Below are 56,871 nucleotides of genomic sequence, written 5' to 3'. Positions count from 1 at the left end.
TGATTTTATCGCGAAGCGCGTCCCCTCCCGGCGCGAGGCACGCAACGGGCATGAAACTGGCGTATCGAGACGTCAAATCAGCGAGAAGATGCAAAAACGGTTGACAGGCCGTGCGGCGTTTCTACGGAGTACGTACCGGGATTTACGGGCAAAAGCCATCAATCAACACCGATTTGGCGCCGATCCGATACCAGTCTGATACCAGTCGGCGCCAGCGCGGTTTATCTTAGGGAGCCTCGCAAAAATCACGGCGAGAAACTACAAGACGGCACTCACAGCACGTCGCCCACGCGCACGATCTTCAGCGTGTTCGTGCCGCCCGGCTGACCCATCGGCTCACCCACGGTCAGCACGACCATGTCCCCGCGCGCCGCATAGCCCTTGCTCACCACCACTTCGATCGCTTGCTGGAGGGCCGTATCGCGGTCGCTGCTGGTGTCCAGATGCAGCGGCGTCACATTGCGGTAGAGCGACATCGCGCGCTCGCTGGCCGCGCGCGGCGTGAGCGCGAAGATCGGCACGTGAGTCCAGTGGCGCGACATCCAGAGCGCCGTCGAGCCCGACTCGGTGAGCGCGACGATCGCCTTGGCGCCCAGGTGGTAGGCCGTGAAGAGCGCGCCCATGGCGATCGACTGGTCGATGCGCGTGAACGTACGGTCGAGGAAGTCCTTGTCGAGTTCGCTCTGCTCCGACTTCTCGGCTTCCAGACAAATCGCGGCCATCGCCTCGATGGTCTGCACCGGGTACTTGCCCGCCGCAGATTCGGCCGAGAGCATCACTGCGTCGGTGCCGTCCAGCACGGCGTTGGCGACGTCCGAGACTTCGGCGCGCGTGGGCACCGGCGCGTGGATCATCGACTCCATCATCTGCGTGGCCGTGATGACGAGCTTGTTCGAGTCGCGCGCCATGCGGATCATGCGCTTTTGCAGCGCCGGCACCGCCGCGTTGCCCACTTCCACGGCGAGGTCGCCGCGCGCGACCATGATGCCGTCCGACGAATCAAGAATCTCCTGGAGCGCCGGAATCGCTTCGGCGCGCTCGATCTTCGCGATCATCTTCGGCTTGATGCCGTACGGCGCGCCCGCGATGTTCGCGAGCTGACGCGCCATTTCCATGTCGGTCGCGTTCTTCGGGAACGACACGGCAACGAAGTCCGCGCCGAGCGACATGGCCGTGCGGATGTCTTCCATGTCCTTCGCGGTCAGCGCGGGCGCCGTGAGGCCGCCGCCCTGGCGGTTGATGCCCTTGTTGTTCGACAGGTCGCCGCCCACGCGCACGACCGTATGAATCTCGCTGCCGATCACGCGCGAGACGTCGAGCACGATGAGGCCGTCGTTGAGCAGCAGGACGTCGCCGGGCTTCAGGTCGCGCGGCAGATCCTTGTAGTCGAGGCCGACGCGTTCGTCATTGCCCAGCTCGCATTCGGCGTCGAGGATGAAAGGTTGACCCGGCTCGAGCACCGTCTTGCCATTCTCGAATTTGCCGACGCGGATCTTCGGCCCTTGCAGGTCCGCCATGATCGCGACTTCGCGGCCGGCCTGGCGGGCGCAATCCCGCACCATTTCAGCGCGCTGACGGTGGTCGTCGGCGGTGCCGTGCGAGAAGTTGAGGCGCACCACGTCCAGCCCTGCGCGGATCATTTTCTGCAGGATGTCCGGCGTGCTGGAAGCCGGACCGATGGTGGCGACAATCTTGGTGGCGCGATGCATGAGTCTCCTCGTCTGGATAGGATCGCTGGGAAAACCGCTGCTGCGAGACGTGCTGGCCGGTCGTGCCGCGGCAGCGGACGCACCGGAACGCGCACCGGGTGAGCCCGGCGTCGCTTTCTTGGAGGTCGCCGCGGGGCTCACTTGAGCCGCTGCGGCGTCTTTTACATGCGTAACTGGATTCGATGCGGGCGTGGCTGTGCGCCCTGTCGGATTCTGCGCGGCTGTCGATTCAGCAGTCGACTGTCTTGCCGCCTCGTCTGCGACGTCTGCCATTGCGGCAACGGGCGTCGCGCCCGCCCGTGCCGGATCTGGCTGGGGCGCTGCGCCCCCCTTCTTTGCGGCCCCGGCTGCGCTGCGCGACTTCTGTGCGCCAGCGCGAGGAAGTTTGCTCATGGCGGCGGCTCTTGCCGACTTCGCGCCCGGGGCCCGCGGCGCCACTTAACCGGCCGCCCGCGTTTCGAGCACTTCGACTGCCGGCAGCTTCTTGCCTTCGAGGAACTCGAGGAAGGCGCCGCCGCCCGTCGAGATGTAGCTGACCTTGTCGGCGATGTTGTACTTCGCGATGGCCGCGAGCGTGTCGCCGCCGCCTGCGATCGAGAATGCGCCCGAGTTGGCGATCGCATCCGCGAGCGTCTTCGTGCCGTTGCCGAACTGATCGAACTCGAACACGCCGACCGGGCCGTTCCACACGATCGTGCCGGCCTGCGCGAGCTGTGCGGCGAGCGCGTTGGCGGTGACGGGGCCGATGTCGAGGATCATCTCGTCGTCGGCCACGTCGGCCACCTTCTTCGTTTCGGCCTTCGCCGTCGGCGCGAACTCCTTGGCCGTCACGACGTCGGTCGGGATCGGCACCGAGGCGCCGCGCGCGCGCGCCGCTTCGATGATGGCCTTCGCTTCGTCCACGAGATCGGCTTCGGCAAGCGACTTGCCGATCTTCAGGCCCGCAGCCAGCATGAACGTGTTGGCGATGCCGCCGCCCACGATCAGCTGGTCGACCTTTTCGGCCAGCGACTTGAGGATGGTGAGCTTGGTCGAGACCTTGGAGCCTGCCACGATCGCCACCAGCGGGCGCTTGGGCGCGCCGAGCGCCTTGCCGAGCGCGTCGAGTTCGGCCGCGAGCAGCGGGCCCGCGCAGGCGACGCCCGCATACTTCGCGATGCCGTACGTGGTCGCTTCGGCGCGGTGGGCGGTGCCGAACGCGTCGTTCACGTAGATATCGCAGAGCTTCGCCATCTTTTGCGAAAGCTCGTCCGAGTTCTTCTTCTCGCCCTTGTTCACGCGGCAGTTCTCGAGCAGCACGACGTTGCCCGGCTCGACGTTCACGCCGTTCTCAACCCAGTTCGCAACCAGCGGTACGTCGCGGCCGAGCAGTTCGGCGAGACGCTTCGCGACCGGCGCGAGCGAGTCTTCGGGCTTGAACTCGCCTTCGGTCGGGCGGCCCAGGTGCGAGGTGACCATGACGGCCGCGCCAGCGTCGAGTGCGGCCTTGATGGCCGGCACGGAGGCGCGCACGCGGGTGTCTTCGGTGATGTTGCCGTTGTCGTCCTGTGGCACGTTCAGGTCGGCGCGGATGAATACGCGCTTGCCTTTCAACTTGCCTTCGGAGATCAGATCGGAAAGACGCAGAACCTTGTTCATGGACATGTCATCTTGATGGTGGGAAGGCGGTGGCAAGGCGATGCGGGCGCCGCGGGCCAGTCTCAGTGGCGGGCGGCCAGGACGTGCTGCAGGGCACGGCGCGGGATCCGGATCTGACTGGCTTTCCGGTCAGGGCTCCGGGTCGCGGCTCGTCGCTGGCACGAGCCGGCATCGAATTGCGAGATCGGTATTTTAGCCGATAGCCAGGACGATCTGAGACGTGCCCTGGCGAATCTCGCGTATTTGGGAAGGCGCTGCACGCCCAGCGGGCATTGGGCGCGGACTGCTGCGCCGCAGCATGCGCGGCGGCTCAAAAAAAACCGCGAGGGGTGCTTGCCACACCCGAATTGCCCGCAAACCCCGCCCCACGTGCCCGCAGGCGCGCTGGGAGGCGGCAAATGACGCTAAAATAGCCGTCTTTGCCACCCGCAGCCGCGCGGCATGCGGCGAAAGCCCGCTTAACAAGCCCGATATTTACTGCACTTGTCTGGAGAATCGTATGTCAATGGCCGACCGCGACGGCAAGATCTGGATGGACGGCAAGCTGATTGACTGGCGCGACGCCAAGATTCACGTGCTGACCCACACGCTGCACTACGGCATGGGCGTTTTCGAAGGCGTACGTGCCTACCAGACCGCCAGCGGCAGCACCGCCATCTTCCGCCTCGCCGAGCACACGAAGCGCCTGCTCAACTCGGCCAAGATTTTCCAGATGGACGTGCCGTTCGACGCGAAGACGCTCGCCGAGGCACAGCTCGAAGTCGTGCGCGCGAACAAGCTCGCCTCGTGCTACATCCGTCCGATCATCTGGGTCGGCTCGGAGAAGCTCGGCGTTTCGGCGCGAGGCAACACGATTCACGTGGCCATCGCCGCATGGCCGTGGGGCGCCTATCTGGGCGAAGACGGCCTTGCCAAGGGCATCCGCGTGAAGACTTCGTCGTTCACGCGCCATCACGTGAATGTCTCGATGGTGCGCGCGAAGGCTTCGGGCTGGTACGTGAACTCGATCCTCGCCAACCAGGAAGCCACCGCCGACGGCTACGACGAAGCGCTGCTGCTCGACGTCGACGGCTACGTGTCGGAAGGCTCGGGCGAGAACTTCTTCCTCGTCAACAACGGCAAGCTGTACACGCCGGACCTCGCGTCATGCCTCGACGGCATCACGCGCGACACGGTCATCACGCTCGCGCGCGACATGGGTATTCCGGTGATCGAGAAGCGCATCACGCGCGACGAGGTGTACACCTGCGACGAAGCGTTCTTCACCGGCACCGCCGCCGAAGTCACGCCGATCCGCGAGCTCGACAACCGCACGATCGGCAGCGGCTCGCGCGGCCCGATCACGGAGAAGCTGCAATCGGCCTTCTTCGACGTGGTCTCGGGCAAGAGCGAAAAATACGCAAGCTGGCTCGCGAAGGTCTAAGCAGCGAACGCTTGCCCCCACAGCTACACAGAGAATCGTCCTCATGAGCGAAATCAAGGAAATGCCGCTGGTCGAACTTTCGGCCAAGGATCTGCCCGCTTACTGCCCGAACCCGTCGATGCCGCGCTGGAGCAACCATCCGCGCGTGTTCCTCGACGTGACGCACGGCGAAGCGAAGTGCCCATACTGCAGCACGCGTTACAAGCTGCGCGAGGGCGAGGTCGTCCACGGCCACTGACGCGTTGCGCCCAAACGTGCCGATCGCGCCCGAACGGCGCGTTGGCATTGTCGTCCGTGAGCGCGTGCCGCCGAGTGAAAGCATCGCGCTCGCCCGGCATTCCCCATGCATCACTGCCCGCAGCGTGCCGCCAGCAAGACGGCGGTGCGCTGCGGGCCGTGCGCACATCGCCACGAAGCCATACGCCGAATCTTGCGCTTTCGCCCACCGGCACGCCGGCGGGACGTCACGCAAACGCTTCGTCGAATTCATAACCGTGTTTCGCGCGCCGCCCCGAAGCGGGCAAGCCGCGCGCAACCTTTACCCTCTCCGGACCCTGACTCCCGATGCGCCGCGCGCTGGTAATCGCACCGAACTGGATCGGTGACGCACTGATGGCGCAGCCGCTATTATCGCGGCTCGTTAAACTGCACCCCCGCATTCAGATCGATGCGCTCGCGCCGACCTGGGTTGCGCCCGTGCTCGAGCGCATGCCCGAGATCCGCGACGTCTACGCCACCGACCTCGGCCACGGCAAGCTGCAGTTGCTGCGCCGCTGGCAACTGGCCGGCGATCTGCGTGCCGAGCGCTACGACGCCGCCTATGTGCTGCCCAATTCGCTCAAGTCCGCGCTGATTCCGTGGCTCGCCAACGTGCCGCTGCGCATTGGCTACACGGGGGAGAACCGCTACGGCCTGCTGAACGTGCGCCACGCGAATCCCCCGAAGAACGAGCGGCCACCGATGGTCGGGCACTACGCCGCGCTCGCTTACGCGCCGGGCGCCACCGTGCCCGACGATCTGCCGATGCCGCGCCTCGAGTCGGACCCGAACGAGGCCTCGCGCGTCTCGGCGCGCTTCAACCTCGATACGCGCGTGCCGCTGCTCGTGTTCTGCCCCGGCGCCGAATACGGCCCCGCCAAGCGCTGGCCGCCCGAGCATTTCGCGGCGCTCGCGAAGATGGTGGGCCAGTCGTTCCCGTACACGCAGATCGTCGCGCTCGGCTCGCCGAAGGACGCGCCGCTCGCCCAGGCCATCGCCGATCGTGCGCCGAACGTACGCAACCTGTGCGGGCAGACGGCGCTCGGCGAAGCGTGCGCGCTGATCTCGCGCGCGAACGCCGTGGTCACCAACGATTCGGGCCTGATGCACGTGGCGGCCGCACTGCGCCGTCCGCTCGTCGCGCTCTACGGATCGACGGATCCGCGCCACACGCCGCCCTTGTCCGAGCTTGCAAAGGTACAATGGCTGCATCTCGAATGTAGTCCCTGCTTTGCGCGCGAGTGTCCGCTCGGGCATCTGAACTGCCTGCGCGAACTGAGTCCGGAGCAGGTTTTCGGCGATCTGCGCGGCATGCTGCTCGGGCAGCGATAGCAAGCTCCAGGCGGCGTTGGGTGGCGGTGCGCCACTCAACGCCGAAGCCATGGCGCACGCGAGTGGATGTGCGCCACGCAACGGACGCCACGCGCGTTGCGCGCGCCCAATAGAAGCACGAGAGAGACCAAAGCGCCGCATCGGAGCACGACGTCACAGGCCTGTCTCGCGAGGGCGGCATGCTCGCGGCAAAGGCGGCGTCTCGTTGCAACGGCGCCGCCCGCCGGAATGCGGCGCGCGCGGCCGGCAAACGCGCGAAACGCCGCGATCGGCACATGAGCCGACGCAACCGATCAATCGCCAACCCGCGCCCAGGTACACGCCGAGTGCAACTCTGAGCACACCAGACTAACGAGCCATGCCACGTTTTGCCCACATCTTCGAAGCCGCCGCGGACACCCTCAACACGTACTACCAGGCCGTCGCGGAAGTCAACATCGACAGCTTGATGGGTCTGTGGATCGATGAAGAATTCGTGAGCTGCATCACGGCGGAAGGCGCGCATCTGCATGGCCTGCCGAACATCCGCGCGGGCCTCTCCGCGCAGCTCGAAGCGGCGCCCGTGTCGATCGAGCCGCTCGACATCCGTGTGTACGACAGCCTCGGCACCGTGGTCTACGCGATCGTGGAGGCGCACCGCCCGGTCGATCCCGGCGCGATTCCCGCCATGGTCTTCACGACCTACGTGATGGTTCACGAGCGCGGCGAGTGGCGCATCGCGCACATTCACGCGAGCCGCATGCCGGACGACGCAGCCACCCAGTTTTCGGCCAGATTGCGCCACGGCCAGGGCGCGCTGCACTGACAGACGAGCGCAAGCAGGGGGCAGTCATGAGCACGACCGACGACACCAGCAAGCCCAGCGAGGCAGCCCGCGTCGCCGCCGCGCTCGAGGCCCAGGCTGCCGTGCTCGGCGCCAGCTACGACTCCCGCTACCGTGCGCCCTTCTGGCTGCCCGGCGCACATATCCAGACCATCGTGCCGGCGCTCTTCTCGCGCCTGCCCGCGCCCGCCTACCGTCGCGAGCGCTGGGACACGCCCGATGGCGATTTCATCGACGTTGACTGGGTTGACGGCAAAAGGACCGGCCCGGGTTCACACGACGCACCGCTTTTCATCCTGTTCCACGGCCTGGAAGGCGGCTCGGGCTCGCACTACGCGCGCGCGCTCGCCGCGGCCGCGCACGCGCGCGGCTGGCACGCGGCGATTCCGCACTTTCGCAGTTGCAGCGGGCCGTTGAATCTGCTGCCGCGCTTTTACCATCTCGCCGATTCCGACGAGGCCGACTGGGTCCTGCGCCGCTTCGCCGCCCGCCACGCGGGGCCGCTCGTCGTCGCGGGGGTGTCGCTCGGCGGCAACGTGCTCCTGCACTGGCTCGCGCAGCGCCGCGAAGATGCCGCGATCGTCGCGGCCGCCGCAGCGATCTCGGCGCCGCTCGACGTGCACGCGGGCGGCGAGATGCTCGCGCAAGGCTTCGGCATGGTCTACACGCGCAGCTTCCTGAAGACGCTGAAGGTCAAGGCGCTCCAGAAGCTCGAACAGTACCCCGGCCTCTTCGACGCGCAGCGCGTGCTAGCCAGCCGCACGATGTACGAATTCGACAACGTCGTGACCGCGCCCCTGCACGGCTTTCGCAACACCCACGACTACTACACCCAGGCGACGATCCGTCCGAAGCTCGGCGAGATCGTCGTCCCCACGCTCGTTCTGAACGCGCGCAACGATCCGTTCCTGCCCGATCGCGTGCTGCCCGCGCGCCACGAAGTGAGCGCCGCAGTCGAGCTCGACCAGCCCGAACACGGCGGCCACGTCGGCTTCATGACGGGCCCGTTCCCCGGCCGCAGCGACTGGCTCGCGCAGCGCGTGTTCGCTTATCTCTCGTCTTTCGTCTCTCATGGATGACATCGTCAAACAGGCGCTCGCGCGCTGGCCCAACGTCCCGCATTGCACGGGCTGGCTGCTGCTCGACGCGCGCGGCAACTGGCGCATGCGCGACGAGGCCGCCCAGGCGCAGAACGCGCCCGGCACCGCGATCCGTCACGAAGCCCTGCTCGGCTTCATCAACCGCAACTACGAGCGCGATGAACAGGGGCAGTGGTACTTCCAGAACGGGCCGCAGCGCGTGTACGTCGAACTCGAATACACGCCGTGGATCGCCCGTCTCGCGGCAGGCCACGACGGTGGCGAGGGCGCGCTGACGCTCACCGACCAGGCCGGCCAGCCGTTCGAGCCTGTGGCCGCCTATCTCGACGAAGCGGGCAGCGTGATCTTCGCCGATGGCGGCACGCCGCCGCGCGCCGCGTTGCTGCACGATCACGACCTGGATCTGTTCTCCGACCACGCGACGCTCGCCGACGACGCCCACAGCGGCACGTTCCACTGGCGCGCCGACGCGGCGCTGCCGCTGCAGCCGATCAAGCGCGCCGACGTGTCCGCGCGCTTTGCCTTCGTGCCGAGCCCGGCGCTCGCGGAACGCGAAGCGCAAGGCGCCGCGCACGCCGACGACCCGTCGCCCGAGCGCGAAGGCCAGGCGCCTCAGCCGCGGCCCTCGTCCTTCGCGTCCTCGCGCTCCTGCTTGTAGCGCGCTTCGAAGTCGTGCAGGCGCGCATCGATGGTCGACAGGTCGTAGTAGCCCACCGATTTCATGTCGCGCGCCTCCTTGAGCTGGCGTATGGCCGAGGGCCACGCGCCGTCTAGCGCGAGCTTTTCCGCCATCGCGCGATGTTGCGTAAGCGTGTCGCCGAGCCCCGCGCTCGCCTGCGCGAGATAAAGCCACCACGCGCCTTGCTGCGGCTCGGCTTCCGTCTCGCTGCGCGCGAGCGCCTGCGCATCCTTGAACCGGTGCGCCGAAAGCAGCGCCTGCATCAGCGAATCGGTGGCCGCGTGCGAAGCGGGCCAAGCCTTGTGCGCGGCCTCACCTAGCCGCACGGCGTCGTCGGTGCGGCCCGAGCGCCGCGCAATCTCGATGGCGAGCACATCGAGACTCGGCGAGTTTCGTGTCTTGCCGCCATCCGCGGCCTCGAACTGCGCGAACGCGGCGCGCGAGTTCGCGAGCGAGGCCGTGGCGTCTGCGTAGCGCTCGAGCAGCATCTGCGCGTACGCAATGCCATACCAGTTCGCGGCGACGTTGAGCGCCGTGCGGTCTTCGAGCTCCGAACGCAGACGCGAAACCTCGTCGATGTAGTCGCCACGCGTGCGGTTCTGAAGCACGCGCACGCGTGCGCGCACGAAGCCATACTCGGGCGCCTGGTGCGGCTGACGGTAGTCGGCGCGGCGGGCGCGGTCCTGCATGTCGGCGATGCGCTCGCCGGTGAGCGGATGCGTGCGCGCGTACGCCGGCACGCCTGTGTCGCCCATCGAGTCGCGCTCGAGCCGTTCGAAAAACGCCACCATGCCCCATGAGTCGTAGCCCGCGCCCGTCAGCAGCTTGAAACCCACGCGATCGGCTTCATGCTCGGCGGCGCGCGAGAAGCGCAACTGGGTATCCACCGCGTAGGCCTGGCTGCCCAGTGCAATCGCGCTGCCGAGGTCGCCGCTGTGCGCGAGCACGCCCGCGAGAATGCCGAACAGTACGCCCGCGAGCGCAGCGAGGCCGGTGCGCACGTTTTGCGAAAGCATGCGCGCGATGTGCCGCTGCAACACGTGGCCCATCTCGTGACCGATCACGGAGGCGAGTTCGGATTCCGTTTGCGTGGCGACGATCAGGCCCGTGTTGACGCCGATAAACCCGCCGGGCAGCGAAAACGCGTTGATCTGGCCATCGCGGATCGCGAAGATCTCGAAGTCGGGCCGATAGCCGCCGATAAACTGTGCGCTCGCCGCGGCCGCGAGGCGCGCGGCGACCGAGTCGAGATAATCGAGCACGAGCCAGTCGCCGATATAGTCGGGGTCGCGCCGAATTTCGCGCATCACGCGCTCGCCGATGCGGCGCTCGGCCTGCGGCGTGAGCGCGCCGCCGGAGCCATCGCCGAGGTCGGGCAGTTGCGGCACCCAGGTGGGGGCGCGCACACTGGCATTGCTGCCCGGGTAAAGCGGACCGGACTGGCTCTGGGCCGCGAAGCGGCTCTGCGCGCCGCCATAGGTGCCGAACACGCCCTGCGCGATCGAGGCGGGGACCACGGGGTCCGCCGAGTCGTCGAGCGGGCCGTTGACGAGCGCGGGCGCCGCGGTAACGGGCGCAGTGGATGCGTCCGGCGCATGGCCCGATGCGGCGGTGACGGACTTGTGGGCCGTTGCTGGCGCTGCCGTTGTCGAGGTCGCGCCGGCGGTCGCAGCCGGGCCCGAGCCGAGACTGAGCACGGCGCCATTCGACGCCTGCGCGTACGCTTGCGGGTGAACCGCGAGCGACGCGCACAACCACGCAGCAAGCAGCCGTTTCAGACGCATTGATGACAGGATCGGAGAACGCGGGCACGGGCGCGGCGGCGAATCCGGTGCGCGCCGCCTGCGCCGACCGGTCGATTGTAGCCCGCCTGCCGCCGCACGCCGCGCTGATAAGATAGGCACCCCTCGAGGAAGAACCCACCATGCCCGAACTCACGCATTTTGACGCAGCCGGCGACGCCCACATGGTCGACGTCGGCGGCAAGGCCGAGACGAAGCGCATCGCGCTAGCGAGCGGCACGATTCGCATGCTGCCGGAGACCTTCGCGCTGATCCGCGACGGCCACGCAAAGAAAGGCGACGTGATCGGCGTCGCGCGCATCGCGGCGATCCAGGGCGCGAAGCGCACGTCGGACCTGATTCCGCTTTGCCACCCGCTCGCGATCACGCGCGTGAAGGTGGACTTCACGCTCGACGAAGCGCTGCCGGGCGTGCACTGCACCGCGCAGGTGGAGACGCTCGGCCGCACAGGCGTGGAGATGGAAGCGCTGACCGCCGTGCAGGTCGGTCTGCTGACGGTCTACGACATGTGCAAGGCCGTGGACCGCGGCATGACGATCACCGATGTGCGCGTGCTGGAGAAGCACGGCGGGAAGTCGGGGGATTGGGTGGCTGAGCGTTGAGCCCACGGGCTCCATCGAGGATAGGGCTATGACGATCGACGAGCTGCTCGAGCAGGTGCTGGCCTTCCGCGACGCGCGCGACTGGAAGCAGTTTCACACGCTGCGCAATCTGATCGTCTCTACGAGCATCGAGGCCGGCGAGCTGCTGGAAACCGTGCAGTGGAAGAACGATGCCGAGATCGAAGCCTTGCTCGCCGACCCCGAGCAATTGAAGAACCTCCGGCACGAGTGCGCCGATGTGTTCATCTATCTCATGCTGGTCGCCAACACGGCGGGATTCAGTCTCGTCGATGCGGCGGCAGAGAAGCTCGCGCTGAACGCGCGGCGCTATCCGGTCGAGAAAGCGAAGGGCAGCGCCGCGAAATACTCCGAGCTTTGATCGCGGCAAGCCGCACCGCCGCTTTGTAGACAGGCCGCGAGACTCAGTCCTCCGAATCGTCCTCGTCGTCGGGCTCGGCCGCTTTCGGCGGAACGCCGTACTTCTTCACCAGTTGCGCCTTGAAGTCCTTGAGCGTGTCCTGCTCGTCGAGCAGTCCGTAGAGCGAAGCAAGCTGCGTCGGCCAGTCGTGCAACTCGGTGGCGAAAATGCGCAGGCGCTCCACCGTATCGAATGCACCCACCGTGTCGCCATCCAGCGCCTGCAAGACCGCATAGCGGCGCAGCACTGTCTCGCCGGGCAGCAGCGCAATGGCACGCTGGTGCGCGTAGAGCTTGCTCGAAAGACTCGCGGCGTTCATCGGCAACAGCGTAGCCATGCCGTAGTCGCCCCAGGCGCCGAACAGACGCGACGGATCGGCGCCATAATCGCGCGCCGGATGCTGGCCGTAGTACAGCACCTCCGCGCGGTTGTAGTCGCGCAGCACCGGGTACAGCGCCGCGATGGCGCCGAACACGACCACCGCATACACGCCGAGCGCCACGTGCGGCGGCACGACGGAGAGCGGCTTCGTCTCCAGCAGGCCGAACACGAACATCGCGGGCAGCAGGAAGAACATGTACTGCTGCGGATATTCGACGAGCGCGTGCATGACGAGCACGCCGATCAGCATGAAGCCGAACACGCGCTCGGCGGTATGCGGCACGCGCAGCGCCCGCACGAACCAGGTGACGAGCCCGATCACGACGATGCCGAGCCCCACGAGGCCGGTCTTGGCTAGCAGGTCGAGGAAGATGTCGTGCGCGTTGTTGGCGATCTCGACGCCGCCCAGCGAGCGCACGAGCTCGAATTGATGCACCGGGAAATCGCCCCAGCCGACGCCTAGCACAGGATGCGACTTGAACATCGTCCAGCCGTAGCGCCACAGCGCGAGTCGTGGCGCGATCTGGCTGGCGTCCTTCATGCGTTCGGCGGCCGACTGGGCCAGGTCGAGGTTGTAGCGAATGTTGGCCCACCGCACGAACGCATTCATGCCGAAGAAGAGCACCAACAGCAGGACCGGAATGAGCCAGGCGCGCAAGCCGGCCGCCTTGCGGCCCGAGAGCGCCGCGGACGCGAGTCCGTCGGCACTCGCGCCGCGCCCCTCGCCCGCTTCAGTGCGGCAGCCCGTCAGCGCGATCCACAGCCCCGCGACGAAGATCACCCCCATCTGCAGCCACGGCCCGCGCGACACCGTGAGCGCGAGGCCGCCCGAATAGATCGCGGTCAGCACGCCCCAGAGCAAGGGGTTCAGGCGGCGCGTCTGCACGAGGTACATCGCGCCGGCCATGGCGAAAGCGATATACGACGCGAGGTGATTGGCCTGCGCCATGTTGCCGAACGGCCGCCGATCGACCGTGATGTTGTACGCGACCACGAGCGGCGTGACTTTCGTTTCCAGGTGAAAGAGCTGGATCACCTGGCTGAACACGGCGAAGAGCCCCCCGATCTGCAACGCGAACGCGCCCCACACGAGCGCCGACTGCATGAGGCGCGCGCGAGAGATGGTGTAACCCGCGTGCGTCGCCAGAAAGGCGGCGAGCAGGTAGCCCGCGCCCAGCCAGTTCATCGACGGCTCGGCGAGCGGCAGCGCGAAGGTCTGGACGATCAGCAGCAGGCCGAAGAAAAGCGGCACCAGCGCAACCGTGGGCGACGCGAAACCGCCGCCCGAGCGCGCCGGGCGAACGAGCATCAGCGTCGCTGCGGCGACCAGCACATAAAGTGTCAGCGCAACGAATTCCGCATAGAACGTGGGAATCGGATAGGTGTGGTTGACGACGGCATAAGGCAGCGTCAACGCGAGGGCCAGCAAGACGAACGTAAGGTAACGCGCAAATTTGGAAGGCATGGACTAGGCGGCAGGCGTCAGCAACGGGGCACTATACAAAACTTTTCCCCCGCTGTGCGGGTGCGGCCCGGTACTGCCGGCTCAGCATGCGCGGCTGCTGCCCGGTCGCACCCGCATGAACTGCGCGAACAGTGACATTGCCGGCTCGCGCCAGCGACGTGTCCGCTGCGCATGCTTCACGCGCAGCGGGCCCATCGTTGCCAGAGCATCGAAGCGCGAGGCCTACGCGCGACAGTCCGGCGGCGCGAGATTGCCGGCCAGCGTTGCGGCGTTCACGGGCGATGGGCCCGAGCCGGGCGGCCCCAGCGACGAAGCCGTCTTGCCGGCTGCGAAGCACTCCCACGTGAGCGTGCCGCCCTGCGCGCTGCCCTTCGCGAGCGCGACGCGCGCGGTGGGCTGATCGGTGTTGTCGGGCACCGAGGGCACGAGCACGATCGTGTTGCTGCCCGCGGGCGCCACGCGCGATGTGAACGCGACCGTGATCTGCCCGGTCGTGTCGTCGATGTGCAGGGAATCCACGTTGCGCGTCGCGGGGGGCACCGCATAGCCCGCGCTAAATTCGTTGCCGCTCGCGGCGTTCTCCGCCACGGCGAGCCGCGCCGAAGCCGCGAGCGAAAGGCCCTCGCCCACGCGGCTGCGCGCAAGGTAGTCCTGGTACGCGGGAATCGCGTAGGCGGCGATCACGCCGACGATCGCAAGCACGATCATCAGTTCGATCAGCGTGAAACCGCGCGCGGTCCAGCGCGAAGCGAGGCACGCCAGTCTCGCAAAACGCGCGAAGGGGCCATCGCGCGCGCTCATGGCGTGCGCGTCGCTACGTGCCAAGCGGGTCAAGGCAGGTACGGATACGATCATCTTCAGGGCTCCTGAAACAAGAAACGCCCGGCCACAGTCGTGGTCAGGCGTCTTGATCGTATCGACGGCCACGCTCATCGGGCAGTCGACCGGATGGCCGAGGCCAAACGAACAGGACCAGTGGCCTGGATGCAGCGACAGCGCGGGCGACTGCGCCCCAGTGCGATTGAATGCCCTTAAGTTTGTGCGCGCCGCGCGTTGCGGCGCCTGAGCCAGGAGCCGAGCCCGACGACGAACACCGCCCCCGCCACGCACATGCCGTACTCCGCCACCGGCGTATCGAGCAGCGGCCAGCGGTCGCCGGCGGGATCGTTGACGATGAGCCCACCCGCGATCCAGCCGAGCAGCGCCGCGCCGAACGTCACGATCACGGGATAGCGGTCGAGCAGCTTCAGCACGAGCTGGCTGCCCCACACAATGAGCGGAATGCTCACCAGCAGCCCGAAGATCACGAGCGCGATGCGATGGCGAGGATCGGCGGCTTCGGCTGCGCCCGCAATCGCCACCACGTTGTCGAGGCTCATCACCGCGTCGGCGACGATGATCGTCTTGATCGCCCCGATCAGCTTGTCGGCGGGCTTCACATTGGCGTGCTCGATATGACTGGGCGCAAGCAGCCGCACGCCGATCCACAGCAGCAGCAGTCCGCCCGTGAACTTCAGGAACGGCACGTTGAGCAGCATCACCGCGAAGGCGATCAGCACGACACGCAGCGCGATTGCGCCCGCGGTGCCCCAGAGGATGCCGCGCAAGCGCTGCTGCGAAGGCAGGTCGCGGCAGGCGAGCGCGATCACCACGGCGTTGTCGCCGCCGAGCAGGATGTCGATGACGATGATCTGGATGACTGCGCCCCAGTGGAGCGACGCGAAAAACTCGAACATGAAAACGGGAGACTCAGAAGTGACTCAGGATTGGCGGTTCACGCGGCGAGCCAAATAAAAAAGCGAGGAAGCCATGACTGGCTCCCTCGCTTTTGTCCGGAAACCTCGTGAAAGGATTCCGCAAGGATATCAAAAATCGCTGGCTGCTCGCGCATTCATGACGCGCGAGCGCCCGCGAATCTGGATTTACAGCACCGACTTCAGCAGACGGCCCATTTCCGACGGGTTGCGCGTCACCTTGATGCCGCAGCCGTCCATGATTTCCAGCTTCGCGTCGGCCGTGTCCGCACCGCCCGAGATCAGCGCGCCGGCGTGGCCCATGCGCTTGCCCGGAGGCGCCGTGACGCCCGCGATGAAGCCGACCACCGGCTTCTTCATGTTGTCCTTGATCCAGTAAGCGGCGTTCGCTTCGTCCGGACCGCCGATCTCGCCGATCATGATCACGGCGTCCGTATCCGGATCGTCGTTGAACATCTTCATGACGTCGATGTGCTTCAGACCGTTGATCGGGTCGCCGCCGATACCGACTGCCGACGACTGGCCGAGGCCGAGCGCGGTGAGCTGGGCCACGGCTTCATACGTCAGCGTGCCCGAGCGCGACACGACACCGATGCGGCCCTTGCGGTGGATGTGACCCGGCATGATGCCGATCTTCAGCTCGTCCGGCGTGATCGTGCCGGGGCAGTTCGGGCCGAGCAGCAGCGTCTTGCGGCCTTCGCGGCGCATACGGTCCTTGACCTCGATCATGTCGCGCACGGGAATGCCTTCCGTGATGCAGATTGCGAGATCGAGGTCGGCCTCGACGGCTTCCCAGATCGCAGCGGCTGCGCCTGCGGGCGGCACGTAGATGACCGAAACGGTCGCGCCGGTGGCTTCCTTCGCTTCACGCACGTTCGCGTAGATGGGAATGCCCTCGAAGTCCTCGCCGGCCTTCTTCGGGTTCACGCCCGCGACGAACGCTTCGCGGCCGTTGGCGTACTCACGGCAGGCGCGGGTGTGGAACTGACCGGTCTTGCCGGTGATGCCCTGCGTGATGACCTTGGTGTCTTTGTTGATCAGAATCGACATGTATTGACCTCTGTTCGTTTGGCGCAATTCGTCGCGTCGCCCGCACGGATGCGGAGTTCGCGCCGAACACTACGCCATTCGTATCCGGTGAAAATTACTTGCCTTCGGCAGCCGCGACGACCTTCTGCGCGGCCTCTTCCATGCTGTCTGCCGAGATGATCGGCAGGCCCGATTCGGCCAGCATCTTCTTGCCGAGGTCCTCGTTCGTGCCCTTCATGCGCACGACGAGCGGCACGTTCAGGTTCACGGCCTTCGAACCGGCGATCACGCCTTCCGCGATCACGTCGCAGCGCATGATGCCGCCGAAGATGTTCACGAGGATCGCCTTCAGGCCCGGGTTCTTGAGCATGAGCTTGAACGCTTCGGTCACCTTCTCGGTCGTGGCACCGCCGCCGACGTCGAGGAAGTTGGCCGGCTCGCCGCCGAACAGCTTGATGGTGTCCATCGTCGCCATCGCGAGGCCTGCGCCGTTCACGAGACAGCCGATGTTGCCGTCGAGCGAGATGTAAGCGAGGTCGAACTTCGAGGCTTCGATTTCAGCCGGATCTTCTTCGTCCAGATCGCGGTAAGCCACGATTTCGGGGTGGCGTGCAAGCGCGTTCGAATCGAAGTTGAACTTCGCGTCGAGCGCCGTCACGGTGCCGTTGCTGGAGACGTTCAGCGGGTTGATTTCGGCCAGCGACGCATCGGTTTCCCAGAACGCCTTGTACAGACCCTTCAGGATGTCGCGCGCTTGCGGAATCGAAGCCGCGGGCACGCCGATCTTCGCGGCGAGGTCGTCGGCCTGCGCGTCGAGCAGACCCGTCGACGGCTCGACGATGACCTTGTGGATCAGTTCCGGGTGCTTTTCGGCGACTTCTTCGATGTCCATGCCGCCTTCGCTCGAACCCATCAGAACGACCTTTTGCGACACGCGATCGACGACGAGGCTGACATACAGTTCTTGCTTGATGTCGGCGCCTTCTTCGATCAGCAGGCGGTTGACCTTCTGGCCTTCCGGACCGGTCTGGTGCGTGACGAGCTGCATGCCGAGGATCTGGTTCGCGTACTCGCGCACCTGCTCGAGCGACTTGGCAACCTTCACGCCGCCGCCCTTGCCGCGGCCACCCGCGTGGATCTGTGCCTTGACGACCCAAACCGGACCGCCCAGCTCTTCAGCGGCCTTGACCGCGTCATCCACCGAAAACACCGGGATGCCGCGCGGGACCGCGACTCCGAATTTCCGCAGGATTTCCTTACCCTGGTACTCGTGAATCTTCATGCGTGATTCCTTCAGTCTGAGAGTTGGAGTGAACTTCGATTCCGCTGTTGTTATTCATGCGTGACGTCGCCGGCCCTGCCCTCTCGGCCCGGGCTGCTGTCGTCGCGCACGCCGGCGGCGTCCGCGCCGCGCTCTATGGAACGCGGCACATGGCCATACCAGCGCGGATAAAACTGCTTCACCGCCTCTGAGTCCAACCGCAGCGCGTGGCAGCGGCCAAGCTGGAAAGGCGGCTTCTCGCCGGCGGCCTCGTTGCCTCCGGCGGTCTTGCCGAGTTCCGGTCCGGGCTCTTCGCCCGGCGAGCCATTCGATGTGTCCCACACCTCTCCGACGAACGCCTGGATCGCGACGGTCGGCAGTACGCCCAACATTTCTGTGAGATGCGTGCAGCCAGCCGTGCCGGCGACGAGCCGGCCCGCTTCGCGGCGGAAGTTCTGGAGGAGATTGAGCCCGATGAGGGCCCGATAGGCGGGGTTAGCGTTCTGGCACTGACCGTCATAAGGCACCCAGTCGGACGACGCCTGGGCGTCGACGACATTGAGCTTGCGATCGATCGTAATGCGCAGCCAGAGTTCATGGATCGGCAAACCGTTGGGCCGGACACCGGCGGCGAGCGGCACGTCGCGTGGCTTGTGGTCGGTCAGGCACGCGTCGATGTCCCACAGGCCGTCTTCGCGCTCATAGGCAACCGCCCGGATGGCGCGCTGATGGCGCAACTGGCGGGGCACGGGCGGGGAAAGCGGCATGCTAAAGCTAAGACCGGATGGGAAAACCTCGCGATTTTAACATACCGGGTATTTGGGACAGCCGCGGATACACAGGGCCGGCTCACAGGCCCGGCGCGGGTTTGCGCGCGCCGGTTTTCGGGACGACCGGCTCAATTGCCGGAGCAGTCTTCCTCGAGACCCTTGAGGATCTTGCCGATGATCGACATCGAGAAGCCGCGCGCCGCGAGAAAACGCGCCTGGCGCGCGCGCTCAGCCGGCGTTTCGGGCAACTGACCATACTTCTTCTGCCAGACGGCGCGGGCGCGCACGAGTTCGGTCTCGCGCAACTGCGTGCTCACCTCTTCGATGAGCGCGTCGCCCACGGCGTGGCGCTTCAGTTCGCTGACGATGCGTCCTGCCCCCACGCGCGCCGCGCGCCGGTGCACGACGCTTTCGGCAAAGCGGGCATCGGAGAGCCAGCCCTCGCGTTCGAGCGAATCGAGCAGCGCCTCGAGCGCGTCGGCGTCGTCGGTGTACGGCATGAGCTTGCGCGAGAGTTCGGCACGGCTGTATTCGCGGCGCGAAAGATAGCCGAGCGCGCGGCCTTTGAGCGAGCGCTCGGGACGCTGCTTTTCCGCGGGCGATTTGTCGCGCGCGCCCGCTCGTGCAGCGCGCGTGGTCGAGCTGCGCTCGTAGGTGTCTGCTTGGGGTGTGGTGGCCTCGTCTGGCTCGTCCATCGGTGCCCGCCGGGATCGCGAGCCGGACGCCGCTTTGGATGACGGTTCGGACCTCGCGTTCGGCGAAGCCTCACCTTGCGCGCCGAAGAACGCCTCGAACGGCACTTCGAAAACCGCGCCGCCATCGTCACCGATACCGGCCGGCGAAGAATAGTCCCCGCCAGAATGCGCAAAGCCGCGATCGCCCGCCTGGGCATCGCGGCTCGAAGAGCGCATGCGTGGGTCGCGCAGCGAATCCGCAGGCAAACTCGCGGACAAATCCGTGCGCAAGTTCGCCTGCTCGGAAGACATCGTGGACGCCGCCCGAGACGGCGGCATCGAAGCGGACCCGCCCTTGCGCATCGGCTTGCCTTAGTGACGAGGGCTTATTCTTCGTCGGCGATCTCGACTTCGCCGCCATCATTGGCGCCGACCGGCATCGTGTTGACGCCGAGCGATTCACGGATGCGGTTTTCGATCTCGCGAGCAATGTCCGGATTCTCGCGCAGGAATTCGCGCGCGTTGTCCTTGCCCTGGCCGATGCGCTCGCCGCTATAGCTGTACCACGCACCCGCCTTGTCGACGATCTTGGCCTGCACGCCGAGGTCGATGATTTCGCCCTGACGCGAGATGCCTTCGCCATAGAGGATGTCGAACACGGCTTCGCGGAACGGCGGCGAGACCTTGTTCTTCACGACCTTCACGCGCGTTTCGCTACCGATCACCTCGTCGTTCTTCTTGATCGAGCCGATACGGCGAATGTCCAGACGCACCGACGCGTAGAACTTGAGCGCGTTGCCGCCCGTGGTGGTTTCCGGGTTGCCGAACATCACACCGATCTTCATGCGGATCTGGTTGATGAAGATCACCATGCAGTTCGTCTTCTTGATCGTGCCGGTGAGCTTGCGCAGTGCCTGCGACATCAGACGCGCCTGCAGACCCGGCAGCGAGTCGCCCATTTCACCTTCGATTTCGGCCTTCGGCACGAGCGCCGCGACCGAGTCGATCACGATCATGTCGATCGAGCCCGAGCGCACGAGCGCGTCGGTGATTTCGAGCGCCTGCTCGCCCGTGTCCGGCTGCGAGATGAGCAGTTCCGGCACGTTCACGCCGAGCTTGGCGGCGTACTGCACGTCGAGCGCGTGTTCCGCGTCGATGAACGCTGCCGTGCCGCCGAGCTTCTGCAGTTCGGCGATCACCTGGAGCGTGAGCGTGGTCTTGCCCGACGATTCCGGACCGTAGATCTCGACCACCCGGCCGCGCGGCAGGCCGCCCACGCCGAGCGCGATGTCGAGGCCGAGCGAGCCGGTGGAGACTACCTGGATGTCCTCGACCGCCTCGCCGTCGCCGAGTCGCATGATCGACCCCTTGCCGAACTGCTTTTCGATCTGCGCGAGCGCGGCGGCCAGCGCCTTGCTCTTTTCAGCAGTCAGTCCAGCCGAGCCTTTCTTGCTATCTTCCATGAATCGTCCTTTGCTATGATGAACGGCGTCTCGTGACCATGTGCACACCTCATTGCGCACGCCTCATTCGGGCTAATGCACACGAACGCAGACACTGTATAAAAAAACAGTGGTTTTGGCAAGTCTTTACGGCTAACCAGAACCTCGATTTTCGGAGACCGCCGCGCGTCGCGTGGCCGCGCCTTCAAGGACGCGGCGCGGCGCGGGCGCTACGAGGCTCAAGGCCTCGAAGTCGACGCTGGCGCAACATGCGAATCCTCATTGCCGAAGACGACAGCATACTCGCGGACGGACTCGTGAGATCACTCCGCCAATCGGGCTATGCCGTCGATCACGTGCGTAACGGCGTAGACGCCGATACGGCGCTGTCGATGCAGTCGTTCGACCTTTTGATCCTCGATCTCGGCCTGCCCAAAATGCCGGGCCTCGAAGTGCTGCGCCGCTTGCGCGCGCGCAATTCCAACCTGCCCGTGCTGATCCTCACGGCCGCCGACAGCGTGGACGAGCGCGTGAAAGGCCTCGACCTCGGCGCCGATGACTACATGGCCAAGCCGTTCGCGCTCAACGAGCTCGAAGCGCGCGTGCGCGCGCTCACGCGGCGCGGCGCGGGCGGCGGCCCGACCGTGGTGCGTCACGGCGCGCTCTCGTTCGACCAGGTGGGGCGCATTGCGCGCATCAACGACCAGGTGCTCGACCTGTCGGCGCGCGAGCTGGGCGTGCTCGAAGTGCTGCTGCAGCGGCTAGGGCGGCTGGTCTCGAAGGAACAGCTCGTCGATCACCTGTGCGAGTGGGGCGAAGAGGTCAGCAACAACGCGATCGAAGTCTACGTGCACCGGCTGCGCAAGAAACTCGAAGCGGGCGGCGTGCGCATCGTGACCGTGCGCGGGCTCGGCTATTGCCTCGAAAAGGAGGCGAAGGAATCGAAGGACGCGCAGGCCGGCGCCCCCGGCGCCCCGCCGGCGATGCCCGCCAGCCACTACTTCAAGTAAGCGGGAGCGACGATGGCCGGGCGTCCCTCCATCGTGCGCGGCGCGTCGCCCAAAGGCGCGCGAGGCGTCGCCGCGGAGAACCCGTCGGGCGCGTCCGCATCCGCCGCGGACGCCCTCGACGACGACGCACGCGACGCCCGCTACGCCAATCCGTTCGCCCCGCCCGACGAAGCCGAAGCCGCCGCCGAGGCACGCCCGCGCTCGCTCTTCGGCGAAATTCTCGACTGGATGCTCGCGCCACTGCTGCTGCTCTGGCCGATGAGCATCGCGGTCACGTATCTCGTCGCGAAATCCATCGCCAACGGGCCCTTCGACCGTGCGCTCGAAACCGACGCCTATGTGCTCGCCCGCCAGATCCAGCCCGTGAACGGCGTGGCCGAGCTGACATTGCCCGCCTCCACGCGCGATTTCCTGCGCGCCGACAACGTCGACAGCGTGTACTACCAGGTGCTCGGAACGCGCGGCGAACTGGTGGGCGGCGACCGGGACATGCCGCTGCCGCACGACGACGACCGCCCGCCGCCGGGCGTGGTCGAGTTCCGCGACGACACGCTGCACGGCATCGATATCCGCGTCGCCTATACGACCGTCGATCCGGGGCACCTCGCCGCCGCCGGTCCGCAAGATCAGCCCGTGCTCGTGCAGGTCGCGGAGACGCTCGACAAGCGCCGCCAGCTCGCCAACGACATCATCAAGGGCGTGATCCTGCCGCAGTTCGTGATCTTGCCGCTCGCGATCCTGCTGGTGTGGTTCGGCCTCTCGCGCGGTCTCGCGCCGTTGCACGCGCTGCAATCGAACATCCGCATGCGCCGCCCCGACGACCTCTCGCCGCTCGAAGCGCGCCGCGCGCCGCCCGAGATCGAGCCGCTCGTCACCTCGTTCAACGATCTGCTCACGCGGCTCGAACAGAACATGGAGCTGCAAAAGCGCTTCATCGCCGACGCCGCGCATCAGATGAAGACGCCGCTCGCGGGCCTGCGCACCCAGGCCGAGCTTGCCTTGCGCCAGGACGCGCCGGCCGAAGTGCACCGCTCGCTCGAGCAGATCGCGACGAGCTCCGAGCACGCCGCGCGGCTCGTCACGCAACTGCTAGCGCTGGCCCGCGCGGAAAACCGCATGTCCGGGCAGATCTTCACGCCGGTCGACGTCGCGGACGTGGCGCGCCACGCCGTGCGCGACTGGGTGCAGCCGGCGCTCGCCAAGCAGATGGATCTCGGCTACGAAGGCCCGGAAAAGGACTACGGCGGGGAAGACGGCGGAGGTGACGATGAAGCGCCGACGCGCGTGGAAGTGGACGGCAACCCCGTGATGTTGCGCGAGATGCTCTCGAATCTCATCGACAACGCGATCCGCTACACGCCAGCGGGCGGACGCATCACCGTGCGCGTGCGGCCCGAGCCCGCGGCGGGCGTGGTCCATCTCGAAGTGGAAGATACGGGCATGGGCATTCCGGCCGCCGAGCGCGAGCGCGTGATCGAACGCTTCTACCGCATTCTCGGCCGCGACGGCGAAGGCAGCGGGCTCGGGCTCGCGATCGTGCGCGAGATCGCCACGATGCACGGCGGCACGCTCGCGATCGAAGACCATGTCTATCAGGAATCGCCACGTCTCGCCGGGACGCTCGTGCGCGTGACGCTGCGGCTGCGCGGGCGGGTTTGAGCCGTGCGCTCGCCGTCAGAGCGGCGAATCTGACCAATCGACTGTGAAATCCGGGATGGGACTTACCCTTACCCAACGCGTCCAGCCCGCCGCAGCAAGACGATGTTAGGAGACGTTGGCGCACGACTATGAGCAGTTGCCGCGTAATTAGGCGATGATGAGCGATCGAACCCCATTCCGACACGTTGCCAGCAAACCCCTACTCGCGTCAGAAACCAGTAAGTTTCCATTCCAATAATGCTCCGCAGGACCGCTGCGGGCAGCGTGCCGCACTTCGCCGCCCGACGGACCACACGCATATCAAAATACTGGAGACATTTATGGCAACCGTTGGCGGACAAGTCTCGCACGCGCCGATGACCCGCGACGAAAAACGCGTGATCTTCGCGTCGTCGCTCGGCACCGTGTTCGAGTGGTACGACTTCTATCTGGCCGGATCGCTTGCGGCCTTCATCAGCAAGAGCTTCTTCTCCGGCGTCAATCCGACCGCCGGCTTCATCTTCACGCTGCTCGGCTTCGCCGCCGGCTTTGCCGTGCGCCCGTTCGGCGCGCTCGTGTTCGGCCGGCTCGGCGACCTCGTGGGCCGCAAGCACACGTTCCTCATCACGATCGTCATCATGGGCCTTTCGACCTTCGTGGTGGGCTTCCTGCCTGGCTACGCGTCGATCGGCATTGCGTCGCCGGTGATCTTCATCGCCATGCGCCTTCTGCAGGGCCTCGCGCTCGGCGGCGAATACGGCGGCGCCGCGACCTACGTCGCGGAGCACGCGCCTGCCGGCCGCCGCGGCTTCTATACCTCGTGGATCCAGACGACGGCCACGCTCGGCCTGTTCCTCTCGCTGCTCGTGATCCTCGGTGTGCGCACCTTCACCGGCGAAGAGCAGTTTGCTGCGTGGGCCTGGCGCATTCCGTTCGTCGCATCGATCCTGTTGCTCGCCGTTTCGGTGTGGATTCGCCTGCAACTCGACGAATCGCCGGCGTTCAAGCGCATCAAGGCCGAAGGCAAGGTCTCGAAGGCCCCGCTCACGGAAGCATTCGGCCAGTGGAAGAACCTCAAGGTCGTGCTGCTCGCCCTCTTCGGCGTCACGGCCGGCCAGGCCGTGGTCTGGTACACGGGCCAGTTCTATGCGCTCTTCTTCCTCACGCAGACGCTCAAGGTGGACGGCGCCAGCGCCAACATCCTGATCGCGCTCGCGCTCCTGATCGGCACGCCGTTCTTCGTGTTCTTCGGCGCGCTCTCGGACAAGATCGGCCGCAAGCCCATCATCATGGCCGGCTGCCTGATCGCGGCGCTCACCTACTTCCCGATCTTCAAGGCCATCACGCACTACGCGAACCCGGCGCTCGAAGCCGCCACGCAGCGCGCGCCGATCGTCGTGATCGCGGACCCGGCCGAGTGCTCGTTCCAGTTCAACCCGGTGGGCACCTCGAAGTTCACGAGCTCGTGCGACATCGCCAAGAGCGCGCTCTCCAAGGCCGGCCTGAACTACGAGAACGTGGCCGCCCCGGCGGGCACGCTCGCGCAGATCAAGGTGGGCGACACGACCGTCGACACGTTCGACGGCCGTGCACCCGGCGCGAAGGAGGCGGGTGCGGTGTTCGACAAGACGCTTGCGGCTGCATTGAAGGCGGCGGGTTATCCGCTCAAGGCCGACCCGTCGCAGCTCAACTGGCCGATGACCGTGGTGATGCTGACGATCCTCGTGATCTTCGTGACGATGGTGTACGGGCCGATCGCGGCGATGCTGGTCGAGATGTTCCCGACGCGCATCCGCTACACGTCGATGTCGCTGCCCTATCACATCGGCAACGGCTGGTTCGGCGGCTTCCTGCCGGCGACGGCCTTCGCGATCGTGGCGGCACGCGGCGATATCTACTCGGGCCTCTGGTATCCGATCGTCATCGCACTGGGGACCTTCGTGATCGGCATGCTGTTCGTGAAGGAAACCAAGGACTCGGATATTTACGCGCAGGATTGATGGTTTGGCGGAGGCGCTTGCAGGCGGGACCGGTCGGGCCGCAAGCGCCGGTTTGAAAAAGATGGCGAAGGGGGTTGACACCCTCCGGGTGTATCGCCATAATTCGTCTTCTTCGGCGAATTAGCTCAGTCGGTTAGAGCGACGGAATCATAATCCGCAGGTCCGGGGTTCGAATCCCTGATTCGCCACCAGTTGTAAGAAGGCCGCTGTCCCGCAAGGGCAGCGGCCTTTTGTCTTTCGGGACGCTTCAAGTGCGAATCAGGTCACAACCCCACGCACACGTAGTTCCGCGCCATGAGGTCGCCGTGCCGGCTTGCCAATGCAAACAGCCCGCTTGCCGTTCGAGTAGCGTGGATTGCGGCGTATCGCCTGGGTCGCGACGCGCACTGCGTGACCGGCACTACGGCGATACGACGGTACACTCACGCGGCACAAGACCGAGCAAATCGCGCAGGGCGTGCAGGCGTTGTCGATCTCGTGGAGACAGGCCAGTCTGCTCCAGCAGACCCTCTATCCTGGACGCCCAATAGTCAAAGCGGATGAGCTGCGGGCGGTGCACCAACGCATTCAACGCGCTCTCCAGTTGTTCGATCTCGGTCTTCGCCATGTTCACGGTCGCTTCCTTGTGTGTTTTGCGAAAGCATCGAATTTCAAATCTGCGGTCCTGACTCCACAGCCGCGATCTTCCGGCAATGACATCGCGTCTGTTCATGCCAAATCGCGTCGCTGTAACGGCAGTTAGTGGTCCTACGTGAGACGCACTACCAATCGACTGCGAAGAAGAGGAGCAGCCCGTGGCCGCTTGCTGCGACGAAAATCCTGCAACAGGACGCTAAGCGACATCGGCATTGTCTGCCGATGCACACATTTCGTGCTTTGCGATCGGCTCGGTCGCGGTCCACGGCGACCAATCGCCTTGCTCATTCGGGACGGCGACACGTAGGGCATGAGAGCCGTCGGAGAACGTGAGCCATTCAATGCTGAGGCGCCAGTCCGCGGCAGGGTCGGCGGCACGGACGTCGCCGCTTCCCTGCTTGAAGTGGAGATTGCCCTCCTGCAGGACGGCAAGCGCCGAATGGCGTTCTGGTTGTGCGCGATTGCGATTCCACCGGTTAAGCAGTCTCGCAGCAATTTCGGCGTCGAACATGTCTAGCGTTCCTCAACGGGCTGATACAGAGATCGACCCAGGCGCATAACTGCGGGGCACGGATCTGACCTGGACGCCGCTTTCACGATCACGCGCAGGCAGGCCATCTAGCAGCGGTTGCCCGAGCAGGCTCTGCCGCACCGCGAAAACCTGAAGCCAGGCTCGATCGACGCGCCTGACACAAGAGCCATATATCGCCCCCGGAAATCGGCTCAAACGGAATGACAGCCGCAGATATTGCGCAATCGTTTGCTTCTTCATTCCGAACGAACCCCGGACATCATTGCGATTGACTTGGTAACGGCCTCGCCTTGGAAGGTTTTGATTGGGGTAAACCCTGAATCCTTCCGGACCGCATCGGAGGCCAGGGACACGTTTCACGTCCTCACTTGCGGCGCCCGTTTGCGATTCGTTGCGCGCACACCCATCTGGCACAAACGCTCAACTCTCGATGCGCTCGCGCGTCACCTGCAACAACGCCGCCATCGCGTGGCTCGCTGCCTGCGCGTCGCGACGAGCAATCGCCTCGTACACGGCAGTGTGATCCGGCAACGCCGCGTTGAAGACTTCCGCGCGCTTCGCGTTCACGCGCAACTGGCCTTCCAGCGTCCGCTCGATCAGCGTACCGAGCGGCACCAGCAATTCATTGCGGCAAGCGCCGAGCACGGCAAGATGAAAGCGCAGGTCCGCGCGCACCCATTCGTCTACATTGCGCGCCTGCGCCATCGCATCATGCGCGCTGGCGAGCGACGCAAGCGCGTCGGCATCGTGCGCACTGGCGGCCAGGCCCGCCGCGAACGGCTCGATCATCTCGCGCATTTCCTGGAGCTTGAGCGCAAAGGCCAGCGGCGGTGCCACACGCGCGTACCAGTCGAGCACGTCGGCATCCAGCAGGTTCCAGGCGTCACGCGCGCGCACCCGGGTGCCCACGCGCGGGCGCGATTCCACGAGCCCCTTCGAAGTGAGCGTGCGCAGCGCCTCGCGCAGCACCGTGCGGCTCACATCGAAGGTTTCCATCAGTTCGGCCTCGCGCGGCAGCACCGTCGCGGGCGGATAGTCGCCACGCAGGATTGCGCTGCCGAGTTCGTAGGCCACGGTGCCATGCAGATCGCGTTGAATCGGCTTTCTCCTCGAGGAACGGACGATGCGAATCCAGTCCAGATACTGGGAATCGACACGAAATAATACTATTAATAGCACTTAAAGGCGAATTTTGCAGTAGTATGTGCGCCTGAACACGTGCCGCGCGCGTTGTGCGCCGCGCCGCCCTACCGCCCTGCACAGGAGACACCGCATGAAAATCACCAGGCTCGAAACCTTCGTCGTTCCGCCGCGCTGGCTCTTTCTCAAGATCGAAACGGACGAGGGCATCGTCGGCTGGGGCGAGCCGGTCGTCGAGGGTCGCGCCCACACGGTCGCAGCCGCCGTCGAAGAACTCGCCGACTATCTGATCGGCAAGGACCCGCTCCTCATCGAAGACCATTGGCAGGTGATGTACCGCGCGGGCTTCTACCGTGGCGGCCCGATCTCGATGAGCGCCATTGCAGGCGTCGACCAGGCGCTATGGGACATCCTGGGCAAGCACCACGGCGTGCCCGTGCATGCGCTGCTCGGCGGCCAGGTGCGCGACAAGATCAAGGTGTATTCGTGGATCGGCGGCGACCGTCCGAGCGACGTCGCCAACAACGCGCGCGCCGTGGTCGAGCGCGGCTTCAAGGCCGTGAAGATGAACGGCTCCGAAGAACTGCAGATCATCGACACGTTCGACAAGGTCCAAGGCGTCATCAACAACGTCGCGGCTGTGCGCGAAGCCGTGGGCCCGAACGTCGGCATTGGCGTGGACTTCCATGGACGTGTGCACAAGCCGATGGCCAAGGTGCTCGCGAAGGAACTCGATCCGTTCAAGCTGATGTTCATCGAAGAGCCGGTGCTTTCCGAGAACGTCGAGGCGCTGCGCGACATCGTCAACCAGACCAGCACGCCGATCGCGCTGGGTGAGCGCCTCTACTCGCGCTGGGACTTCAAGCACATTCTCGCGGGCGGCTACGTCGACATCATCCAGCCCGACGCCTCGCACGCGGGCGGCATCACCGAGTGCCGCAAGATCGCCGCGATGGCCGAGGCGTACGACGTCGCGCTCGCGCTGCACTGCCCGCTCGGTCCGATCGCGCTCGCCACCTGCCTGCAGATCGACGCGGTGAGCTACAACGCGTTCATCCAGGAACAGAGCCTCGGCATTCACTACAACAAGGGCAACGACCTGCTCGACTACATCAGGAATCCCGAGGTTTTCAGGTACGAGGACGGCTTCGTGTCGATTCCGCAGGGCCCAGGGCTCGGCATCGACGTGAACGAAGAGAAAGTGCGCGAGATGGCGAAAACCGGGCACCGCTGGCGCAATCCGGTGTGGCGTCACGAGGACGGCAGCGTCGCCGAATGGTGATGCACAGATGAAACGCCAAACGCGCGGCAGCCACGGTGACGCGGCGCGGTCAATTCCGCGCGTTTCGGCGATGTAACGTTTCCCGAGGCTTTGCGTGCTCCTGCACGCGCGCTTGCGATTCGCTCGAACGGCCTATGTCGTTTGCACACACAGCGAGTTCACGCAAACCCGCGCCGCTCATGGCGCTGCCATCAGCGAACGCAGCCTGCACGGGCCGACGCTTCCCACTGGCCTGCTCCTTGCTGATTTCCCTGCAACCCAACCTCTGCGTTGCAAGGGATTTCCATGGATGCGTCGCTTCCCGACTATCTGATCCGCGAACAAGCCGCCGTGGGCGCGCTCGTCCTCTTCGGCTTTCTGCGCGTGCTCGCCGGCGCCATCGCCTGCGCGCGCGGCTGGCGCATTGGCTGTGTGGAGTACGCCGCGATTGGCGCCGCGGCGCTATGGTGCGCGCCGCAACTGGTCGCACTGATCGCGAATCCTTCATCGGTTGCCGCGCTCGCGGGACTCGAAGGCAACGCCACCGGCTGCGCCATCGCCCTCTTCTTCGCGCCGATCCTCAGTCACCGGCTCGGCTACGAATAAGCTGCCAGGAAGCGACGAGCAAGCCGCTGCGACGACATTTCAGCCCTGCAACACGTAGCCCGGCACGCTGTGCGCGAGCACGGCCGCCGTCACCAGCACGCCGATCATGACGATCGCTTCGAGATGGATCACGTTGACGAAGCGGCGCGCCGCCGCCGTCGACGCGGAGCGCCGCAGTTCCGGCATCGCCACCAGCCGGTTGAAGCCGCCCATCACGAGTGCGATCAGAACGAGCGCCACCTTGATGAGAAGCACACGACCCCACGTGCTGTTCACGATGGCGTCGATCGAACCGCCGCTGCCGCGCAGCGCGTCGAACACGCCCGTCGCGATCACGAAGCCCACGGCGAAGAACGCCACGTTCGAGACCTGGCCCGCGGTGCGGATCAGCACGCCGCGCGCGGTCGAAGCGCCGAGCGCCGGCAGCACGGCGAGGCCGCCCGCCATGACGATGCCGCTCCACGCGCTGGCGCTGAGCAAGTGCAGCGTATGCAGCCCGAGCGCCGCCGAAGCGAGGCCGGCATCGGCGGCATGGCCGAGGCCCGCGCGACCCGCAGCGATGGCGACGAGCGCGAGCCACAGCACGCCATCGCGCGCCACGCTGGCGGTCGCGAACGCGCAGCCGAACAGCACGAGCGCCCCCGCGAGCGCGACGGACCATGCGTGGCCAACGCGCGTTTGCGAGAGCACGGTGCGCACCACGCCGAACGCGCCGGGCAACGATTCGCCGCTCACCGACGCGCTCTCGTAAAGCATCCACATGACGAGCGCGACCACGAGCACGAACGCCGAGGCACGCAACGAGCGTTGCGCGCGCAGCCATGCAAGGCGCGCGGGTGCGACCGGCGTGCGGCCGTCCTTGTCGAGCCAGGCGCCATAGAACGCCGACCCTAGCGCGAACGCATAGGCCATGTTGACGATGGCCGCCATGGCGACCTGCCCGATCGAGAGCCAGTCAGCGTTCATCGGACTTCGCCCTCCCGCGTGAGGCTCGCGCGAACGGCGCGCGAAGCGGAACAGGTGGCTTGCAGCAACGATAGGGAAAGTGCAATAGGAGTCATCGAGACGAGTGGCAAGGAAACAACATGAAAACAACATGAAAACAGCAGCCGCCGCGCGCGCAGCACGTCGCGCGTCCCGCAGCGGTGCCTGCTTCGATAGCTGCCGCATGAATCGGTTCAATGCGCGGTTCAATGCGCGGTTCGATGCACCCACGTCGCCGATTCGATGCGCCGTCAACGCCAGTTCAATGCACGAGCATCGAGTCACGAAGGGGAACCGAAGCAGCACGCTCGTGCAGCGTCATCCTCAGTCATGCGAACGGCATCCGGTGCTCGCCGGATGGGGCGCCGGTGAGGGACAACCCCGTGTCACCGATTGGCGAACAGGTGCAGAATCATAACCGGCGCCGCGACCCTCGGCCGCAAGCGCGTCGCGCGGCGGCTCGAGGGCATCGCGAGACGCTTGTGGCGCATGTGGCAAATGGTCACTATTAGTCCCGGATGCTAGAATCTGCTGCGTCGCCGCAGCGCGCACGGGTCTTCTGCTTTCATCGCGCGCAGCCTACAAGCCGGGCCGTTCGAAGCCTGGTCAGGTCCACGATAAAGATGGAGTTACGCGTGTCCCCAAGACGTATCTTCCGACCGCTCATTCCGCTCGTCGCGCCTCTGGGAGCAGCACTTTTGCTCGGGGCGACCAGCGTTCTCAGCGCTGCATACGCCCAAACGGCGGCGTCAGCCCCACAGCCCAAAGCCCCCGACACCATCGCTTCCCGCGTGCAGGGTTGTACCGCGTGCCACGGCACGCACGGCCAGGGCACCGACAACGATTACTTCCCGCGTCTCGCGGGCAAACCGGCCGAGTACCTGTTCAACCAGCTAATGAACTTCCGCGAGGGTCGCCGCAAGTACCCTCCGATGAATTATCTGGTCACCTATCTCTCCGACGATTACCTGCACGAGATCGCGACATACTTCTCGCAGCAGCGACCGCCCTATCCGCCGCCCGCGAAGCCTTCGGTCGGCAGTGACACGCTCGCGCGCGGTCAGGCCATCGTGCTGCACGGCGATCCGGCCAAGCAGGTGCCCGCCTGCGCGGCGTGCCATGGCGCGAAGCTCACGGGCATGGAGCCGGCCATTCCTGGCCTCGTCGGTTTGCATGCGGACTATATCAGCGCGCAGATCGGCGCCTGGCGCTCGGGCTCGCGGCATGCGAAGGCACCGGACTGCATGCATGAGATCGCCACGCGCCTCACCGACAATGACGTGAATGCGGTCGCGGCCTGGCTCTCCACGCAGAGCGCGCCGCAGAACCCCGTGCCGGCGCCCGCTGGCTCACTGAAGACGCCGCTTGCCTGCGGCAGCGAACCGCAATAAGGCGCCGGGGGAGACAGCCGATATGAACCGAAAGTCCCTGTTCGCACTTTCCGCCGTCGTCGTGGCCGCCGCCGCGGCCCTCGTACCGGTGCTCTGGTCGGGCACCGACTGGCTGCGCAATGGCGCCGTGCAGGCCGCGACGCCCGCCGACCAGGCCGACCTCATCAAGAAGGGCGAATACCTCGCCCGCGCCGGCGACTGCATTGCCTGCCACACGGTGCGCGGCGGCCAGATGTTCGCGGGCGGCTTGCCGATGGCCACGCCGTTCGGCACGCTCTACACGCCCAACATCACGCCCGACGACCAGTACGGCATCGGCAAGTGGAGCGCCAACGACTTCTACCGCGCCATGCACACGGGTCGCTCGAAGGACGGCAGCCTGCTCTATCCGGCCTTCCCGTTCACGAGCTACACCAGGGTCACGCGCGCCGACTCGGACGCGATCTTCGCCTATCTGCGCTCGGTACCGCCGGTGAACGTGCCGAGCCGGCCGCACGAACTCAAGTTCCCGTTCAACAACCGCAACCTGCTGATCGGCTGGCGCACGCTGTTCTTCCGCGAGGGCGAATACAAGCCCGATCCGACCAAATCGGTCGAATGGAATCGCGGCGCGTATCTCGTGGAAGGCCTCGGCCACTGCGGCATGTGCCATACCTCGATCAACGCGATGGGCGGTCCGGTCAACTCGGCGGCTTTCGCGGGCGGTCTGATCCCGCTGCAGAACTGGTACGCGCCGTCGCTCACGGGCAGCGAAGGCGGCCTCGGCGACTGGGACATCAGGGACATCTCGAGTCTCCTGAAGACCGGCGTTTCCGAGCGCGGCGCCGTGTTCGGCCCGATGGCGGACGTGATCCACAACAGTCTGCAATATCTCTCGGATGACGACATCCACGCGATGGCCACGTACCTGAAGACCATCCCGCAGAAGAAGGAAGCGCCCGAAACGATGCAAATGGAGACATCGGAAGCGTTTGGTGGCGAACTCTTGCAGCAAGGTCAGAAGATCTACCATGACCAGTGTGCCAAGTGCCACGCGGACAACGGTCTCGGCATGCCGCCGAACTTCCCGCCGCTTGCGAACAATCAGTCTATCCAGATGCATTCGGCCGTGAATCCGATCCGCATGGTGCTCAACGGCGGTTATCCGCCGAGCACGGAGGGCAACCCGCGCCCTTACGGCATGCCGCCGTTCGCACAGTCGCTCTCGAATCAGGAGGTGGCGGCGGTCGTGACGTTCATCCGTATGTCGTGGGGCAACAAGGGCATGCCGGTGTCCCCGCAACAGGTCGCCGATCTGCGCTCGTCGCCGCTCGACTGACCGGCGCCGGCGTCGACCGGGGTTGGCGCTTCAGCGCTCGCTCGGGTCCCACGCCGAGCGCGACGGCCCCCGCAGGCCGTTACTGCTATAGTGGCGTTTGCCTGCCAGGGCGCAATCCGCGGAAACCGCGGGCTGCGCCCTTCGCCATTTGTCGCCGGCCGCGCGGTGCAGCCCGCTCCGTGGCCCGTCAGGCATGGGTTTGGGCGCTGTGGTCGAGCACTGCGGACCGCGCAGGGGGGATCTGTTTCCCCTGCGCACTACGGGCGAAAAGAACAAGGAGTGGTCGTCATGCACGCCGGTGAGCGTCTGAACAGCATGACTCACCTCGTGGGCGCGATGTTGTCGGTAGCGGGGCTGGTCTCGCTCGTGACGCTCGCCGCGCTGGATCACGACGCGTACAAGGTCGTGAGCTTTGCGGTATACGGGGCAATGTTGTGTGCGCTGTACACGATCTCGACGCTGTATCACGGCGTGCGCGGCGTGCGCCTGAAAGCCGTGCTGCAGAAGTGCGACCATGCCGCGATCTATCTGCTCATCGCGGGAAGCTATACTCCGTTCTCGCTCGTGACCCTGCGCGGGCCTTGGGGCTGGTCGCTCTTCGGCGTGAGTTGGGGGCTCGCGGCCCTCGGCATCGTCCAGGAGCTCACGCTCGGGCGGCGCACCAGGGCGTTTTCGATGGTGCTGTACGTGGTGATGGGCTGGCTCGCGGTGGTGGCGGTTCGCCCGCTCGTCAAGGCCCTGCCGACGGCAGGCACGGCGTGGCTACTCGCCGGCGGCCTCATCTACAGCGCCGGCATTTATTTTTTCGTCAATGACGAACGCATCCGGCACGGACATGGAATCTGGCATCTGTTCGTGCTCGCCGGGAGCGTCTGTCAATTCGTGAGCGTCGCGCGCTACGTCGCGTGACGCGTCAATGTGAAGGCATCGCCCGGTCGCCGCAGTGTCCGCGACCGGGCGACGCAACTTAACGCCAGACGACGTGTCTTGATCGACCGTCCGTTCCATTAAGAAAAAATGCGGCGCGCGCACTGGCGCGCCGTCCGAACAACGCATGAGAGCGGCTTCACCGGGCGCATTCGAACCCGGGAACGCTGGTTTGGCTGCGCAGCGCGCCTCCATGGGCCGCGAAGCGACGCCAGCGCTGATGCAATACAACAGGTGTTTATGTCTTTCGATTCTCTCGGCTTGTCCGAACCGCTGGTCCGCGCCGTCAACGAACTTGGCTACAGCACGCCCACGCCGATCCAGGCGCAAGCGATTCCCGCCGTGCTCGGCGGCGGCGACCTGCTCGCCGGCGCGCAAACCGGCACAGGCAAGACCGCCGGCTTCACGCTGCCGATCCTGCAACGCCTCTCGGACATGCCACCGGGCGCGAATGGCAAGCGCGTGGTGCGGGCGCTGATCCTCACGCCCACGCGTGAACTCGCCGCACAGGTCGAAGAGAGCGTGCGCGCCTACGGCAAGTATCTGAAGCTCAAGTCCACGGTGATGTTCGGCGGCGTGGGCATCAATCCGCAGATCGACGCGCTCAGGCGCGGCGTGGACATCGTGGTCGCGACGCCAGGGCGCCTGCTCGATCACATGCAGCAGAAGACGATCGACCTTTCTCAGCTCGAGATTCTCGTGCTCGACGAAGCCGATCGCATGCTCGACATGGGCTTCATCCACGACATCAAGCGCGTGCTCGCGAAGCTGCCGCCCAAGCGCCAGAACTTGCTCTTCTCGGCCACGTTCGCCGACGAGATCAAGGCGCTCGCCGACAACCTGCTCGACTCGCCGGCGCTCATCGAAGTCGCGCGCCGCAACACCACGGCCGAAACCGTTGCGCAGAAGATCTATCCCGTCGACCGCGACCGCAAGCGCGACCTGCTCACGCACCTCATCCGCCAGCACAACTGGTTCCAGGTGCTCGTGTTCACGCGCACGAAGCACGGCGCGAACCGCCTTGCCGAGCAACTCACGAAGGACGGCATCAGCGCGCTCGCGATTCACGGCAACAAGAGCCAATCGGCGCGCACGCGCGCGTTGAGCGAGTTCAAGGACGGCACGCTGCAGGTCCTGGTCGCCACCGACATCGCCGCGCGCGGCATCGATATCGACCAGCTCCCGCACGTGGTGAACTACGACCTGCCGAACGTGCCCGAGGACTATGTGCACCGCATCGGCCGCACCGGCCGCGCGGGCGCGACGGGCGAGGCGGTGTCGCTCGTGTGCGTGGACGAGCATCAGCTGCTCAAGGACATCGAGAAGCTGATCAAGCGCGCAGTGCCGCAAGAGGTCATTCCGGGCTTCGAGCCGGACCCGAACGCGAAGCCGGAGCCGATCCAGCGCCGTAGCCAGCCGCAAGGCCGCTCGCCGCGCCAGGGGCAAGGTCAGGGCCGCGGGGCGTCGAATGGCGCCAACAGCGGCCGCCCAGCGCAAGCGCGTGAAGCACGCGAGCCGCGCGAATCGCGCGGCGGTAATCGCGAAGGTGGGCGCGAAGGTGGGCGCGAAGGTGGGCGCGAAGGCGGCCGCGAAGGTAATCGTGACGGTGGCCGTGAAAGCAACCGCGCGCAGGCATCCAATAGCGGCGGCAATGGCGGTCAGCGCCAGGCCAAGCCGGCCTCGAACGGCGGCGGCGTGCGCACGGCAAAACCCGTCAAGCAAGGCGCGAATCACGGCGCACAAGGCGCGCGCGGCGAGCACACGCGCCGCGAAAGTCAGCGCGGCGAGCACACGCGCCGCGAAAGTCAGCGCGGCGTCTCGCACGAGAGCGCGCTTGGCCGCCCGCAACGCAAGCCGCAATCCAACCCCGGCGCGCTGCTCGGCGGCCGCCCGGGCGGCAGCAATCGGCGCGACGGCAACGGCCAGCGCGATCGCTGATCTCCCGCGCTCCCGCCCCTCAGTCGGCCGTGCGTCGGTCGTTGTGCGGCGGGCGCTACTGCAGACAAAAAAGCCCGCTTTCCAGCGGGCTTTTTTTTCGCGGCGCGCCAGCGCTAGCGGAAGAAAACGTGCTGCGTGATCTTCGCGAGCGGATAGTGCACACCCGGCTGAATCTTCGCGGGCAGGTTGAGCGGCTTGAGCAGCATCTTCACGCACATGTCGGCGGAAAGATTGCGGCGCACGAGCTTGTTCACGCGTGCGGTCAACTCGCGGCTATAGGCCTCGTCGCGTACGCGGTCGGGATAGCGGCCCGCGAATACATGACGCAGCGCGATCTCGGAATCCTCGTTCTTGATCTCCATCACGCGGCGCATGAGCGCACCGAGCACGGCCAGACGCCCATGGCCTTCTATCTGGTTGTACTTCTTGAAATAGCGGAAAAAGTGCTTGTAGTGGCGCACTTCGTCGCTGCGGATGTTGTCGGTGATTTCCTTGAGCACGGGGTCGTTCGAGCATTCGCCGATCGCACGGTAGAGCGTCGCCGTGCCGGTTTCCACCACGCAGCGCGCCACCATTTCAAGCGCGCGGGTCCTCTCGAACTCCTCGAACGAACAGGTCTTCGAATACTCGTCGATGAAATTTCGGAACGCCGTATCCCAGTCGAAGTCGGGCCATACGTGTTGAATGTAGGTCTTCAGCGCACGGCCATGCTGAAGCTCCTCGGGCTCCCATTCGCGATTGAGCCACTCCGAGACTTCGGGGTCGCCGTTGAAAAACACGCTCAGGTTGCTGGTGTAAAGGTCGGAGCCGCTTTCGATGAACGAAGAGGCGCACAGGAGCAGCATCAGATCTTCGTTGGCGGCGGCCCGTCGACGGTCGATACGGGTGAGATCGATGTCTTCGATGCGCCAGGGCATCTCATGGCGAGGCTCGTTGTCGTTACGCATTGTGTCGTACTCCCGAAGCGGTCGCTACGCTCACGGCGCGCGGCGCATGACCGGCGCCCCCCGAGGCTCGGCATGTCGTGTCTGTCGCGCAGTGAAAGGTTATCAGCCATCCCTATTGCATCTTAGCTGTTGTTTCGCGTAGCTGCAGTTATTCAGCACAGACCGTACCCGTTGCCTACAGTTCCGGGAACAAACACCTCGTTTGCACTACATCGTGAGTCGGGATGCGGCGCGGGTGGCCATGCCCGCTTGCCACGTTGCCGTGCTGGTCGACTCATCGAGCTGTCGGGGGCAAGCGCGAAAGCGCATGTCCCGCGACGCCAGTTGCGATGCAGAGGCCGTGCCCTTGCCGCAGTGCGGTAAGAACCTCAAGTGATTTCGCGAATCGGGGCGGCTCGCACTACCGCTGCGCGTGGCCTCGAATGTCAAAGGGAAAATTTTCGGGGTGTGGTTTGTACAACGCGGCGGTGTTGACTACACTCCAGTTCCCCGAGGCAGATCCCGGGCTGGATGCCGTTTTGGCCGCGCAGAGGCGGTTCGGGCGGCCGGTCCCTCCAGTCATTCGATCTGCGTCGTTGCAGGCTTTCGCTCACACCACCGCATTTTTGTCGCCGCGCCGCCCTGCGGGCCGCAACGGGCGACCTCTGATGCGGCAACACGGAGAGAGAACGATGCTGAGTCCGCATGAATTCGCCACCCTGCTGCTAGTGAAGGACGCCCCCAATCAGCTCGACATGGAGCGAGAAGAACTGGACGCCTTGCTCGAACGACAGCTCGTCCAACTGGAGCGCCTCGCTTCCGGCCTCCAGCAATGGCGACTAACCGAAATCGGCGACTCTGCGTTGCGCGCCATCAAACGGTGTTCGTAGCCTGAGCCTGCGGGTCAGGCGCCCGCCCAGCCACAGGCCCCATTGCCCTTTACCGATTTGCGCGGACGCGAGGTCGTCCGCCAGCCCGACTTGTCGGGCACGTCCCCGATGCAGGCGCACGGCAGTAGACGTACGCGCCTGCAGTGCATGGTCACGCGGACCCGCGCGCTTCATGCCCGCGTGACCATTTTTTTGCGCACTGTTGCGTGCTCTCGTCCGGGAGCGGATTTCCTGCGCTCACGAGCGCCTTGCCACTGAATTGCCCGTCTAGCCCGCCCGCAGCGTGGGGTCGGCTGCTGCACGCCAGCTCAGCGCCTGCGCGCGCTGGGCGTTGAGGAACTTCACCCACTGGCTATGCGCCTCGGGCTCGGTGCTTTTGCCGAGCGCGGCGTACTGCTGCGCGAGCGCCACCTGAAAACCGCAAAACTGGTCCTGAGGCAACCTGCCGCGTCGATTGGCGACCCAGGCGTCGAGAATCGCCGAGTAGACGCCCGGCGCGTACGCGCCGAAGTCCGCCGTTTGGCCGCACATCTGCTGCAAGGCGGCGAGCGAAGGCGCGCGCCCCCCTCCCTCGGGCCCCGGCGGCGCGCCAACGCACCCCGCGACCAGTATGGCCGCACCGATCATCGCTATTCCACGCATGATTGCCTCGTTGCAGTTTTTTCGACGGTTGGAACAGTGGCGTCCCGACGCCGCCATTGTCGCACCGAGCCGCGCGAGCCACATCTGGACGGTCCGCCGGGGCGAGGGAAGCGGATGACGTCGTGGCCCCTGAGCCCACTCCGTGCAAAAAGCAAAAGCACGTATGATGGGGGGTTTCCACCTTCTCGCCTGCCTGGCCGCAGCGCGCATCGGCCCTTGGCCAAGCGTCGCCCGGCCTCTCGTTTCACGCATGATCGACCATCTCATCTGCGACTGTGACGGCGTGCTCGTCGACAGCGAAGTCATCGCCGACCGCGTGCTTTTCGAAACGCTCAGCAGCACCTTCCCCGGCATCGATTTCCACGCCGCCGTGAATGCGGCGTTCGGCCAGCAGACCTCGCGCTTTCTCGCCGACGTCGCCGCGCGCTTTAACCTCACGCTGCCCGACGACTTTCTCGAGACGATCGAGCATCGCTGCGAAGCCGCCATTGCGGAATCGGTGAGCCCGATCAACGGCGTACGCGATGCCTTGCACAAGGTCACGCTGCCTGCCGCCGTCGTCTCGAACAGCCGGATCACGCGCGTGCACGCCTCGGTGCGGCGCGCCGGGCTCGACACGATCTTCGGCGAGCGGATCTTCAGCGCCGAGCAGGTCGCGCGTCCCAAGCCTTACCCGGACGTCTATCTGCACGCGGCGCGGCAACTCGGCGTGGAGCCGGCGCGCTGCGTCGTCGTGGAGGACAGCATTTCTGGGTTGAATGCCGCGCGCGCGGCCGGCATGAAGACGATCGCGTTCGTCGGCGCGAGCCATATTCCTTCTGGCTACGCCGATGTGCTGCGCGAGATGGGCATCACGCGCATCATGGCGCACATGGAAGAGCTGCCCGCGCTCGTCGAGGCCGGCGTGCGCGGCGAGTTCGGCGACGTGCAGTCGTAAAATCCGGCTGCGCGCCCGCGGAAGACGCGCGACGCAGCGCCCAACAGCGCCACGTCGCTCGACCCGCTACTTCGGCCAGCCCGCGTCAGGCCGGCTCGGCGCAGCGCTCGCGCGCCACGGCGAGCGACTCGCGAAACGCCACGAGTTCGGCAATCGTCAGCATCGGCAGGTTGTGGAGTTTCGCGAAGTCGTCGATCTGCTTGCCGCGCGCCATCGTGCCGTCGGGGTTCATCAGTTCGCAGAGCACGCCCGCAGGCGCGAGGCCCGCGAGCACCGCCAGGTCCACGGTGCCTTCGGTGTGGCCGCGGCGCGCCAGCACGCCGCCTTGCTGGGCACGCAGCGGGAACACATGACCGGGGCGCACGATATCGGCCGGCTTCGCGTTCGGGGCGATCGCGGCGCGGATCGTCGTCGCCCGGTCGGCGGCCGAAACGCCCGTGCTCACGCCCTCGCGCGCCTCGATCGAGACCGTGAACGCGGTGCGGTTGCGGCTTTCGTTGTGCGACACCATGGGCGGAAGTTCGAGCGCGCGCACCTTTTCTTCCGAGAGGCACAGGCAGACGATGCCGCTGCATTCGCGGATGAAGAGCGCCATCGTTTCGGTCGTGAGGCGCTCGGCGGCGACGATCAGATCGGCTTCGTCCTCGCGGTCGTGGTCGTCCTGCAGGACGACCGGGCGGCCTTCACGCATGGCTTGCAGCGCGGCGGCGATGCGCGGCGGCATCGGTTCCGATTCGAGAAACGGGAGATCGGCAGCGGCGTCGAGCGGCGCGCCTTGGGACGATGCGAAGGTGGAACTGGCAGTAAGAGACATGTGAAACGCTCCTCGCGAGAGTTAGGCGAAAAACGTTTCAGGGCATTGCAAACAGACAGGAATCCCCGGCGCGCGCCGTTCGGCAGACATGCCGCGTGCCTCGAACACAACGAGGAACGCACGCGTGTCGGCCGAAACGCCGCGGCGGATGGGCAAACATGACCATCTGCACATCTTCTTCCATCCGGACTATGACCGTCGGCTCTGGCTTCGCACCAGATCTGCTGACCCTGCGCGCAAACAACGAGGCTCGCGCAGGCGCTCGCGGGCTCGCAGGCCTTGCCTTGCGGCGCGGCCGGCATACCGCCGGTGGGGAATTGCACCCCGCCCTGAAGACGCACTGATTACCGGCTCATTAGCTGAATTAGCCGGCGGGCAAAGAATATAACAGGCCGCGCGATCGTGCAGCGCGAAAAAGCTCGATTAGACAAGGCTACCGAAACGGGTCTTGTGCATTCCCGCATCGGCGCAAGGTCCGCCTGGTGGGGCGCAGCGCCGTTCATACCGGCCGCGCGGCCACTTCGGCGATTTCATGGGCCGTCTCGACCGCATCGCTCGCATCGACTGGATCGGCCGCATCGACCGTCGATCCCGGCTCGCCGGCGGACGCCGGGGCAGGCACGCCCCAACGCGGCGGTGTCTCGGCGTTCAGCGTCACGCGGAACACGCGCGCTTCGGTGTCGCCGGGATTACGCAGGCTGTGCGGCTGGTCGGCGTCGAACTGAATCGCGTCGCCCGTTGCGAGCAGTTGGCGCCGATCGTTCACGCGCACTTCGAGCGTGCCCTCGCTCACCACGAGATTCATCGTGGTGCCGGGCGGCCGACGCACGCCGGGCTCCGTATGCAGCGCCGCCACGCGCAGTTCGTGGAATTCGACGGCGGTGCGCTCGCCTTCCGGGTAGAGTGCGCGCGCCGAGTAGCGGCCGTCGGCGGAAACGAGTCGCGGCGCGCGCTCGGCGGGCAGATGCTCGAAACCGTTCACGGCATGGCGCCGCAAGAACGCCGCAACCGATACCTTCAGCGCCGCCGCCACCTTGCACAGCACCTTGATCGACGGCACGCTGCGCGCCGACTCGACCTGGGCCAGCATCGCGCGCGAGACACCCGAGGCGCGCGCAAGCGCGTCGAGAGAAAGCTGGCGTTCGGCGCGCAACCGCGCGAGATTCACGCCCACGAGATGCTCGAGCGTGTCGAACGTGTCGGGCGCGTATCCGGATCCTTCGGTCTGCGCAATATTGGGCTGCGCATCGCGCACGAGCGCGAGAGGGGAATGCATGGCTGCCTCCTGGCGCGCCGCGTGGAAGCAGCGCATGAGCGTGAATGGAGGCAAGACTAGCATCGCGATTTGCCGCGCCCAACGAAGTTATCTTCACACTGTTATCAGCATTGCAGAGCGGGATTCGGGGATTGCTTTCGCGCCCTGCGCATAAGGCGCGGCCTTGCGCATTGCCCTCGTCGGGCGCTCACGTATTCTGCCGCGCCGCCACGTGCGCGTCGCGCAGCGGTACGGCGCGCGCATCGAGCCGCGCCGCCGCCCATGTGAGCACGAGCGCTGCCACCGAGACGGCCGCAGCCACCCAAGGCAGCGAGTCGAGTGCCACGCCGTGTGCAATGGCGAGCCCGCCCATCCAGGCGCCCATTGCATTGCCCACGTTGAACGCACCGATGTTCAGCGTCGAGGCGAGATTCGGCGCCGCCGCGGCCTTCGCGACCACGCGCATCTGCAGCGGCGGCACGGTCGCGAACGCGGCGATCCCCCAGACGAACACGGTGACGGCAGCCGGCCACATCGCATGGCTCGTCCTCGTAAAGATGGCCATCACCACGGCGAGCACCACGAGAATGCCCATGAGCGAAGGCATCAGCGCGCGGTCCGCGAGCTTGCCGCCCAAGGTGTTGCCGAGCGTCAGGCCCACGCCGAACAGCACCAGCATCAGCGTCACGCCGCGCGGCGAGAAGCCGCCCACCTGTTCGAGAATCGGCGCAATGTAGGTGAACACGACGAACACGCCGCCAAAGCCCAGCACCGTCATGCCGAGCGCGAGCCACACCTGCGGGTCGCGCAGCACGCGCACTTCGTGGCCGAGACCGGATGGGCCGCTGTCGTGATGGTTGGGAACCAGGGCCGTCACGCCAATGAGCGAGAGCACGCCCAGGCCGCTCACGATCCAGAACGCCATGCGCCAGCCGAACTGCTGGCCAATGGCTGTGCCGAACGGCACGCCGAGCACGGTGGCAAGCGTGAGGCCGGTGAACATCAGCGCAATGGCGCTCGCCCGCTTTTCCTGCGGCACGAGCGAGGCGGCCACCACGGCGCCGATGCCGAAGAACGAGCCGTGCGCAAACGAGGCCACGACGCGTGCGACCATCAGCAGCGCGTAGGTCGAGGCGAGCGCGCACATCACGTTACCGACGATGAACACGCCCATCAGCAATTGCAGCGCGAGCTTGCGCGGCATGCGGCTGGTCAGCGCGGCAAGAAGCGGCGCGCCGGCCGCCACGCCGAGCGCATAGCCGGTCACGAGCAGGCCCGCGGCGGGAATCGTCACGTTCAGATCGCGCGCGACGTCGGGCAACAGGCCCATGATGAGGAACTCAGTGGTGCCGATGGCAAAGGCGCTGATGGCCAGCGCGAGCAAGGGAATGGGCATCGAAATCTCCGTCAACGAGCCTGGATTCAATCGGGTTCAGTCGGCCGCGGTTGGCTGCGGTTGGTCGCGGTCGGCAGCGGTTGGCCTCATGCCGCCGCGCCGCCCGCCGTCGACGTCACGAACTCGACGACGACGCCCGGCGCGAGCGCAACGAAAAGCTGGATTTCCGCACACACGGGCACCTCGGCGCGCTGGTGCAGCACGCGGTGCGCGGCGAGCCGTTCGAGCAGCGCGCGCCACGCGTCGCCGGGCGCGACGCGAAACGCCACGTGGTCGATGCGGGGCGCGACGAGCGGACCCGATGAACCCGGCGATTGCGCGGGCACGGTCGCATCGACGAGGTGGATGACCGGGCGGCCGTTCGCGTAGAGCCAGTGGCCGTCCACGCGAAACGGCGGACGCGGACCTTCGTCGAGGCCGACGATGTCGCGAAAGAAGCGGCATGCGCCTTCGAGGTCGGGCGTGACGAGGGTGACGTGATCGAGTTGCATGGCGTGCGGGCCGGGTCGGGCAGGTCCGAGGCGCGGCGGTTGTGCTGAAAACACGCGCATTGTCGGGGCTACGCTCAAATTTGATAATTGGCGTAGCATTTGAAGCATTTTCAACGGCTTTCTAATAATCACGCGATGGACAATCTCGGCGACGTGCGCCTGTTCGTGGAGGCGGCCCGCCTCGGCAGCCTTTCCGCGGCGGGCCGCAAGCTCGGCCTCACGCCCGCGGCGGCCAGCGCCCGGCTCGCGCGGCTCGAAGCCGAACTTCGTGCGCGTCTGTTCGACCGCACGACACGCCAGCTACGGCTCACCGACGAAGGCCGCCTCTACCTCACCTGTAGCGAACACGCGCTGCGCTCGCTCGACGACGCCAAAGCGGCCTTGCAGGAGGGCCAGAACGCGGTGCGTGGCAAGGTGCGGATTTCGGCGACCTCGGATTTCGGCCGCAATTTGCTGATGACGTGGCTCGACGAATTCCGCGCCCGCTATCCCGACGTGCGTTTCGCGCTGATGCTGACCGACTCGCTCTCGAATCTCGTACTCGAAGACATCGATCTCGCGATCCGCTTCGGCACGCCGCAGGACAGCTCGCTCGTGGCGCGCTGGCTCGCACCGAACCGCCGCGTGCTGTGCGCCTCGCCCGAGTACCTCGCGCGCTGCGGCGAGCCGCATGAGCCGAATGATCTGGCCCGTTTCGACTGCATCGTGATCGGCTCGGCAGCGGGACCGGTGAACGAATGGCGCTTCGCGCGCGGCGACGAAACGCAGACGTACACGGTGCCGCTCGACCGCGCGCTCGAGTCAACGGATGGCGAAGTGGCGCGCCAGTGGGCGCTGTGCGGGTACGGCCTCGCGGTGAAGTCGATCTGGGATGTCGCGGACGATCTGCGCGCCGGGCGGCTCAAGACCGTGATGCCCGAGTGGCGCTACCCGGACGCGCCGCTGCACGCGCTCTATCACCGCAACCGCTTTCTCGCGCCGCGTGTGCGTGCGCTGCTCGACTTTCTCAGTGAGCGCTTCGCGCAGACGTCGGGCGAGCTGGAGGCGCTCGTGCCCTGCACGGAACCGGGCGTTGCGACGCAAAGCCGAAGGCGCAAACGGCTATAATGTCCGATTGCGCAGAAAGCGATCCGCAGCCTCAAAAACCGGCAAAAAGAAGCGAAAAGCAAAGCGGAACGTCCCTGATGTGTCACGAAACGATGTCACCAGACGGTGTCACGGGACGGCATCACCAGACGCGCATCGCCAGACGAGGGCTGCAAAAGCAGCCCCCCGATTCGGCCCCCCTTAAAACACCGTAGTCCTGACGTGCATCCCGCGCACCCCGCGCGTGCATCAAGCGGACGACGCCCCCAGGTCAACCACTGCGAACGGCGAACCCCGATGACCAAGAAAGTTTATGTAAAGACCTTTGGCTGCCAGATGAACGAGTACGACTCCGACAAGATGGTCGACGTACTCGGCGCCGCCGAAGGCCTCGTGAAGACCGACACCCCCGAAGACGCGGACGTCATTCTCTTCAACACCTGCTCGGTGCGCGAGAAGGCGCAGGAAAAGGTCTTCTCCGACCTCGGCCGCGTGCGCGAACTCAAGGAAGCGAACCCGAACCTGCTGATCGGCGTGGGCGGCTGCGTGGCGAGCCAGGAAGGCGCGGCAATTGTCGCGCGCGCGCCCTATGTGGACCTCGTGTTCGGCCCGCAAACGCTGCACCGCCTGCCGCAGATGATCGACGCGCGCCGCGCCTCGGGCCGCGCGCAGGTGGACATCACCTTCCCCGAAATCGAGAAGTTCGACCATCTGCCGCCCGCGCGCGTGGAAGGCCCGAGCGCGTTCGTCTCGATCATGGAAGGCTGCAGCAAGTACTGCAGCTACTGCGTCGTGCCCTACACGCGCGGCGAGGAAGTCTCGCGTCCGCTCGACGACGTGCTCACCGAAATCGCCGGCCTCGCCGATCAGGGCGTGCGTGAAGTCACGCTGCTCGGCCAGAACGTGAACGCCTACCGAGGCGCGTTGACGGCCGGCGCGCCCGACGTCGCGGACTTCGCGACGCTGATCGAATACGTCGCCGAGATTCCCGGGATCGAGCGCATCCGCTACACGACTTCGCACCCGAAGGAGTTCACGCAGCGCCTCATCGATACCTACGCGAAGGTGCCCAAGCTCGTGAGCCATCTGCATCTGCCGGTCCAGCACGGCTCGGACCGCGTGCTCATGGCGATGAAGCGCGGCTACACCGTGCTCGAATACAAGTCGATCATCCGCAAGCTGCGCGCGATCCGTCCGGACCTGTCGCTCTCCACGGACTTCATCGTGGGCTTCCCCGGCGAGACGGAAGAGGACTTCCAGAAGATGATGGCGCTCGTCGAGGAGATGAGCTACGACACGAGCTTCTCGTTCATCTACAGCCCGCGTCCGGGCACGCCCGCCGCGAACCTCTCCGACGACACGCCGCGCGAGGTGAAGCTCAAGCGCCTGCAGCACCTGCAGGCCACGATCGAAGAGAACGTGAAGCGCGTCAGCGAGTCGATGGTCGGCCGCGTGGAGCGCATTCTCGTGGAAGGCCCCTCGCGCAAGGATCCGGGCGAGCTGTCGGGCCGCACCGAGAACAATCGTGTCGTGAACTTTCCGGCGCCGCTTGCCTCGCATGCGCGCCTGATCGGCCAGATGATCGACGTGAAGATCAACCACGCGTACCCGCACTCGCTGCGCGGCGAACTCGTGCTCGCGCACGAGGACGCTTCGACGCTCGCGCACTGATCGGTCAGTACGCCACGAGCCGAATACGAGCCCCCTACGAGCCCATTACGCGCCTGTTCCGCGCCCACCGCGCGGCACAAGGCATCGGAATTCAGGAGTTCAGAGACACCTTGAAGCCCAATCAGCAGCATCTGGAATTCACCGCGCCGCGCGACGACAACGCGCGCCTCGCCAACCTCTGCGGCCCGCTCGACGAAAACCTGCGGCAGATCGAGCAGGCGCTCGACGTGACGCTCGCGCGGCGCGGCCATCGCATCAGCATTCGGGGGCGCGGCGCGAAGCTCGCGCTCACGGCGCTCGAGAACTTCTACAACCAGGCGCGTGATCCGCTCTCCGTCGACGATATCCAGCTCGCGCTCGTCGAAGCGCGTCAGGCGGCGAACGACCCGCGCGGCAATGGCAACGGCGTCGTGCGCGGCAACGCCAATGGCACCGGCAGCGGCGAGATCGCCGGCGACGCCACGGAAATCGATCCCCGTTTTCGCGGCGACCCCGATCATCCGTTCGACCAGCCCGCGCGCGAAGGCTTCGAAGCCGAAGAACCCGGCCCGAAGCTCTACACGCGCCGCGCCGATCTGCGCGGCCGCACGCCGGCGCAGCGCGAGTACCTCAAGCAGATCATCTCGCACGACGTGACGTTCGGCGTCGGGCCCGCGGGCACCGGCAAGACCTATCTCGCCGTGGCCTGCGCGGTGGACGCGCTCGAGCGCGACCAGGTCAAGCGCATCGTGCTCACGCGTCCGGCCGTGGAAGCGGGCGAGCGTCTCGGCTTCCTGCCGGGCGACCTCGCGCAGAAGGTCGATCCGTACCTGCGTCCGCTCTATGACGCGCTCTACGACCTGCTCGGCTTCGACAAGACCGCGAAGATGTTCGAGCGCCAGATGATCGAGATCGCGCCGCTCGCCTACATGCGCGGGCGCACGCTCAATCACGCGTTCATCATCCTCGACGAGGCGCAGAACACCACGCCCGAGCAGATGAAGATGTTCCTCACGCGTATCGGCTTCGGCTCGAAGGCCGTCGTGACCGGCGACACCACCCAGGTGGACCTGCCGCGCGGCCACAAGAGCGGCTTGATCGAGGCGCAGCAGGTGCTCGCGGACGTGCGCGGCATCGCGCTCACGCGCTTCACGAGCGCCGACGTCGTGCGCCATCCGCTCGTCGCGCGTATCGTCGAGGCCTACGACGCGCATTCGAAAAAGGACGAAAGCGTTGGCGACGCACGCTGACGCGGTCTGCCTCGCTCCCTTGCTCCAGCCCATGCCCCGCGCACCGAAACTCAAACTGACCGTGCAGTTCCCCGCCGCGAAGGCGTTCCCCGAGCACAAGGCCACGCTGCCGCGCGCCACCGTCGCGGCGTGGCTCAAGGCCGCGCTATTCGCGGACGCGGAACTGACCGTGCGCTTCGTCGACGCCGAAGAAGGCCGCTCGCTCAACCGCGCTTATCGCGGCAAGGACTACGCGACCAACGTGCTCACCTTCGCTTACGCGGAAAGTGAAGACGATCCGGTCACGGGCGACCTGATCCTGTGCTGCCCCGTCGTGGAAAAGGAAGCCGCCGAGCAGGGCAAGCCGCTCGCCGCGCACTACGCGCATCTGTTCGTGCACGGCGCGCTGCACGCCCAGGGCTACGACCACGAGGACGAGGCCGAAGCCGAGGAAATGGAGGGCATCGAGACCGAGGTGCTCAACTCCCTCGGCTTTCCCGATCCGTACAAGTAGGCTCCGGCCATGAACGACAAGCGCGCGCCCGATGTCGCCGAACCCTCCGGACTGCCCGAGACAGGCGGCGCGAGCGCGCCCTGCCCGGGCTACCCCCCGGCGCTCGGCGAGTCGCGGCTCCTCACCGAAGATGAATTGCGCGCTTCGCTCGCCTGCACGCTCGAAAACTGGGACGGTAAGAGCGACATCTGGCTCTTCGGCTATGGCTCGCTGATCTGGAACCCGGGGCTCCCAACGGTCGAGAACGTGCGTTCGCGCGTGCATGGCTACCATCGCGGGCTGTACATGTGGTCGCGCGTCAACCGCGGCACGCCCGAGCAGCCCGGCCTCGTGCTGGCGCTGGATCGCGGCGGCTCGTGCGCCGGCGTCGCGTTCCGGCTAGCGGGCCAGGGCGTTATGCCGCACCTCGAAGCGCTCTGGCGCCGCGAGATGCCCATGGGCTCCTACCGCCCCGCGTGGCTGCCCTGCGTGCTCGCCGACGGCCGCCGCGTCGCGGCGCTCGCGTTCGTCATGCGCCGCGACGTCGCCTCCTACACCGGCAAGCTTTCCGAAGCGACCGTGCGCACCGTGTTCGGCTGCGCGTCGGGCCGCTATGGCACCACGCTCGACTATGTGCAGCGCACCGTAGACGCGCTGCGCGAGAGCGGCATGCGCGACCGGGTGCTGGAGCGGCTGCTGGCGCGCTGCGCATAGCGAAAAGCCGCGCCGTTTTTTGTCCGCAGCGCGGCCGCCCGTCATCTGCGTTAGGATTGATCTGCCGGTGTATGTCATGCGTGTGCCATTACACGGTGGCGCCACAGGCATGTTGTATCCTTAACCCTCCGCAACAGCGCGCCCCGCCCCCAAGCGGCAAAGGGCGCACCACCATGAACGACTCTTATCCCAGTCGACGCCAGACCGACAAACCGCAAGAAAAGCGCTCCCTGCTCGAGCGGCTGACCGACTTCATCTCGCCCGAGCCCGACTCGCGCAGCGAACTTCTCGAAATCCTCCAGGACGCGCACGCGCGCAATCTGATCGACGCCGATTCGCTTTCGATGATCGAAGGCGTGTTCCAGGTGTCCGAACTCTGCGCACGCGACATCATGATCCCGCGCGCCCAGATGGACGCGATCAACATCGCCGAAAGTCCTGACGAATTCATTCCGTACGTGCTGGAGAAGGCGCACTCGCGCTACCCCGTGTACGACGGCAACCGCGACAACGTGATCGGCGTGCTGCTCGCGAAAGATCTGCTGCGCTACTACGCCGAAGAGGAATTCGACGTGCGCGGCATGCTCCGCCCCGCGGTGTTCATCCCCGAATCCAAGCGCCTCAATGTGCTGCTGCACGACTTTCGCCAGAACCGCAATCACATCGCCATCGTCGTGGACGAATACGGCGGCGTAGCCGGCCTCATCACGATCGAGGACGTGCTGGAGCAGATCGTCGGCGACATCGAGGACGAGTACGACTTCGACGAGGAAAGCGGGAACATCATCGCCTCGCCCGACGGGCGCTTTCGCGTGCGCGCGCTCACCGAGATCGAGCAGTTCAACGAGGTATTCGGCACCCATTACTCCGATGAGGAAGTCGATACGATCGGCGGCTTCGTGACCCATCATTTCGGGCACTTGCCGCATCGCGGCGAGAAGGTGCGCATCGACGACCTGATCTTCGAGGTGCTGCGCGCCGACGCCCGGCAGCTTCACATGCTGCTCGTGCGCCGCGACCCGATGGCCGGCCAGCGCGAAGCCGCACTGCAGCCGCCCGGCACCTGAGCGCACAGCCCGCCTGGCTCCTGCGGACACGTCTAAACGCCAGCCTTCGGGCTGGCGTTTTGCCTCCAATGGTTCGCTATCGCGATCGGGCCCCAAGGCATTCGAGAGGCGCGCCCCGGCAATGACGCACGAAAGTGCTATCGTTGCGCTCGTCGCGCAATCCGCCCTCGTGCTTGTTACGCCATCGCTTTTCATTCGTCGCTTTTATTCGTCGCTTTTCCCGTACTTCACAGCCGAATTTCACCGCTTCACATGGCCGAACCGATCGATACCCGCACGCGCAGCGAACCGCGCGCGCCCGAAGCCAACGGCACCGCCGCCAGCAACGGCGCCGCACGCCGCGCGCTGCCGCTCTGGCACTATCTCGCCGCCGCCGCGTGCGGGGCGCTCAACACGCTTTCGTTCGCCCCCACGCCGCATGGCGGCTGGCTCGCCATCGCGATCTTCGCGCTCTTCTACTTCTGGCTCACGCGCACGACCGGCTGGAAGAGCGCGATGTTCACGGGCTGGGCCTTCGGCTTCGGCAACTTCGTGACCGGGGTGTGGTGGCTCTATGTGAGCATGCACTTCTATGGCGGCATGCACGCGGTGCTCGCGGGCGCGGCGCTCGCGCTGTTCTCGCTCTATCTGGGCCTCTATCCGGCGCTCGCCGCGCTCGTCTGGTCGTTCTGCGCGGGACATGCGAAGAACGGACGCAGTGGCGACTTGCCCTTCTCGCCCACATGGCACGGCGCGTTCGCGTTCGCTAGCGCGTGGGCGCTCGGCGAGTGGGCGCGCGGCTACGTCTTCACAGGCTTTCCGTGGCTATCGAGCGGCTACGCACAGGTCGACGGTCCGCTCGCCGGCTTTGCGCCGATCGTGGGCGTCTACGGCGTGGGCTGGGTGCTCGCGCTCGTTGCGGCGCTCATCGTCCAGGCGCTGCTGCGCGCGCGCAACTTGAAGCAAGGCAGCACCGCACAAGTCCACACCACGCCGCCGCGCGGTGCGATCGCGACGCCCGCGCTCCTCGCCGTCGCCGTGATCGCAGCCGGCCTGCTGCTCTCGCTCGTCTCGTGGACCCAGCCTTCCGGCACGCCGCTCAACGTGCGTCTGCTGCAAGGCAACGTCAAGCAGGAGATGAAGTTCTCGGAGTCGGGCATGGTCGACGCGCTCAACGAGTTCCAGAAGCTCATCACCGAAAAGCCGGCCGATCTCGTCATCACGCCGGAAACGGCCGTTCCCGTGCTCGTGCAGGAGATCCCCGAGAAGTTCGGCCGCGATATCCGCGCCTTCGCGGACGGCACCCACACCGCCATCCTGTTCGGCGCGGTGGGCGGCACGATCACGCCCGAAGGACGCGTGACCGACTACACCAACAGCCTGTTCGGCATCACGCCGGGCCAGAACGGTCTTTACCGCTACGACAAGCACCATCTCGTGCCCTTCGGCGAATTCGTGCCCTGGGGCTTCCGCTGGTTCGTGAACCTCATGAACATTCCGCTAGGGGACTTCGCGCGCGGCGCGCCCGTGCAGCCGCCGTTCCCCGTGCGCGGCGAACTCGTGGCCGTGAACATCTGCTACGAGGACATCTTCGGCGAGGAAATCGCGCGCACCGTGCGCGAGAATCCGACCTCGCCCGGCATTCTCATCAATTCGACGAACCTCGCCTGGTTCGGCGACACCATCGCGCTCGACCAGCATCTGCAGATCGCGCGCATGCGCTCGCTCGAAACGGGCCGGCCGATGCTGCGCGCCACCAACACGGGCGCGACGGCCGCCATCGATGCGAAAGGCCGCGTGATCGCGCGCCTGCCCACCTTCACGGTGGGCTCGCTCGACCTCCAGGTGGAAGGCACGACAGGCTTCACGCCCTACGTGAAGAGCGGCAACAACACGGTGATCGCCGTTTCACTCCTGTTGCTCGCGCTCGGATTTGCGTTTGGACCGGCATTCAAGAGCAAGAAGGAACGCACGCAGGCAAGCACGAAATAAGCACGCGGGGCGACCACGGAGCGACCACGAAACCACCACGAAGCGGGCCACGAAACCACGCGCGCGACGACCCGCTGCGGCCTCTTCCCGTCGCCCGAACCCCGCCCAGGTCTCAATGCCCCGGCAATCCGGTAAAATTCAAGGTTTTAGCACCTGGCCGCCTCCCGGCCCGGGCCACGCGAGGAAAGGGGCAAGGCCGCGAATCGCCGCCCCGCCCGCGCGCTCGCCTGGTGGGGCCGCCGCATTCCGCCCCCGAAAGCCCCGAAGGCCCGATAGACACTGCAGGCATACATGCTCACGTTTCAGCAAATCATCCTGACGCTCCAGTCTTACTGGGACAAGCAGGGCTGCGCACTGCTCCAGCCGATCGACATGGAAGTCGGCGCCGGCACCTCGCACGTCCACACCTTCCTGCGCGCGATCGGCCCCGAGCCGTGGCGAGCAGCCTATGTGCAGCCGTCGCGCCGCCCGAAGGATGGCCGCTACGGCGAGAACCCGAACCGCCTGCAGCATTACTACCAGTACCAGGTGGTGCTCAAGCCGGCGCCGGAAAACATTCTCGACCTGTACCTCGGCTCGCTCGAGGCGCTCGGCTTCGACCTGAAGCAGAACGACGTGCGCTTCGTGGAAGACGACTGGGAGAACCCCACGCTCGGCGCGTGGGGTCTTGGCTGGGAAGTGTGGCTCAACGGCATGGAAGTGACGCAGTTCACCTACTTCCAGCAGGTGGGCGGCCTCGACTGCAAACCGGTGCTCGGCGAGATCACCTACGGCCTCGAGCGTCTCGCGATGTATCTGCAGAAGGTCGAGAACGTCTACGACCTCGTCTGGACCGAGTGGGAAGAGCAAGGCCCGAACGGCCCCGAACTGCGCCGCCTCACCTACGGCGATGTCTACCATCAGAACGAAGTCGAGCAATCGACGTACAACTTCGAGCACGCGAACGTCGACCTGCTGTTCACGTTCTTCAACGCGTACGAAGGCGAAGCGAAGCGCATGATGGAGCACCAGCTCGCGCTGCCCGCCTATGAACTCGTGCTCAAGGCCGCGCACACCTTCAACCTGCTCGACGCGCGCGGCGCGATCTCCGTGACGGAGCGCGCGGCGTACATCGGCCGCATTCGCGCGCTTTCGCGCAGCGTGGCGCAGTCGTACTACGAGTCGCGCGAGAAGCTCGGCTTCCCGATGCTCGGCAACCCCGTGCACGGCGTGCCCGGCCTGACCACCGACGAACAGGACGCCGCGATGCCCGCCTGGGCGCCGCCGCTGAAGGTCGAACGCAAGTTCGACGAGGCATGACCGGATCTCAAGAACAATGACGCAAGCTCATCACGCCACCCTCCTCGTCGAACTGCTGACCGAGGAACTGCCGCCGAAGGCCCTCGCACGCCTTGGCGACGCGTTCGCCGAAGCCATCGCGCAGCGCCTCGCCGCGCGCGACCTGATCGAAGGCGACCTCTCGTTCGAACGTTTCGCCACGCCGCGCCGCCTTGGCGTGACGATCAAGAACGTGCGCAGCGTCGCGCCTGAAAAGCAGGTGCGCGAAAAAGTGCTGCCCGTTTCGGTCGCGCTCGACGCCAACGGCCAGCCCACCGCGCCGCTCGTGAAGAAGCTCGCCGCGCTCGGCTTCCCCGACTTCCCCGTGAGCGACCTCGAGCGCGCGAGCGACGGCAAGAACGAAGCCTTCTTCCTGCGCTACTCGGCGCCCGGCGCCACGCTCGCCGACGGCCTGCAAGCCGTGCTCGACGAAGTGCTCGGCAAGCTGCCGATTCCGAAGGTCATGAGCTACCAGCGCCCGGACGGCAGCAACGTGCAGTTCGTGCGCCCCGTGCATCGCCTCACGGTGCTGCACGGCGACCAGATCGTGCCGGTCACGGCATTCGGCATCGACGCGAACGACACCACGCGCGGCCATCGCTTCCTTTCCGAAGGCCTCATCGCCATCACGCACGCCGACGACTACGCGCACACGCTCCAGCACAAGGGCTTCGTGATCGCCAGCTACGCGGACCGCCGCGAATCGATCCGCGCGCAACTCAGCGAGCAGGCAGGCAGCGACAAGGTCGTGATGCCCGATTCGCTGCTCGACGAAGTGAACGCGCTCGTCGAATGGCCTGTGGTCTACGCGTGCCGCTTCGAGGACGAGTTCCTGCAAGTGCCCCAGGAATGCCTGATCCTCACGATGCAGACCAACCAGAAATACTTCGCGCTCACCGACGATCAAGGCCGTCTGCGCTCGCGCTTTCTGATCGTCTCGAACATCGCGACGCAAACGCCCGACGAGATCGTCGAGGGCAACGAACGCGTGGTGCGCCCGCGTCTCGCCGACGCGAAGTTCTTCTTCGAGCAGGACAAGAAGAAGCCGCTGGCCGACCGCGTGCCGCTGCTCGCGAACGTGGTCTATCACAACAAGCTCGGCTCGCAGCTGCAGCGCGTGGAGCGCCTCGAAGCGCTCGCGGGCCAGATCGCCCTGATGTGCAGCGCCAATATCGCGCTCGCGGAACGGGGGGCGCGCCTCGCGAAGGCCGACCTCTTGACCGACATGGTGGGCGAGTTCCCCGAGCTGCAAGGCACGATGGGCACCTACTACGCGCGCCACGACGGCGAGCCCGAAGAAGTGGCGATTGCGTGCTCCGAGCACTACCAGCCGCGCTTCTCCGGCGATGCGCTGCCCGCCACCACGACGGGCACGATCGTCGCGCTCGCGGACAAGCTCGAGACGCTGGTCGGCATCTGGGGCATCGGACTCGCGCCGACCGGCGAGAAGGATCCGTTCGCGCTGCGCCGCCACGCGCTGGGCGTGCTGCGCATTCTCGTCGAAAAGCAGTTGCCGCTCGACCTCGTCGAACTGCTGCGCGCCACTTACGCACAGTTTGCCGGCATCGAGGCCGTCACGGAATCGACGCAGGCCATCTACGAATTCTGCATGGACCGCCTGCGCGGCATGCTGCGCGAACGCGGCTTTGCGGCCACCGAAATCGACGCGGTGCTCGCGCTGAACCCCACGCGCCTCGATGACATCGTTTCGCGCCTGGAAGCCGTGCGCGAATTCGCGGCGCTCGCGGAAGCGGCAGCGCTGGCGGCAGCGAACAAGCGCATCTCGAACATCCTCAAGAAGTCCGAGGATGCGCAAGACGCGGGCGTGCAGATCACTCTCTTCGTCGAAGCCGCCGAGAAGGCGCTCTTCGCCAAGCTCGAACAGGTCGCGCCGCGCGTGGAAACGCAACTCGCCGCACGCGAGTACACGGGCGCCCTCTCCGCGCTTGCGGCGCTGCGCGAAACGGTGGACACGTTCTTCAACGACGTCATGGTGAACGCGGAAGACCCGGCGCTGCGTGCGAACCGCCTCGCGCTGCTGAAGGCGCTGCATCGCCAGATGAACAGCGTCGCGGACATCTCGCGGCTCGCCGCCTGAGCAGGACAAAGCGAGACGCCATGCCGACCAGCACTACCAGAAAACTCGTGATCCTCGACCGCGACGGCGTGATCAACCTCGACTCCGATGCGTTCATCAAGTCGCCGGACGAATGGGTCGCGATTCCCGGCAGCCTCGAAGCGATCGCGCGCCTGAACCAGGCGGGCTATCGCGTGGCGGTGGCGTCGAACCAGTCGGGCATCGGGCGCGGACTCTTCGACATGGCCGCGCTCAATGCCATGCACGCGAAGATGCACCGCCAGGCGGCCGCCGTGGGCGGGCGCATCGACGCCGTGTTCTTCTGCCCGCATACGGCGCAGGACCACTGCGAGTGCCGCAAGCCGCAGCCGGGCATGCTCAAGATGATCGCGGAACGCTTCGAGATCGACCCGGCCGACACCCCAGTGGTAGGCGACGCGCTGCGCGACCTGCAGGCGGGTGCGGTGCTCGGCTTTCCCACGCACCTCGTGCGCTCGGGCAAGGGCGAGAAGACGCTCGCCGCGGGCGGCCTGCCCGAAGGCACGAAGGTCCACGACGACCTGCGCGCGTTCGCGCTCGACTTTCTCGCGAACGAATCTGCGTGAACACGCACGCATAACACGCCCACCTGCTCGACTGATGCGCTTCATACGCTCCCTGCTACTGTTCATCTACCTCATCGTCTACACGGTTCCGTACGCAACGGCGTGCTTCATCGCGTTCCCGTTCATGAACGCGGCGCGCCGCTACTGGATGGCCGTGGGCTGGTGCCGCTCGACGCTCTTCGTCGTGCGGCATCTCAACGGCATCCGCTACCGCGTGGAGGGCATGGAGAACCTGCCGAACGGACCGGCGGTGCTGCTCTCGAAGCACCAGTCCGCATGGGAGACGCTGGCGTTTCCCGCGCTCATGCCGCGGCCGCTGTGCTACGTGTTCAAGCGTGAACTGCTGTTCGTGCCGTTCTTCGGCTGGGCGCTCGGCATGCTGAAGATGATTCACATTAACCGTAAGGAAGGGAAAAACGCGTTCACCTCGGTCATACGCCAGGGCAAGCTGCGCATGGCCGAAGGCGCATGGGTGATCATGTTTCCCGAAGGCACGCGCATTCCCGTGGGCAAGCAGGGCAAATACAAGACGGGCGGCCCGCGCTTCGCCATTGAAACGGGCGCGCCCGTGGTGCCGATCGCGCACAACGCGGGACACGTCTGGCCCCGAAATTCGTTCATCAAATATCCGGGTATAGTCACGGTGTCGATCGGCAAGCCGATCGAGACGACCGGACTCACGCCCGACGAAGTGAACACGCGCGTGGAAAAGTGGATCGAGGCGGAAATGCGGCGCATTGATCCCGAGGCGTATCGCGAAGCGGATGGCGCGGCGGCGAAAGCGGCGCGGATTTGAGGCGCGGAGGGTGTCGCCGCTTTTCCCGCGGACGACCGTTGCGCTGGCGCGCAGGCTGTTTGCACGACTTGTGCGCCTTGGCGCGCGGCTAAGCGCGCCACGAGACGACGCGCACGAACGCCCTGCGAGGAAACGCGCACGCCCACCCGCACCAGGCCAGACGATGCAGAAGTCCCCCACGCCGCACCCGAGCGCGGCACTCGACAACCGGCAACTCGACCTGCCGCTCTTTGCGGACCCGGCGCCTGTCGTTGCGCCGGATGCGTCCTCCCTCCCTCTCACACCACCGCCTGCGGCTTCGCCCGGGAAGCCGGGCAAAGCGCCGCTTGCGCCGGACGGCACACGGATGCGCACCGTCGAGCTTGGCGTGCGCACGCTGCATTACCGGCTCAAGCGCTCGTCGCGCAAATCGATTGGGTTCGTGATCGACGGTACCGGGCTTTGCATCACTGCGCCCCGGTGGGTGGCGATCGCCGATATCGAGAACGCGATTGCCGAGAAGCAGCGGTGGATCTTTGCGAAGCTCGCCGAGTGGAAAACCCGCACGGAACAACGTGTATTGCCGCGCGTGGAA

General features: G+C 66.1%; 50 protein-coding genes, 1 tRNA gene, 2 pseudogenes and 1 riboswitch (1 of these 54 cut by a window edge). Of the genes and pseudogenes, 32 read left to right on the top strand and 21 right to left on the bottom strand.

The features are described from left to right. Positions 1–272: 272 nt before the first annotated feature. Together pyk and BMI01S_RS14230 are read right to left on the bottom strand one after the other, a co-directional pair. The gene (gene pyk, locus BMI01S_RS14235) at positions 273–1,709 is read right to left on the bottom strand and encodes a pyruvate kinase (RefSeq protein ID WP_028211758.1); all 1,437 of its coding nucleotides are present in this window, start codon (positions 1,707–1,709) and stop codon (positions 273–275) included. Positions 1,710–2,147: 438 nt separating this feature from the next. Next, the gene (locus BMI01S_RS14230; protein ID WP_028211759.1) at positions 2,148–3,347 is read right to left on the bottom strand and encodes a phosphoglycerate kinase; all 1,200 of its coding nucleotides are present in this window, start codon (positions 3,345–3,347) and stop codon (positions 2,148–2,150) included. 499 nt (positions 3,348–3,846) lie between these two features. On the opposite strand from BMI01S_RS14230, the gene BMI01S_RS14225 reads away from it, so the two are divergent. The 6 genes and pseudogenes from BMI01S_RS14225 to BMI01S_RS14200 all read left to right on the top strand — a co-directional run. Next, positions 3,847–4,770 (top strand): branched-chain amino acid transaminase, encoded by a 924-nt coding sequence (locus BMI01S_RS14225; protein WP_028211760.1) that lies wholly within the window; start codon positions 3,847–3,849, stop codon positions 4,768–4,770. A gap of 43 nt (positions 4,771–4,813) precedes the next feature. Then, positions 4,814–5,008, top strand: a complete 195-nt coding sequence (locus BMI01S_RS14220) for a zinc-finger domain-containing protein (protein WP_028211761.1) — start codon at positions 4,814–4,816, stop codon at positions 5,006–5,008. Positions 5,009–5,334: 326 nt separating this feature from the next. Beyond that, a complete protein-coding gene (gene waaF / locus BMI01S_RS14215) occupies positions 5,335–6,360 on the top strand; it encodes a lipopolysaccharide heptosyltransferase II (protein ID WP_028211762.1) in 1,026 nt (341 codons plus the stop codon). Between the two features lie 358 nt (positions 6,361–6,718). Beyond that, positions 6,719–7,165, top strand: a complete 447-nt coding sequence (locus tag BMI01S_RS14210) for a nuclear transport factor 2 family protein (RefSeq protein WP_028211763.1) — start codon at positions 6,719–6,721, stop codon at positions 7,163–7,165. Between the two features lie 26 nt (positions 7,166–7,191). Then, entirely contained in the window at positions 7,192–8,262 is a 1,071-nt protein-coding gene (locus BMI01S_RS14205) for a hydrolase (RefSeq protein ID WP_028211764.1), read from the top strand. After that, a pseudogene (locus tag BMI01S_RS14200) lies at positions 8,255–8,830 on the top strand (DUF2946 family protein); the annotation flags it as partial. The gene BMI01S_RS14205 and the pseudogene BMI01S_RS14200, both read left to right, overlap by 8 nt. A 65-nt stretch (positions 8,831–8,895) precedes the next feature. Here the strand turns inward: BMI01S_RS14200 and BMI01S_RS14195 are convergent. After that, the gene (locus BMI01S_RS14195; RefSeq protein WP_028211765.1) at positions 8,896–10,746 is read right to left on the bottom strand and encodes a M48 family metalloprotease; all 1,851 of its coding nucleotides are present in this window, start codon (positions 10,744–10,746) and stop codon (positions 8,896–8,898) included. A 140-nt stretch (positions 10,747–10,886) separates the two neighbouring features. On the opposite strand from BMI01S_RS14195, the gene moaC reads away from it, so the two are divergent. Together moaC and BMI01S_RS14185 are read left to right on the top strand one after the other, a co-directional pair. Then, on the top strand, positions 10,887–11,366 hold the full coding sequence (gene moaC / locus BMI01S_RS14190; RefSeq protein ID WP_028211766.1) for a cyclic pyranopterin monophosphate synthase MoaC: 480 nt from the start codon (positions 10,887–10,889) through the stop codon (positions 11,364–11,366). Between the two features lie 28 nt (positions 11,367–11,394). Further along, complete coding sequence (locus tag BMI01S_RS14185; protein WP_028211767.1) at positions 11,395–11,745, top strand: nucleotide pyrophosphohydrolase; 351 nt, start codon at positions 11,395–11,397, stop codon at positions 11,743–11,745. Positions 11,746–11,788: 43 nt separating this feature from the next. Here BMI01S_RS14185 and BMI01S_RS14180 read toward each other — a convergent pair whose 3' ends face one another. The 8 genes from BMI01S_RS14180 to recA form a co-directional block, all read right to left on the bottom strand. Continuing rightward, a complete protein-coding gene (locus tag BMI01S_RS14180) occupies positions 11,789–13,630 on the bottom strand; it encodes a PglL family O-oligosaccharyltransferase (protein WP_028211768.1) in 1,842 nt (613 codons plus the stop codon). Positions 13,631–13,852: 222 nt separating this feature from the next. Beyond that, positions 13,853–14,431 carry a pilin gene (locus BMI01S_RS14175; RefSeq protein WP_154671243.1) on the bottom strand — a complete coding sequence of 193 codons (579 nt, stop codon included), beginning with the start codon at positions 14,429–14,431 and terminating at the stop codon, positions 13,853–13,855. A gap of 230 nt (positions 14,432–14,661) precedes the next feature. Further along, positions 14,662–15,366 carry a TerC family protein gene (locus BMI01S_RS14170; protein ID WP_028211770.1) on the bottom strand — a complete coding sequence of 235 codons (705 nt, stop codon included), beginning with the start codon at positions 15,364–15,366 and terminating at the stop codon, positions 14,662–14,664. A 186-nt stretch (positions 15,367–15,552) separates the two neighbouring features. Then, positions 15,553–16,434: a succinate--CoA ligase subunit alpha gene (gene sucD, locus BMI01S_RS14165; RefSeq protein WP_028211771.1), complete on the bottom strand. Its 882-nt coding sequence runs from the start codon at positions 16,432–16,434 to the stop codon at positions 15,553–15,555. A 94-nt stretch (positions 16,435–16,528) separates the two neighbouring features. Beyond that, on the bottom strand, positions 16,529–17,695 hold the full coding sequence (gene sucC / locus BMI01S_RS14160; protein ID WP_028211772.1) for an ADP-forming succinate--CoA ligase subunit beta: 1,167 nt from the start codon (positions 17,693–17,695) through the stop codon (positions 16,529–16,531). 50 nt (positions 17,696–17,745) lie between these two features. After that, on the bottom strand, positions 17,746–18,441 hold the full coding sequence (locus tag BMI01S_RS14155) for a DUF2889 domain-containing protein (RefSeq protein WP_028211773.1): 696 nt from the start codon (positions 18,439–18,441) through the stop codon (positions 17,746–17,748). Between the two features lie 131 nt (positions 18,442–18,572). Beyond that, a complete protein-coding gene (gene recX, locus BMI01S_RS14150; protein ID WP_238327789.1) occupies positions 18,573–19,430 on the bottom strand; it encodes a recombination regulator RecX in 858 nt (285 codons plus the stop codon). 74 nt (positions 19,431–19,504) lie between these two features. Then, complete coding sequence (gene recA, locus BMI01S_RS14145; RefSeq protein WP_028211774.1) at positions 19,505–20,581, bottom strand: recombinase RecA; 1,077 nt, start codon at positions 20,579–20,581, stop codon at positions 19,505–19,507. A 248-nt stretch (positions 20,582–20,829) separates the two neighbouring features. On the opposite strand from recA, the gene BMI01S_RS14140 reads away from it, so the two are divergent. The 4 genes from BMI01S_RS14140 (at position 20,830) to BMI01S_RS14125 (ending at position 25,399) form a co-directional block, all read left to right on the top strand. Beyond that, entirely contained in the window at positions 20,830–21,570 is a 741-nt protein-coding gene (locus BMI01S_RS14140) for a response regulator transcription factor (RefSeq protein ID WP_028211775.1), read from the top strand. A gap of 12 nt (positions 21,571–21,582) precedes the next feature. Beyond that, positions 21,583–23,229: a sensor histidine kinase gene (locus BMI01S_RS14135; RefSeq protein ID WP_081715979.1), complete on the top strand. Its 1,647-nt coding sequence runs from the start codon at positions 21,583–21,585 to the stop codon at positions 23,227–23,229. A gap of 320 nt (positions 23,230–23,549) precedes the next feature. After that, a complete protein-coding gene (locus tag BMI01S_RS14130; protein ID WP_028211776.1) occupies positions 23,550–25,208 on the top strand; it encodes an MFS transporter in 1,659 nt (552 codons plus the stop codon). A 114-nt stretch (positions 25,209–25,322) separates the two neighbouring features. Beyond that, a tRNA-Met gene (locus BMI01S_RS14125) sits at positions 25,323–25,399 on the top strand. Between the two features lie 209 nt (positions 25,400–25,608). On the opposite strand, the gene BMI01S_RS14120 is transcribed toward BMI01S_RS14125, so the two are convergent. From BMI01S_RS14120 to BMI01S_RS14110, 3 genes are all read right to left on the bottom strand, one after another. Continuing rightward, a complete protein-coding gene (locus BMI01S_RS14120; RefSeq protein ID WP_238327791.1) occupies positions 25,609–25,920 on the bottom strand; it encodes a hypothetical protein in 312 nt (103 codons plus the stop codon). A 120-nt stretch (positions 25,921–26,040) separates the two neighbouring features. Beyond that, positions 26,041–26,355, bottom strand: a complete 315-nt coding sequence (locus BMI01S_RS14115) for a hypothetical protein (RefSeq protein ID WP_042289556.1) — start codon at positions 26,353–26,355, stop codon at positions 26,041–26,043. Between the two features lie 441 nt (positions 26,356–26,796). Then, positions 26,797–27,507: a FadR/GntR family transcriptional regulator gene (locus BMI01S_RS14110; protein ID WP_028211778.1), complete on the bottom strand. Its 711-nt coding sequence runs from the start codon at positions 27,505–27,507 to the stop codon at positions 26,797–26,799. Between the two features lie 142 nt (positions 27,508–27,649). On the opposite strand from BMI01S_RS14110, the gene dgoD reads away from it, so the two are divergent. Both dgoD and BMI01S_RS14100 read left to right on the top strand, forming a co-directional pair. After that, complete coding sequence (gene dgoD / locus BMI01S_RS14105; protein ID WP_028211779.1) at positions 27,650–28,798, top strand: galactonate dehydratase; 1,149 nt, start codon at positions 27,650–27,652, stop codon at positions 28,796–28,798. 285 nt (positions 28,799–29,083) lie between these two features. After that, on the top strand, positions 29,084–29,383 hold the full coding sequence (locus BMI01S_RS14100; protein ID WP_028211780.1) for a hypothetical protein: 300 nt from the start codon (positions 29,084–29,086) through the stop codon (positions 29,381–29,383). A gap of 39 nt (positions 29,384–29,422) precedes the next feature. On the opposite strand, the gene BMI01S_RS14095 is transcribed toward BMI01S_RS14100, so the two are convergent. Continuing rightward, positions 29,423–30,349, bottom strand: coding sequence for a copper resistance D family protein (locus BMI01S_RS14095; RefSeq protein ID WP_028211781.1), 927 nt, complete (start codon positions 30,347–30,349; stop codon positions 29,423–29,425). Between the two features lie 641 nt (positions 30,350–30,990). On the opposite strand from BMI01S_RS14095, the gene BMI01S_RS14090 reads away from it, so the two are divergent. The 4 genes from BMI01S_RS14090 (at position 30,991) to BMI01S_RS14075 (ending at position 35,941) form a co-directional block, all read left to right on the top strand. Beyond that, positions 30,991–31,758, top strand: coding sequence for a c-type cytochrome (locus tag BMI01S_RS14090; protein ID WP_028211782.1), 768 nt, complete (start codon positions 30,991–30,993; stop codon positions 31,756–31,758). A 22-nt stretch (positions 31,759–31,780) separates the two neighbouring features. Then, the gene (locus BMI01S_RS14085) at positions 31,781–33,076 is read left to right on the top strand and encodes a cytochrome c (RefSeq protein ID WP_028211783.1); all 1,296 of its coding nucleotides are present in this window, start codon (positions 31,781–31,783) and stop codon (positions 33,074–33,076) included. A 288-nt stretch (positions 33,077–33,364) separates the two neighbouring features. After that, positions 33,365–33,985 carry a PAQR family membrane homeostasis protein TrhA gene (gene trhA, locus BMI01S_RS14080; protein ID WP_028211784.1) on the top strand — a complete coding sequence of 207 codons (621 nt, stop codon included), beginning with the start codon at positions 33,365–33,367 and terminating at the stop codon, positions 33,983–33,985. Between the two features lie 258 nt (positions 33,986–34,243). Further along, on the top strand, positions 34,244–35,941 hold the full coding sequence (locus BMI01S_RS14075; protein ID WP_028230965.1) for a DEAD/DEAH box helicase: 1,698 nt from the start codon (positions 34,244–34,246) through the stop codon (positions 35,939–35,941). Between the two features lie 113 nt (positions 35,942–36,054). On the opposite strand, the gene BMI01S_RS14070 is transcribed toward BMI01S_RS14075, so the two are convergent. Next, positions 36,055–36,888, bottom strand: coding sequence for a ferritin-like domain-containing protein (locus BMI01S_RS14070; RefSeq protein ID WP_028211786.1), 834 nt, complete (start codon positions 36,886–36,888; stop codon positions 36,055–36,057). 671 nt (positions 36,889–37,559) lie between these two features. Here BMI01S_RS14070 and BMI01S_RS14065 point away from each other — a divergent pair. Further along, positions 37,560–37,757 carry a hypothetical protein gene (locus BMI01S_RS14065; protein WP_028211787.1) on the top strand — a complete coding sequence of 66 codons (198 nt, stop codon included), beginning with the start codon at positions 37,560–37,562 and terminating at the stop codon, positions 37,755–37,757. Positions 37,758–38,024: 267 nt separating this feature from the next. On the opposite strand, the gene BMI01S_RS14060 is transcribed toward BMI01S_RS14065, so the two are convergent. Next, positions 38,025–38,399 carry a hypothetical protein gene (locus BMI01S_RS14060; protein WP_028211788.1) on the bottom strand — a complete coding sequence of 125 codons (375 nt, stop codon included), beginning with the start codon at positions 38,397–38,399 and terminating at the stop codon, positions 38,025–38,027. 250 nt (positions 38,400–38,649) lie between these two features. Here BMI01S_RS14060 and BMI01S_RS14055 point away from each other — a divergent pair, with 250 nt between their 5' ends. Next, positions 38,650–39,336, top strand: a complete 687-nt coding sequence (locus BMI01S_RS14055; RefSeq protein WP_028211789.1) for an HAD family hydrolase — start codon at positions 38,650–38,652, stop codon at positions 39,334–39,336. Between the two features lie 85 nt (positions 39,337–39,421). Here the strand turns inward: BMI01S_RS14055 and ribB are convergent, their stop codons facing one another. The 4 genes and pseudogenes from ribB to BMI01S_RS14035 form a co-directional block, all read right to left on the bottom strand. Then, positions 39,422–40,150: a 3,4-dihydroxy-2-butanone-4-phosphate synthase gene (ribB, locus tag BMI01S_RS14050; protein WP_028211790.1), complete on the bottom strand. Its 729-nt coding sequence runs from the start codon at positions 40,148–40,150 to the stop codon at positions 39,422–39,424. A 168-nt stretch (positions 40,151–40,318) separates the two neighbouring features. After that, a riboswitch (FMN riboswitch) is annotated at positions 40,319–40,491 on the bottom strand. Positions 40,492–40,751: 260 nt separating this feature from the next. After that, positions 40,752–41,426: pseudogene (locus BMI01S_RS14045) on the bottom strand (helix-turn-helix domain-containing protein); the annotation flags it as partial. Positions 41,427–41,613: 187 nt separating this feature from the next. After that, positions 41,614–42,801 (bottom strand): MFS transporter, encoded by a 1,188-nt coding sequence (locus tag BMI01S_RS14040; RefSeq protein WP_028211791.1) that lies wholly within the window; start codon positions 42,799–42,801, stop codon positions 41,614–41,616. An 86-nt stretch (positions 42,802–42,887) separates the two neighbouring features. Beyond that, on the bottom strand, positions 42,888–43,292 hold the full coding sequence (locus BMI01S_RS14035; protein ID WP_028211792.1) for a VOC family protein: 405 nt from the start codon (positions 43,290–43,292) through the stop codon (positions 42,888–42,890). Between the two features lie 135 nt (positions 43,293–43,427). On the opposite strand from BMI01S_RS14035, the gene BMI01S_RS14030 reads away from it, so the two are divergent. The 12 genes from BMI01S_RS14030 to BMI01S_RS13975 form a co-directional block, all read left to right on the top strand. Next, a complete protein-coding gene (locus BMI01S_RS14030; protein WP_042289550.1) occupies positions 43,428–44,399 on the top strand; it encodes a LysR family transcriptional regulator in 972 nt (323 codons plus the stop codon). A 276-nt stretch (positions 44,400–44,675) separates the two neighbouring features. Next, the gene (gene miaB, locus BMI01S_RS14025) at positions 44,676–46,049 is read left to right on the top strand and encodes a tRNA (N6-isopentenyl adenosine(37)-C2)-methylthiotransferase MiaB (protein ID WP_028211793.1); all 1,374 of its coding nucleotides are present in this window, start codon (positions 44,676–44,678) and stop codon (positions 46,047–46,049) included. A 110-nt stretch (positions 46,050–46,159) separates the two neighbouring features. Further along, complete coding sequence (locus BMI01S_RS14020; protein WP_028211794.1) at positions 46,160–47,278, top strand: PhoH family protein; 1,119 nt, start codon at positions 46,160–46,162, stop codon at positions 47,276–47,278. Positions 47,279–47,309: 31 nt separating this feature from the next. Continuing rightward, a complete protein-coding gene (gene ybeY, locus BMI01S_RS14015) occupies positions 47,310–47,771 on the top strand; it encodes an rRNA maturation RNase YbeY (protein ID WP_028211795.1) in 462 nt (153 codons plus the stop codon). A gap of 9 nt (positions 47,772–47,780) precedes the next feature. Then, positions 47,781–48,464, top strand: coding sequence for a gamma-glutamylcyclotransferase (locus BMI01S_RS14010; protein WP_081715981.1), 684 nt, complete (start codon positions 47,781–47,783; stop codon positions 48,462–48,464). 173 nt (positions 48,465–48,637) lie between these two features. Further along, complete coding sequence (locus BMI01S_RS14005; protein ID WP_028211797.1) at positions 48,638–49,531, top strand: HlyC/CorC family transporter; 894 nt, start codon at positions 48,638–48,640, stop codon at positions 49,529–49,531. A gap of 252 nt (positions 49,532–49,783) precedes the next feature. Next, complete coding sequence (gene lnt / locus BMI01S_RS14000) at positions 49,784–51,502, top strand: apolipoprotein N-acyltransferase (protein ID WP_028211798.1); 1,719 nt, start codon at positions 49,784–49,786, stop codon at positions 51,500–51,502. A gap of 291 nt (positions 51,503–51,793) precedes the next feature. Beyond that, positions 51,794–52,801, top strand: coding sequence for a glycine--tRNA ligase subunit alpha (glyQ, locus tag BMI01S_RS13995; RefSeq protein ID WP_081715982.1), 1,008 nt, complete (start codon positions 51,794–51,796; stop codon positions 52,799–52,801). 16 nt (positions 52,802–52,817) lie between these two features. Continuing rightward, complete coding sequence (gene glyS / locus BMI01S_RS13990) at positions 52,818–54,917, top strand: glycine--tRNA ligase subunit beta (protein WP_028211799.1); 2,100 nt, start codon at positions 52,818–52,820, stop codon at positions 54,915–54,917. Positions 54,918–54,937: 20 nt separating this feature from the next. Next, positions 54,938–55,501, top strand: a complete 564-nt coding sequence (gene gmhB, locus BMI01S_RS13985) for a D-glycero-beta-D-manno-heptose 1,7-bisphosphate 7-phosphatase (protein WP_028211800.1) — start codon at positions 54,938–54,940, stop codon at positions 55,499–55,501. A 34-nt stretch (positions 55,502–55,535) separates the two neighbouring features. Beyond that, entirely contained in the window at positions 55,536–56,297 is a 762-nt protein-coding gene (locus BMI01S_RS13980) for a lysophospholipid acyltransferase family protein (protein WP_028211801.1), read from the top strand. A 163-nt stretch (positions 56,298–56,460) separates the two neighbouring features. Continuing rightward, positions 56,461–56,871, top strand: partial view of a M48 family metallopeptidase gene (locus tag BMI01S_RS13975; RefSeq protein ID WP_028211802.1) — the beginning only. It continues 471 nt past the right edge of the window; the window shows 411 of its 882 coding nt (coding positions 1–411); it begins with the start codon at positions 56,461–56,463; the stop codon falls past the right edge of the window.

This window comes from Paraburkholderia mimosarum LMG 23256 = NBRC 106338 (assembly GCF_000739815.1).
GTDB classification, from domain to species: domain Bacteria; phylum Pseudomonadota; class Gammaproteobacteria; order Burkholderiales; family Burkholderiaceae; genus Paraburkholderia; species Paraburkholderia mimosarum.
This window is presented reverse-complemented; position numbering and strand designations above follow the sequence as displayed.

Coding starts and splice junctions, on each gene's coding strand:
- BMI01S_RS14035 (WP_028211792.1), bottom strand. CDS start 43,292: ATGCAACTCGATCACGTCACCCTCGTCACGCCCGACCTCGAAGGCGCA.
- BMI01S_RS14100 (WP_028211780.1), top strand. CDS start 29,084: ATGGATGCGTCGCTTCCCGACTATCTGATCCGCGAACAAGCCGCCGTG.
- glyQ (WP_081715982.1), top strand. CDS start 51,794: ATGCTCACGTTTCAGCAAATCATCCTGACGCTCCAGTCTTACTGGGAC.
- BMI01S_RS14040 (WP_028211791.1), bottom strand. CDS start 42,801: ATGCCCATTCCCTTGCTCGCGCTGGCCATCAGCGCCTTTGCCATCGGC.
- moaC (WP_028211766.1), top strand. CDS start 10,887: ATGCCCGAACTCACGCATTTTGACGCAGCCGGCGACGCCCACATGGTC.
- BMI01S_RS14135 (WP_081715979.1), top strand. CDS start 21,583: ATGGCCGGGCGTCCCTCCATCGTGCGCGGCGCGTCGCCCAAAGGCGCG.
- BMI01S_RS13980 (WP_028211801.1), top strand. CDS start 55,536: ATGCGCTTCATACGCTCCCTGCTACTGTTCATCTACCTCATCGTCTAC.
- BMI01S_RS14170 (WP_028211770.1), bottom strand. CDS start 15,366: ATGTTCGAGTTTTTCGCGTCGCTCCACTGGGGCGCAGTCATCCAGATC.
- BMI01S_RS14075 (WP_028230965.1), top strand. CDS start 34,244: ATGTCTTTCGATTCTCTCGGCTTGTCCGAACCGCTGGTCCGCGCCGTC.
- recA (WP_028211774.1), bottom strand. CDS start 20,581: ATGGAAGATAGCAAGAAAGGCTCGGCTGGACTGACTGCTGAAAAGAGC.
- BMI01S_RS14060 (WP_028211788.1), bottom strand. CDS start 38,399: ATGCGTGGAATAGCGATGATCGGTGCGGCCATACTGGTCGCGGGGTGC.
- waaF (WP_028211762.1), top strand. CDS start 5,335: ATGCGCCGCGCGCTGGTAATCGCACCGAACTGGATCGGTGACGCACTG.
- BMI01S_RS14140 (WP_028211775.1), top strand. CDS start 20,830: ATGCGAATCCTCATTGCCGAAGACGACAGCATACTCGCGGACGGACTC.
- glyS (WP_028211799.1), top strand. CDS start 52,818: ATGACGCAAGCTCATCACGCCACCCTCCTCGTCGAACTGCTGACCGAG.
- BMI01S_RS14120 (WP_238327791.1), bottom strand. CDS start 25,920: ATGAACAGACGCGATGTCATTGCCGGAAGATCGCGGCTGTGGAGTCAG.
- BMI01S_RS14185 (WP_028211767.1), top strand. CDS start 11,395: ATGACGATCGACGAGCTGCTCGAGCAGGTGCTGGCCTTCCGCGACGCG.
- BMI01S_RS14225 (WP_028211760.1), top strand. CDS start 3,847: ATGTCAATGGCCGACCGCGACGGCAAGATCTGGATGGACGGCAAGCTG.
- BMI01S_RS14175 (WP_154671243.1), bottom strand. CDS start 14,431: ATGAGCGCGCGCGATGGCCCCTTCGCGCGTTTTGCGAGACTGGCGTGC.
- recX (WP_238327789.1), bottom strand. CDS start 19,430: ATGTCTTCCGAGCAGGCGAACTTGCGCACGGATTTGTCCGCGAGTTTG.
- ribB (WP_028211790.1), bottom strand. CDS start 40,150: ATGTCTCTTACTGCCAGTTCCACCTTCGCATCGTCCCAAGGCGCGCCG.
- BMI01S_RS14195 (WP_028211765.1), bottom strand. CDS start 10,746: ATGCGTCTGAAACGGCTGCTTGCTGCGTGGTTGTGCGCGTCGCTCGCG.
- pyk (WP_028211758.1), bottom strand. CDS start 1,709: ATGCATCGCGCCACCAAGATTGTCGCCACCATCGGTCCGGCTTCCAGC.
- BMI01S_RS14030 (WP_042289550.1), top strand. CDS start 43,428: ATGGACAATCTCGGCGACGTGCGCCTGTTCGTGGAGGCGGCCCGCCTC.
- ybeY (WP_028211795.1), top strand. CDS start 47,310: ATGCCCCGCGCACCGAAACTCAAACTGACCGTGCAGTTCCCCGCCGCG.
- BMI01S_RS14220 (WP_028211761.1), top strand. CDS start 4,814: ATGAGCGAAATCAAGGAAATGCCGCTGGTCGAACTTTCGGCCAAGGAT.
- BMI01S_RS14155 (WP_028211773.1), bottom strand. CDS start 18,441: ATGCCGCTTTCCCCGCCCGTGCCCCGCCAGTTGCGCCATCAGCGCGCC.
- BMI01S_RS14205 (WP_028211764.1), top strand. CDS start 7,192: ATGAGCACGACCGACGACACCAGCAAGCCCAGCGAGGCAGCCCGCGTC.
- BMI01S_RS14095 (WP_028211781.1), bottom strand. CDS start 30,349: ATGAACGCTGACTGGCTCTCGATCGGGCAGGTCGCCATGGCGGCCATC.
- BMI01S_RS14210 (WP_028211763.1), top strand. CDS start 6,719: ATGCCACGTTTTGCCCACATCTTCGAAGCCGCCGCGGACACCCTCAAC.
- BMI01S_RS14070 (WP_028211786.1), bottom strand. CDS start 36,888: ATGCGTAACGACAACGAGCCTCGCCATGAGATGCCCTGGCGCATCGAA.
- BMI01S_RS14180 (WP_028211768.1), bottom strand. CDS start 13,630: ATGCCTTCCAAATTTGCGCGTTACCTTACGTTCGTCTTGCTGGCCCTC.
- dgoD (WP_028211779.1), top strand. CDS start 27,650: ATGAAAATCACCAGGCTCGAAACCTTCGTCGTTCCGCCGCGCTGGCTC.
- BMI01S_RS14090 (WP_028211782.1), top strand. CDS start 30,991: ATGGAGTTACGCGTGTCCCCAAGACGTATCTTCCGACCGCTCATTCCG.
- BMI01S_RS14230 (WP_028211759.1), bottom strand. CDS start 3,347: ATGAACAAGGTTCTGCGTCTTTCCGATCTGATCTCCGAAGGCAAGTTG.
- sucD (WP_028211771.1), bottom strand. CDS start 16,434: ATGTCGATTCTGATCAACAAAGACACCAAGGTCATCACGCAGGGCATC.
- sucC (WP_028211772.1), bottom strand. CDS start 17,695: ATGAAGATTCACGAGTACCAGGGTAAGGAAATCCTGCGGAAATTCGGA.
- BMI01S_RS14130 (WP_028211776.1), top strand. CDS start 23,550: ATGGCAACCGTTGGCGGACAAGTCTCGCACGCGCCGATGACCCGCGAC.
- miaB (WP_028211793.1), top strand. CDS start 44,676: ATGACCAAGAAAGTTTATGTAAAGACCTTTGGCTGCCAGATGAACGAG.
- gmhB (WP_028211800.1), top strand. CDS start 54,938: ATGCCGACCAGCACTACCAGAAAACTCGTGATCCTCGACCGCGACGGC.
- BMI01S_RS14115 (WP_042289556.1), bottom strand. CDS start 26,355: ATGTTCGACGCCGAAATTGCTGCGAGACTGCTTAACCGGTGGAATCGC.
- trhA (WP_028211784.1), top strand. CDS start 33,365: ATGCACGCCGGTGAGCGTCTGAACAGCATGACTCACCTCGTGGGCGCG.
- BMI01S_RS14005 (WP_028211797.1), top strand. CDS start 48,638: ATGAACGACTCTTATCCCAGTCGACGCCAGACCGACAAACCGCAAGAA.
- BMI01S_RS14055 (WP_028211789.1), top strand. CDS start 38,650: ATGATCGACCATCTCATCTGCGACTGTGACGGCGTGCTCGTCGACAGC.
- lnt (WP_028211798.1), top strand. CDS start 49,784: ATGGCCGAACCGATCGATACCCGCACGCGCAGCGAACCGCGCGCGCCC.
- BMI01S_RS14085 (WP_028211783.1), top strand. CDS start 31,781: ATGAACCGAAAGTCCCTGTTCGCACTTTCCGCCGTCGTCGTGGCCGCC.
- BMI01S_RS14065 (WP_028211787.1), top strand. CDS start 37,560: ATGCTGAGTCCGCATGAATTCGCCACCCTGCTGCTAGTGAAGGACGCC.
- BMI01S_RS14010 (WP_081715981.1), top strand. CDS start 47,781: ATGAACGACAAGCGCGCGCCCGATGTCGCCGAACCCTCCGGACTGCCC.